Source organism: Levilactobacillus wangkuiensis (assembly GCF_016861605.1).
Taxonomy (GTDB): Bacteria; Bacillota; Bacilli; order Lactobacillales; family Lactobacillaceae; genus Levilactobacillus; species Levilactobacillus wangkuiensis.
In genome coordinates, this window is record NZ_BOLM01000011.1 from 1 (window position 1) to 57,671 (window position 57,671).

Annotated in this window: 44 protein-coding genes; 7 read left to right on the top strand and 37 right to left on the bottom strand. The window is 50.5% G+C overall.

Going from position 1 to position 57,671, the window contains the following annotated elements; translation table 11 throughout:
• Window position 1 precedes the first annotated feature (1 nt).
• Window positions 2-1,321 (bottom strand): leucine-rich repeat domain-containing protein, encoded by a 1,320-nt coding sequence (locus JUF13_RS14560; RefSeq protein ID WP_308439869.1) that lies wholly within the window; start codon window positions 1,319-1,321, stop codon window positions 2-4.
• 433 nt (window positions 1,322-1,754) lie between these two features.
• Here JUF13_RS14560 and JUF13_RS08985 point away from each other — a divergent pair, with 433 nt between their 5' ends.
• A complete protein-coding gene (locus tag JUF13_RS08985) occupies window positions 1,755-2,528 on the top strand; it encodes a hypothetical protein (RefSeq protein WP_203639305.1) in 774 nt (257 codons plus the stop codon).
• Between the two features lie 101 nt (window positions 2,529-2,629).
• On the opposite strand, the gene JUF13_RS08990 is transcribed toward JUF13_RS08985, so the two are convergent.
• The 5 genes from JUF13_RS08990 to JUF13_RS09010 form a co-directional block, all read right to left on the bottom strand.
• Window positions 2,630-2,881 (bottom strand): hypothetical protein, encoded by a 252-nt coding sequence (locus JUF13_RS08990; RefSeq protein WP_203639306.1) that lies wholly within the window; start codon window positions 2,879-2,881, stop codon window positions 2,630-2,632.
• 112 nt (window positions 2,882-2,993) lie between these two features.
• On the bottom strand, window positions 2,994-3,686 hold the full coding sequence (locus tag JUF13_RS08995) for a 2,3-diphosphoglycerate-dependent phosphoglycerate mutase (RefSeq protein WP_125763795.1): 693 nt from the start codon (window positions 3,684-3,686) through the stop codon (window positions 2,994-2,996).
• Window positions 3,687-3,860: 174 nt separating this feature from the next.
• Window positions 3,861-4,952, bottom strand: a complete 1,092-nt coding sequence (locus tag JUF13_RS09000) for an AI-2E family transporter (RefSeq protein ID WP_203639307.1) — start codon at window positions 4,950-4,952, stop codon at window positions 3,861-3,863.
• 986 nt (window positions 4,953-5,938) lie between these two features.
• Window positions 5,939-6,907 (bottom strand): ROK family protein, encoded by a 969-nt coding sequence (locus tag JUF13_RS09005; protein WP_225418127.1) that lies wholly within the window; start codon window positions 6,905-6,907, stop codon window positions 5,939-5,941.
• A 1,542-nt stretch (window positions 6,908-8,449) separates the two neighbouring features.
• Window positions 8,450-9,352, bottom strand: coding sequence for a hypothetical protein (locus tag JUF13_RS09010; RefSeq protein WP_203639308.1), 903 nt, complete (start codon window positions 9,350-9,352; stop codon window positions 8,450-8,452).
• A gap of 215 nt (window positions 9,353-9,567) precedes the next feature.
• Here JUF13_RS09010 and JUF13_RS09015 point away from each other — a divergent pair, with 215 nt between their 5' ends.
• The 4 genes from JUF13_RS09015 (at window position 9,568) to JUF13_RS09030 (ending at window position 15,277) form a co-directional block, all read left to right on the top strand.
• Window positions 9,568-10,764: an SAM-dependent methyltransferase gene (locus JUF13_RS09015; RefSeq protein WP_203639309.1), complete on the top strand. Its 1,197-nt coding sequence runs from the start codon at window positions 9,568-9,570 to the stop codon at window positions 10,762-10,764.
• A gap of 665 nt (window positions 10,765-11,429) precedes the next feature.
• Window positions 11,430-12,305: a hypothetical protein gene (locus JUF13_RS09020; protein WP_203639310.1), complete on the top strand. Its 876-nt coding sequence runs from the start codon at window positions 11,430-11,432 to the stop codon at window positions 12,303-12,305.
• A gap of 321 nt (window positions 12,306-12,626) precedes the next feature.
• Window positions 12,627-13,487, top strand: a complete 861-nt coding sequence (locus JUF13_RS09025; RefSeq protein ID WP_203639311.1) for a hypothetical protein — start codon at window positions 12,627-12,629, stop codon at window positions 13,485-13,487.
• Window positions 13,488-13,750: 263 nt separating this feature from the next.
• Entirely contained in the window at window positions 13,751-15,277 is a 1,527-nt protein-coding gene (locus JUF13_RS09030) for a hypothetical protein (protein ID WP_203639313.1), read from the top strand.
• Window positions 15,278-15,464: 187 nt separating this feature from the next.
• Here the strand turns inward: JUF13_RS09030 and JUF13_RS09035 are convergent, their stop codons facing one another.
• The 30 genes from JUF13_RS09035 to JUF13_RS09180 form a co-directional block, all read right to left on the bottom strand.
• On the bottom strand, window positions 15,465-16,961 hold the full coding sequence (locus JUF13_RS09035) for a DUF8451 domain-containing protein (RefSeq protein ID WP_203639315.1): 1,497 nt from the start codon (window positions 16,959-16,961) through the stop codon (window positions 15,465-15,467).
• Between the two features lie 344 nt (window positions 16,962-17,305).
• Window positions 17,306-17,653: an AzlD domain-containing protein gene (locus JUF13_RS09040; protein ID WP_125763811.1), complete on the bottom strand. Its 348-nt coding sequence runs from the start codon at window positions 17,651-17,653 to the stop codon at window positions 17,306-17,308.
• A gap of 17 nt (window positions 17,654-17,670) precedes the next feature.
• A complete protein-coding gene (locus JUF13_RS09045; protein ID WP_125763813.1) occupies window positions 17,671-18,477 on the bottom strand; it encodes an AzlC family ABC transporter permease in 807 nt (268 codons plus the stop codon).
• A gap of 192 nt (window positions 18,478-18,669) precedes the next feature.
• Window positions 18,670-19,173: a GNAT family N-acetyltransferase gene (locus tag JUF13_RS09050; protein WP_203639317.1), complete on the bottom strand. Its 504-nt coding sequence runs from the start codon at window positions 19,171-19,173 to the stop codon at window positions 18,670-18,672.
• Window positions 19,174-19,260: 87 nt separating this feature from the next.
• Window positions 19,261-22,413, bottom strand: a complete 3,153-nt coding sequence (locus JUF13_RS09055; RefSeq protein WP_225893607.1) for a YhgE/Pip domain-containing protein — start codon at window positions 22,411-22,413, stop codon at window positions 19,261-19,263.
• A gap of 1,024 nt (window positions 22,414-23,437) precedes the next feature.
• Entirely contained in the window at window positions 23,438-24,760 is a 1,323-nt protein-coding gene (locus JUF13_RS09060) for a D-alanyl-D-alanine carboxypeptidase family protein (RefSeq protein ID WP_203639320.1), read from the bottom strand.
• A 49-nt stretch (window positions 24,761-24,809) separates the two neighbouring features.
• A complete protein-coding gene (locus tag JUF13_RS09065; protein WP_203639321.1) occupies window positions 24,810-25,985 on the bottom strand; it encodes a sensor histidine kinase in 1,176 nt (391 codons plus the stop codon).
• Between the two features lie 759 nt (window positions 25,986-26,744).
• Window positions 26,745-27,434, bottom strand: coding sequence for a response regulator transcription factor CroR (gene croR / locus JUF13_RS09070; RefSeq protein ID WP_125763821.1), 690 nt, complete (start codon window positions 27,432-27,434; stop codon window positions 26,745-26,747).
• Between the two features lie 499 nt (window positions 27,435-27,933).
• Complete coding sequence (gene relB / locus JUF13_RS09075) at window positions 27,934-28,188, bottom strand: type II toxin-antitoxin system RelB family antitoxin (RefSeq protein WP_203639322.1); 255 nt, start codon at window positions 28,186-28,188, stop codon at window positions 27,934-27,936.
• 494 nt (window positions 28,189-28,682) lie between these two features.
• A complete protein-coding gene (gene guaB / locus JUF13_RS09080) occupies window positions 28,683-29,822 on the bottom strand; it encodes an IMP dehydrogenase (protein ID WP_125763826.1) in 1,140 nt (379 codons plus the stop codon).
• A gap of 198 nt (window positions 29,823-30,020) precedes the next feature.
• Complete coding sequence (locus JUF13_RS09085) at window positions 30,021-31,712, bottom strand: putative glycosyltransferase family protein (RefSeq protein ID WP_203639323.1); 1,692 nt, start codon at window positions 31,710-31,712, stop codon at window positions 30,021-30,023.
• Window positions 31,713-31,718: 6 nt separating this feature from the next.
• A complete protein-coding gene (locus JUF13_RS09090; RefSeq protein WP_203639324.1) occupies window positions 31,719-33,368 on the bottom strand; it encodes a glycosyltransferase family protein in 1,650 nt (549 codons plus the stop codon).
• An 82-nt stretch (window positions 33,369-33,450) separates the two neighbouring features.
• Window positions 33,451-33,909: a hypothetical protein gene (locus tag JUF13_RS09095; RefSeq protein WP_203639325.1), complete on the bottom strand. Its 459-nt coding sequence runs from the start codon at window positions 33,907-33,909 to the stop codon at window positions 33,451-33,453.
• Between the two features lie 202 nt (window positions 33,910-34,111).
• A complete protein-coding gene (locus JUF13_RS09100; protein ID WP_203639326.1) occupies window positions 34,112-34,897 on the bottom strand; it encodes a hypothetical protein in 786 nt (261 codons plus the stop codon).
• A 631-nt stretch (window positions 34,898-35,528) separates the two neighbouring features.
• Entirely contained in the window at window positions 35,529-37,163 is a 1,635-nt protein-coding gene (locus JUF13_RS09105; RefSeq protein WP_236002691.1) for a glycosyltransferase family protein, read from the bottom strand.
• Between the two features lie 88 nt (window positions 37,164-37,251).
• The gene (locus tag JUF13_RS09110; protein ID WP_203639328.1) at window positions 37,252-37,851 is read right to left on the bottom strand and encodes a hypothetical protein; all 600 of its coding nucleotides are present in this window, start codon (window positions 37,849-37,851) and stop codon (window positions 37,252-37,254) included.
• Between the two features lie 1,394 nt (window positions 37,852-39,245).
• The gene (locus JUF13_RS09115) at window positions 39,246-39,971 is read right to left on the bottom strand and encodes a DUF1129 domain-containing protein (RefSeq protein ID WP_203639330.1); all 726 of its coding nucleotides are present in this window, start codon (window positions 39,969-39,971) and stop codon (window positions 39,246-39,248) included.
• 17 nt (window positions 39,972-39,988) lie between these two features.
• Window positions 39,989-41,089 carry a redox-regulated ATPase YchF gene (gene ychF / locus JUF13_RS09120; RefSeq protein ID WP_125763843.1) on the bottom strand — a complete coding sequence of 367 codons (1,101 nt, stop codon included), beginning with the start codon at window positions 41,087-41,089 and terminating at the stop codon, window positions 39,989-39,991.
• Window positions 41,090-41,094: 5 nt separating this feature from the next.
• Window positions 41,095-41,298 carry a DUF951 domain-containing protein gene (locus JUF13_RS09125; RefSeq protein ID WP_125763845.1) on the bottom strand — a complete coding sequence of 68 codons (204 nt, stop codon included), beginning with the start codon at window positions 41,296-41,298 and terminating at the stop codon, window positions 41,095-41,097.
• Between the two features lie 20 nt (window positions 41,299-41,318).
• The gene (locus JUF13_RS09130; protein ID WP_203639332.1) at window positions 41,319-42,203 is read right to left on the bottom strand and encodes a ParB/RepB/Spo0J family partition protein; all 885 of its coding nucleotides are present in this window, start codon (window positions 42,201-42,203) and stop codon (window positions 41,319-41,321) included.
• The gene (locus JUF13_RS09135) at window positions 42,193-42,960 is read right to left on the bottom strand and encodes a ParA family protein (protein ID WP_203639334.1); all 768 of its coding nucleotides are present in this window, start codon (window positions 42,958-42,960) and stop codon (window positions 42,193-42,195) included. The genes JUF13_RS09130 and JUF13_RS09135 overlap by 11 nt, the downstream gene beginning before the upstream one ends.
• Window positions 42,961-42,974: 14 nt before the next feature.
• Window positions 42,975-43,808 carry a nucleoid occlusion protein gene (noc, locus tag JUF13_RS09140; protein WP_225893600.1) on the bottom strand — a complete coding sequence of 278 codons (834 nt, stop codon included), beginning with the start codon at window positions 43,806-43,808 and terminating at the stop codon, window positions 42,975-42,977.
• 19 nt (window positions 43,809-43,827) lie between these two features.
• Entirely contained in the window at window positions 43,828-44,556 is a 729-nt protein-coding gene (rsmG, locus tag JUF13_RS09145) for a 16S rRNA (guanine(527)-N(7))-methyltransferase RsmG (protein WP_125763851.1), read from the bottom strand.
• 1,011 nt (window positions 44,557-45,567) lie between these two features.
• Window positions 45,568-46,449, bottom strand: coding sequence for a metallophosphoesterase family protein (locus JUF13_RS09150; protein WP_203639336.1), 882 nt, complete (start codon window positions 46,447-46,449; stop codon window positions 45,568-45,570).
• Between the two features lie 467 nt (window positions 46,450-46,916).
• A complete protein-coding gene (gene rihC, locus JUF13_RS09155) occupies window positions 46,917-47,831 on the bottom strand; it encodes a ribonucleoside hydrolase RihC (protein WP_125766239.1) in 915 nt (304 codons plus the stop codon).
• An 80-nt stretch (window positions 47,832-47,911) separates the two neighbouring features.
• Window positions 47,912-49,225, bottom strand: a complete 1,314-nt coding sequence (locus JUF13_RS09160) for an NCS2 family permease (protein WP_125766240.1) — start codon at window positions 49,223-49,225, stop codon at window positions 47,912-47,914.
• A 245-nt stretch (window positions 49,226-49,470) separates the two neighbouring features.
• Entirely contained in the window at window positions 49,471-50,730 is a 1,260-nt protein-coding gene (locus JUF13_RS09165; RefSeq protein ID WP_125766241.1) for a NupC/NupG family nucleoside CNT transporter, read from the bottom strand.
• Between the two features lie 294 nt (window positions 50,731-51,024).
• Window positions 51,025-51,849, bottom strand: coding sequence for an alkaline phosphatase family protein (locus tag JUF13_RS09170; RefSeq protein ID WP_203639338.1), 825 nt, complete (start codon window positions 51,847-51,849; stop codon window positions 51,025-51,027).
• 1,997 nt (window positions 51,850-53,846) lie between these two features.
• A complete protein-coding gene (locus tag JUF13_RS09175) occupies window positions 53,847-54,485 on the bottom strand; it encodes an SDR family oxidoreductase (protein ID WP_203639340.1) in 639 nt (212 codons plus the stop codon).
• Window positions 54,486-54,608: 123 nt separating this feature from the next.
• A complete protein-coding gene (locus JUF13_RS09180) occupies window positions 54,609-54,875 on the bottom strand; it encodes a hypothetical protein (RefSeq protein WP_203639342.1) in 267 nt (88 codons plus the stop codon).
• Between the two features lie 1,197 nt (window positions 54,876-56,072).
• Between JUF13_RS09180 and JUF13_RS09185 the strand changes: the two genes are divergently transcribed.
• A complete protein-coding gene (locus JUF13_RS09185) occupies window positions 56,073-56,675 on the top strand; it encodes a hypothetical protein (protein WP_203639344.1) in 603 nt (200 codons plus the stop codon).
• A gap of 172 nt (window positions 56,676-56,847) precedes the next feature.
• A complete protein-coding gene (locus tag JUF13_RS09190; protein ID WP_203639346.1) occupies window positions 56,848-57,105 on the top strand; it encodes a hypothetical protein in 258 nt (85 codons plus the stop codon).
• Window positions 57,106-57,213: 108 nt separating this feature from the next.
• Here JUF13_RS09190 and JUF13_RS09195 read toward each other — a convergent pair whose 3' ends face one another.
• Window positions 57,214-57,594: a MarR family winged helix-turn-helix transcriptional regulator gene (locus JUF13_RS09195; protein WP_203639348.1), complete on the bottom strand. Its 381-nt coding sequence runs from the start codon at window positions 57,592-57,594 to the stop codon at window positions 57,214-57,216.
• Window positions 57,595-57,671 lie beyond the last annotated feature (77 nt).

Sequence of the window (57,671 nt, forward strand, 5' to 3'; positions counted from 1 at the left end):
GTCACCTAACCAATACCCGAAACACTTCACTGTAAATCGTTAATTTAACAACATTCTTATTGACAAGCCGTAGAAAAGAGTATCTGTGAACAGGATCTTTGCCTATCACATACTTCCCAATTAAAAAATAATAATTACCGGCCTGATCGCCACCCTCGGGAAACTGCGCTTGGTCACGAATATTCGCAAAGTCGAGTCCTCCCTTGCCATCTTCCGTGACCGCGCCACCCTGGGTGTACCAAAAAGTAACGCCCTCACCGCCGTGACCCAAGGCGCCACCCTCATAATTGTGGACCAAATACATATCCTCAAGGTGCTGGTCGACACCCGTGGCTAGCTCGCCGTTCTGTAAGTGAATTGGAATAGTCAAATGGGCTTTACGCGTCCATGAGTTCACCTTGATGGGATCTGGAAATATGTACTGATATGTCTGATTGTCACTGACATCGGCCGGAATGTTTTTCAGACTTGAAAAATCCGCGATGAAATTATCATGAAGCCGTAACTCCGTGAGATTAGTTAGTCCCGCCAACGGCGTTACATCACTGATTTGGTTATTGCTCAACCATAAGGTTTTTAGGCTAGTCAGTTTTTTTAACGGCGAAAGGTTCTTGATATTGCCAAAATTTTGATAGGGCGCTTCATCCGTGCCCCCGCCGCCCATCATAAGGGTTTCCAAATTAGTAGCGTACTCCAGTCCATCCAGCCGGTATTCTTCGCCGCCTGGGTTGTAGGTCGACTCACCATTCTCACCGCCGTAATAACCGATAAATAATGCCTTCAACCGTTTCATGTCGGCCTTCGTGATGTCGGCGATCGACTGCCAGGTCTTGTCATCATCCGGGACAGGAATGAGATGGATCAATTGATAAAAGATTGCCCTTTGGAGCCGTTTATTTGGCATCCACTGGTCAATTGACTCGGCAACTTGTTTACTGGTCTCACGTGGTCGGTCAACCCCAACAACAGCCGGCTTCGGTGTGTCAGGTTTCTTTGGTTTGACCCCGGTTTCCGTTGTCGCCGTTTCATGAGTGGCCACGGTACTCGACTCAACCGTTGTGGGCTCGGTGACTTCCGTTGCCGGCAGCCTTGATTCACTGCCACTGTTTTCGCTCAGCCTGTCCGCTGAAGACGAGCTCCCCAAGAGTGCCTCCCCTGAACGATTTTCCAGAGTCTGTTCGGCCGTCGCGGGGGTCGCCGCTAGGGCCCTCACCGGTGTGATGAGTGGCCCACCAATTTCGGTTAAAATAACTGCGGTGACCATCCAGCTTTTAATGTGTCGTGTGGCTTGGTGTCGACTGGCTTCTGCTCCCCAATGCATGTCAAAATCCTCCTGAACCTGTGGTAATGGTTACTGACTACCATTGATTACCCCAGAATAATAATGATTACTCATCTGTTGTGAGTTGATTTTAGTATATCGAAATTCATTTTGCTTTTCTATAGGTCATTAACATTTTATATTGTATCTAATTGGTAATCTGCTTCGACACCAATTGATTGTAGCCTATAATCATTCGATGGAGCGTTGTACTTGTTTTGCCAATCTGTCCTCCAAAATTTGCGAATTTTCGGCTGCGTCTAGCCAGTTTTACTTGCTTTCTTCTACGCAATTTTCCCTTCACAAACGTGTGCTTGTCACCCCGCTGCTTTAGTTCTAAAATGGTGAGTGATTGCCAGTAAGTAAGCTTGCAACCAAAGTACATCGGAGATTAGTCAGATTGTTTTTAGGGGTAATGGGAGGAAAATTACTTATGAAAAAAGTTATACAAGCACTAATGGTTTTGGGAGTTGGAGCTGGCGTTTTAGGGGCAACCAGTGTCACAGTTTCCGCGAACAGTCAGTATTCAGCGGCTCGGTCCAAGTCCGTCCGCTTGGTTTGGCGTAAAAGCATGAAACGTCATGCTCTGATGGCCACTACCGGGGCGCGTTATTCAAAGCACCTGGGGATTCGTTATAGTAATAATGACGTGACCCCCACCGTTATCTGGTATACGGATGCTCACGAAAAACTGTACGAAAAAAATAAGGGTGTTAATGCCATTTACTATCACGTCAAGAGTGGCGATGGGACCCTTCAAGGTTGGATTTGGCGGGGCTATTTAACATCAGCCACTGCGAAAAAGCCAGCTTCATCTACGGTGACGACTCAGACCAACCCAGCTGATCCAGCGGAAAATTTGCCAATCGCAAATGAAAACACCCTAATTCAAGAAATCTTGAGCTTATTCCCAGGAACGACGGTCGACCAAAAATTGTCTAATCAGGCGGGGAGCGTCGTTTACACTGACGATGGTGAGCAATCGCCAACGGTGCCAGCCGGTGAAACCTACATTCACTTGAGTAACTCGTCTACGACCATGGACACGCAAAATTATCAAAACCTGTTGACGCAGGCTGGCTACCCAGCTGCTAAGCGGGCCCAGTACCGTGGCTGGCACATTGGTGTCCGCGTGCAAACCGAAGATGGTTATGGCGAAGGCGTCAATCAAGGAGATGCGGCTATTTTCTTGGCCCCAGCAAAGTAATCCAACACTTAAGTCGTCTTTGAAATCTCGTTAAATAAATGAACGTCAAATAGGACCAGCCCCTCAACTGTGGGCTAGTCCTATTTGGCGTTCTCGACTATTTAGCTAGCGTCTGCATCTTCCGTCACAAACGTATGCTTGTCATCCAGCACGTACTGAAATTCAACGGCGTTGAGCATTAGGCTTGCCCGGAACAGCGCCTTGATTCCCTGTTCATTACTCATGACCACGAAGAATTCACGGTCGGTACCGCTGATGCGTTGGAACGTTTCGTACTCACCCTTGAATCCTTCTTTTCTAAACAGTGCAATAATCTTCATCATTTCAATTTGTGATACTTCTTTGTTTGCCAAATTCAATCTCTTTTCTCTTTATGGGTTAGCTGCGAATTATCTATACTGATAGCCAGTTTTAGGCCACGAAAAAGCCGCCCCCCATGTGCGAGGCGGCTTCGATTCAGAAGGACTACTTGCCCAACTTCGTCTTGTTAGTCATGTTTAACTTGTCATCGAAGTCGTAGACAACTGGTTCACCAGTAGCCATTTCGAGGTCCATGATGTCATCGTCGGAGATCCGTTCGATGTACTTGCTTAAAGCACGTAATGAGTTACCGTGGGCTGCGATGATGACGTTCTTGCCATCAAGCAACTTAGGAGCCACTTGGTCCTCCCAAAATGGCATTACACGTTCCAGGGTAACCTTCAAGTTTTCACCACCGGGTACGATGTTAGGGTCCAAGTTAGCGTAACGTGGGTCCTTAACAGCTGAACCTTCAGCGTCTGCATCCAAAAGTGGAGGCAAAACATCGTAAGAACGACGCCAGATGTGGACTTGGTCATCGCCGTACTTTTCAGCGGTTTCCTTCTTGTTCAAACCTTGCAAAGCACCGTAGTGACGTTCGTTCAAACGCCAAGTCTTGGTTTCTGGAATCCAAAGTTGGTCGGATTCTTCCAAAACGTAGTGTAACGTCTTGATTGCCCGCTTCAGAACTGACGTGTAAGCGTAGTCGAACTTCAAGCCAGATTCCTTGATCTTGTTCCCAGCTGCCTTAGCTTCTTCGACACCTTTTTCGCTTAAATCAACGTCAACCCAACCAGTGAACTTGTTTGCCAAGTTCCATTCACTTTGGCCGTGGCGAATCAATACTAATTTTGCCATCACTTATAACCTCTTTCTGTCGTAGAATACTTTGTCATTTTACACCATCTAGCCGCGAATTTCAGCTAAATTGTGTGGTTCTTTACATGAAACCGTTTTCTTCTGTGAGAACTCTCAGAGCACCCGCAACCTAACAAAAAGTGGCGCTCACCATTTCGGCTGCGCCACGTTCATTTACTCTTTTTTATCACTATTCGGACCGTAATTGCGCCGAATTTCACGTAATTTTTGCACGTCCACGTGGGGTGGCTGGTGCAGGCCATGGACCGGTCGGACACCCAGGATATCCAGGAAGAAGGTGAAGATTGGCACCCCAACGATCAGGCCCCAAACGCCAAACAGTTGCTCACCCGCTAACAACACCACAAAGGTGTAGAAGATGGGGAGTTCTGTTCTGCTCGACATGAATTTGGGATTCAGCACGTAGGCCTCCAGCGCGTGGACCACGACGATCATCACTAGGATGTAGACCACGTAGCGGAACCCGCCGACCGAATAGCCCAGAATCGTCAGCGGCACCACGGACACGATGACCCCGGCCACGGGAATCAGGCTCAGGATGAAGATCATAATCGCCAGCGTTGGCAGCTGCGGCATCCCCATGAAGGCCAGCACAATCGTGGTGATCACGGTGTTACACAGGGCAATGAAGAACTGCGCTTCCAGCACGACCCCAAACGTGTTGACGAACTTGGTCGCGAAGAAGTTGATATCCTCAAAAAACCAGCCGTACGTACTGGTCAGGAAGCGTTTGGAAAACTCGCCCATCTGCTTACTTTCAATCGTGAAGAAGAAACTCAAGATCATTGACATAAACAGCGTCGCCCCGAACGAGCCAATCGTGGAAACGTACGTCAAGACTAGCTTAGCGCCATTTTGCAGTTGGCTCACAATGTCGGACGTCTTGATGTAGTTCGCCACGTAACTGATGATTTCGTTGCTGTCATTTTTCGGATTCTGGTAGAACTTAAACAACTGTTCAATACCGTGCATCGACGAATTCAAAATCTGTGGTAAATAGGTCGTGACCGCCCAATACAGGCCGCCAATGATGACGACGTAGGTCACCGTGACGATTAACGCCGGCGGTAATTTAACGACCTTGCGCACCGCCTTGACCAGCTGCAGCACCAAAAACGTGAAAATAAACGTCAGTAGAATCATGTTCATTTCCGCTCTGATCAGCCACAGGACAAAGATAATCAGCGCCAGCACCGTGAATCGCCGGAGCCGGACATTTTCTACGAAGCGTTGCCATACACTCACTTGTGAATCTCCCCCATCCATTCAATAGCTTTATTATACCGTATCTCGCCAGATTCCCTAGCAGTTTACCTGGAAAATATTCGCTGGCTGACGAGTTCTACGAAGCCATGCCGCCTGCGGCCTCCAGGTACGCCACCAGCTGTGGGGCCCGCTTCCGGCCTGAGGAACGGTCCTCCAGCTCGCTTTTAAGCCGCGAAGCCCACGCGTCTCAAAAGTCGTCCCGTGCTGTAGGGCCGAGCAGCCCCCTCGGTCCAACACCACCGACACAGCAGGCTCTGTACCTGGCTGCCTCCGGCTCAAGTTGGGTGGTGCCCAGCGAATTTGTTTCGGTTCGTAAACGACTACGGTTGGCGCGTCCATTCTGGCATTCGTTCCCGGCGGCGGGTTCAACCTGCCCTGCTGTGGGGTACGGTTCCAGCCTGCGAAACGGGCTTCCACCTCGCCTTGAAACCTCGCTAAGAATCGCGAGTTTCCAAGGTCGACCCATGGCCTAAGCTGAAGCAGCCCCTTCAGCTAATGCCATCGACGCAGCTGTTCAGGTTGACCCGCCTCTGGTCACTCAGACTGACCAACTCGTTTACTGTGCCGAGGCCAAGATTATTTTTCAGCTAAATATTAGCCTCAACGTAACTCACTCAACAGCCGTCCGCTGACTAACGTTGAACAACTCCCTACCCTGAAGAGAGGCACCAATTTATTTGCCCTTAAAACCAGTCCAAGCCGGGAGGGCGGGGCAAATAGGCTCAGCCGGGGGATTTATAATTAGCCAGCAAAGCTGACTAATTATAAATGGCGACTTTGAAACTCGTGATCTTCGAGGTTCAAAGCGAGGCTGAAGACCGCTCTTTGGCTTCAGCCGTCCTCCCCCCAGCGTTCCGGCCTATTTGCCCCGCCCGGTAAGGCGCCATCAACGACTAGTTTCAGGGCAAAATAAAAACTTCTGTCCGCGATGAACAGAAGCCCTTACGTATGCCGTTTCGTTTTCGTTATGCTTCGACTCCCTCTAAGACTGCCGACCGCTGATTGCTAAAGGTCAGTTGTAAGTCGTCCAAGGCCAGCGCCCGGTGAATGATGGCTGACGCGCCACCCATCAGTGAGGCTTCCTTGGAGTTCTTGGTTAACAGCAAAGGTGCTTTTCTTAAAATTTCTAACTTGCCCACGTAGTCACGTACCTGATCCATCAGTTCTGGCAACAGCTCCAAAATTGGGGCATTGACGATGATGGCGTCTGGAGCGAACGTGCTGGACAGGTTACCCAGAACCTTGCTCAGGTAGTAGGCAAACTCGTCCAAAATGGACAACAGTTCTGGCCGGTGACCCAGGTAATCGCGCCGAATTCGGTTGACGTCGACCCGGTCAATGTTTTGGTAGGCCATGATCCGTTGTAAGACGTTGCCCTCCGCGACATAGTGGTTCACCGTTTCCATATTATCTTCTTTATACCGGTCAGCTAACGGACAGTTACCGATGTTGCCGGCCTCGCCGTTGTGCCCCCGATACAGGTGACCTTCCGTAATGATTCCGGCCGAAACTTGATCACGAATCGTGACCGAAATCAGGTTTTGATAAACGCCCTCGCCGGAGAAGTCCCGTTCGTAAATTGCGGACTCGTTGGCCAAGTTTTCCAAGACCACCGGCACCTGGAATTTATCACTAAAGTATTTTGCCAAATCAAAGTTCTTAAAGCCCTTCAGTGAGGCGCCTAAAATCTGATTCTCATAAATCGTGCCATCCAAGCCAAACGCGATACCTAATAACCGGGTCTGGCTTGCCGCCATGATGTTGGCGATACGTTCGTCGATCATATCTAACACGGACGTCAGATCAACGTCTCTGGTCGACACGCTTTCGTAGTTCTCAGACCGCCCGTCCAATCTGCAAGTGATCATTGAGAAGCGAGAACGTAAAATGTTGATACTGATGACATAACCATACCCCACGTTTAGTAATGCCATAACGGGCTTCCGCCCACCATTCCGGGTGCTTACGCCGTGACCAACCTCACGGATCAACCCTTCATGAAGTAACTGACTATAAATATCCGAGACCGTAACTTTATTCAAACTAAGATTTCGTGATATCTGGCTCCGCGAAATCGGGCCAGCATTCACAATCTGCTGCAAAACCTGTTTCTCATTGGTGGTGCGCATAATGTGTTTGTTGATAATCATAATTTTCTTGATAACGTGCCCCTAAAAATAGCTTGTGGCGATTCGGGAATCAAATCAGTTTAGGTTGCCCCATCCCCCAAGATTGGTGCTCACCCGCTATTTGCGGGGGTCGCGTTACCTAACCCCCCTTGTAGATTCTGATTCTAACTATATAGTAAATCCTCCTAACGAATATAGCATGGAAAACGACTCGTGAATTTTTTGGCGGTTTTTTAAGGAATATTCCCGACAAACCGCATGCCTATTGGGATACAGCTCGTGAAATCACTAAATGTATTAGTCATTTAGCCAATCAGTTGATTAACCGATTTGTTTACTAACCTACCTTACATGTCAAGTTTTGACCCCGAATCGTTGGAAATGGTAAGGTTTCTTACTTAATCAGCTTAACTCTTTTTGCATTAATCCATTCTGGCGGTCGTTGAATGTACTCCGCCTGCGGCCTCTGGGCATTGCGCCTGCTGTGGGGCACGGTTCCGGCCTGAGGAGCGGTCCTCCACCTCGCTTTGAAACCTCGCTAAGGCCCGCGAGTTTCCAAAGTCGTCCCGTGCTGTAAGGCTGGGAAAAGCCCACCCAGTCTAACACCACCGACACAGCCGTCTCCATGCCCAGCTGCCTCCGGCTCCGTGGCAACGACCACCAAATTTCTTAATGGCCAATCACCACTTCTATATTTATTGTAGTCTCTGTATCGCCTCCGGGGCGGTGAAAATGAGACCGGAACGCGGTGGGCGCCCGTCTGGAGCCAAAGGACGGTCTCCAGACTTACTTTGAGCCGAAGACCACGTCTCAAAGATAGCAGTTCCCTAAGCGGCCCAACCCGCCACTAAGGGAACTCCCACGGCTAAGCTCATTTTCACCACCCCTGCGGCTGACACTGGTTTAGCCCGTGGCCATCATGGTCCATACGACACTGATCATCACATAATCAATTGGCCAATCATACTCCAGCTAAAATAAAAAGAACGTCTCGCACCAACAATAGTCGATGCAAGACGCTCTCCAAAATCAAATTAAATTATCACATTCATTACAAAACATACCAACCCACCGTCACGAACAGAAACTGAAGTCGCCACCTTGGTGGTCGAACCCCACTGTCAGCCGTGAGGGCGGCGAAAATAAACTCAGCCGGGGGAATGGTCTTAGTGGCGTATGCGCCGCTTAGACCATTGGTGTCTTTGAGAACTAGTTCTCCCGTGTTTCACACTGCACGTCCGGAGACCGCCTCTTGGCTTCAGCCGTCCTACCCCCAGCGTTCCGGCCTATTTGCCCCGTCCGGTAAGGCGCTGGCAACGCACAATCTAGGTCCTCGACCACCAAGACCTACTTCAGATACTGTTCCGTGTACTTGGTGAGGGAGATACCCTTCTTGCTGGCCGTTTGTAAAGCGACCCGGACGTCTTGATCACTCATGGCGTCTGCCTGGCCACCGGCCGCGTTGATGGTCTTGCGGGCACTGGTGATTTGGCCGGCCGTGATGGTCTTGCCGTCCAGCTCCTTTTGCTTTTGCGTGACCGTGTATTCGTTGCTACCGGAATAATTGTTGGCCGCTGACTGTTCTGACGACGTCAATGACGCGTTGGAACTGTTGGTGGCACCGGTGTTGCTACTGCTGGACGCCGTTGACGACGAGGAACTACTACTGCTGTCACTCGAGGCTGCCGACGTTTGCCCGGCATTGTTGGCCTTGCGCAGGGCTAAGGCTTGATCGTACAGGTTCTTGTAGTACTTCTGGCGGAACTTGGCGTTGTTGAAGAGCTCATCCAACGTGGTGTTCGATTGCCCGTAGTTCAACGCTTGGTTCTGGCCCGAAGCCGTCTCCAAAATCTGCTTAAATTGTTTAACGTTGGCGCGAATTCCCTTGACCAATTTGGCCTGGGTGGTTGCGCGCTTGACCAGCACCGTGGATGCGTTAGTCGTGTGCTTGACCTCGGCATAGTGGTCCGCTGCGCTAGCAAATTTCAAATCGTCCAGCGCATTTTCCGCTGACACGAAGCGTTGCGTTTGCGTTAAGTAGCGTTGGGCTGGCTTATCGTTCAGCCGCCGCTTTAAAGCGTTTTGGAAATAACTTTCCGCTTGCGTATAATGTTTATCTTGAATGGCAGTCCGACCGTTGGCCATTGCCGCTTGGTACTCCTTGGCTGTCGCGTGATGATTGGAATACGCGTACCCGCCAATCAGCAGTGCCACAACGATTGTTGCCACGACCCATACCCATTTTTTCAAATGAAAGACCTCCGCTGGTTAATTGTATCTCCATTATACCATGCAAGCTGAATGAAACCCCCAATTTTACCGCGGACTAATCGCAAATTAATGTTAACCGCTTTCACCAAACCTCCCCCTTACCCTTTACCCACTTAAAGGCGTATAATGACCAAGTGAATTTTATTTTCTTTGTGTCCAAATTCAAACCTAGAAAACCGGAAAGGACCCCTGTCATGCTTGAAAAAACATTTTACAAAACGTTTCTGAGTCACACTTTCAACATCCCCGTTCGCGTTAACTATTGGGACGGGACTTCCGATGTCTATGGGACTGGCACTCCCGACATCACGATCACCTTCCACGAGGCCATTCCGGTCAAGGAAATCTCCCGCAACGCGTCCATCGCGCTGGGTGAAGCCATCATGGACGGCACCATCGAAATCGATGGGAGCATCGAAGACTTACTGACGGCCGCTTACGAAAATGCCGACAGTTTCTTCCACAATAAGAAGTTCATTCATTTCTTACCTAAACAAAAACACACGGAAAAGGAAAGTATCACCGACGTTCAAAACCATTATGATATCGGTAATAATTTCTACAACTTATGGTTGGATGACACCATGACGTATTCCTGTGCCTACTTCAAAACGCCGGAGGATAGCCTCTACACGGCGCAAATGAACAAGGTCCACCACATCATCAAGAAGTTGAACCCGCAACCGGGCAAGACCCTCTTGGACATTGGTTGTGGCTGGGGTACCCTGATGTTGACGGCAGCCAAAGACTACGGTCTGCACGTTACCGGGATCACGTTGAGCCAAGAACAATTCGACTACGTGAACCAACAAATCAAGGACCAAGGCCTCGAAGACGTCGCCGAAGTTCGCCTGGAAGACTACCGGGAATTGGGCAACGAACAATGGGATTACATCACTTCCGTTGGGATGTTTGAACACGTTGGTCAAGAAAACTTGGGCCAATACTTCGACTGCGTTCAAAAGTACCTGATGAACGACGGTGTCGCCTTGATTCACGGGATTACCCGTCAACAAGGTGGGGCCAACAATGGTTGGTTGAACAAATGGATCTTCCCAGGTGGCTACGTGCCCGGCTTGATTGAAAACACCACGCACATCATCGAAAGCGGCTTACAAATTGATGATATGGAACCCCTGCGCCGTCACTACCAAAAGACGGTGGAAATTTGGGATGATAACTTCAACGCCCACCGCGATGAAGTTGCCAAGATGTTTGACGAAAACTTCGTGCGCATGTGGGATCTTTACCTGCAGGCTTGCGCGGCTTCCTTCAAGTCTGGTAATATTGACGTGATTCAATATTTGATTTCGAAGGGCCCTTCTGCCCGGATGCTGCCAATGACGCGGGACTACATGTACGATGAGACCCACGACAAGGTCGCTAACTAATTCAAATGACTCGGGTGACCGCGGATCACTCGACTAAAAAACACCTGCTAACCGGATTGATCACCGGTTGGCGGGTGTTTTTTGCGTTTAGCTTGGTGCCTGGCCATCGCCTCCAGGCTGGTGAAAATGGCCTGGAACGCTGGGGCGGACGTCCAGAGCCATGGAGCGGTCTCTGGACTTACTTTGAGCCTCACAGGACGAGTCTCAAAGCTACCAATTCAGTAAGCGGGCTGGCCCGCTTACTGAATTCCCACGGCTTAGGCCATTTTCACCAGCCTTGCGGCTAACACTCGTTGGGCCCAAATACCCGCCCCTTCTTCGTTACGCTGTGTTATTTTGCCAGATTCATTGAAAATACAACCATCTAGTTTTCATAACTATGTCTGCGGACTTTGATAACGTATTTTCATCAGGCTTACATGTCTCGTCATGGTTCTCGAAACCATAATTTCACAAAGTTTTTAATATCCAGATTGTGAAAATGGCACTTTATGTAATCGTTTCATTTACCGTCTAGTTCAGATTTCCTCAATCTCACATTTAGTGAAGTGATGGCCCTCAACCGTTGTTTGTGATTTTCAGTTGTCCTTTTTTCGGCTTGGTTTTCATGATAAACTCTGGGTACACAATTAAATTGTGCCTACTAAAGAGTAAGGAGACTTCATATGATTACGGGGATTAAGCAAGCGCTGTTACTGACAACAGCTGTGACGCTTGCCGCCGGCGGGGAAATCAGCGCGCTGGCCGCAACCAAGACCATTGGCAAGCTCACTCAGGTCCGGGTGACCAAACACACTCTGACTGGCAAAACGACCAAAAACGCTAAGGTCCAGCTCTTCAACGCTCGGGGGAAGTCGTTGGCGAGTGGCCGGACCAATCATCTCGGCAAGTTCAAACTCAGCTTGAAGCATCAAAACTTGGGGAAGTTGAAATTCAAGCTGGCCGCTTCGAAGCCGGGGTATCGGTCGCGGACGTTTACCAGCCAGCAGATCAATAAGGCGGTCACGCAGGCGTTGGCTAATCAGGTGGCAAGCACGCCAACCAAGCCAGCACCTGCCAAACCGGGGAAGCCCGTCAAACCAACGCGGCCTACTCAGTCGACGAGCAATAATCGGCCCAGCACCAGCGGTAATTCTGGGGGGAATGCCGCGGATACTGGGGCCAACGTGTCTAAACTGATTCTGGCCAAGCGCGCAGAAATCGCAGCAGCTAAGGCAGAATATCTTCGGCTGACGCAGCAGTTAGCGCCGACGTCCAATCGGATTGCGGCATGCGGCACTATCATCCTTAACCAAAGAGCCAATCGTGACGTCGTCAAAAAAGATTTAGCCGACGCCATCGCCAGGCAAGATGCGGCGAAAATCCAATCAGCTAAGCAGGAGATTGCCAGGCTCAACGCTACCATCATCGCGGCACAGGACGAACGCGCCGAGTTGTACAAGTATCTGATTCCATTGGAAGACGCGCGGACGAAGCTCAGCAGTCTAATAGACGAGCTGGAATCACTAGATAAGACCTATGTGCCAGAGGAGATTAGGTAAGCAACACACTATTTGGGGGGAAATGAGGACGAAGCACACGGTGGGGGCTGTGTGCTTTTTGCTTTGGTCTCCCCTATTAGCTGGCTCATATCCGTTTAGCTATTTTTACATACCCATTTATTAATTTTTGACACAACTGTATTTATTGTGAAAACGTGTGGCCCCTGGATTGCCGTCACCATTGGTGATTTGTACGGCTAATTGTATGAACCTTTTTCATTGATTTTCATCTCTGCTTTTGCCGGAGCGACCCCCATGCTATAGTAGCTTCAACCAGCAGAATAGTTGGCCAACTAAGATATAAAGGGGATTATATTTAAGATGGATATGAAGAAGATTGTTATGGCTGCCACGTTGCTTTCGATTGTTACCGGGGGAGAAGTTAGTGCTCTAGCTGCCAAGACCCAACACTCTGTCGCTAAGATTACGCACGTTAAGGTCACGAAGCACAAGGTCACAGGCTACACGACCGCCCAGTCCCACGTCAAACTGATGAAGCTGAAGCACGGGGAAAAGGTTTCAGCTACTGCCAACAAGCACGGTAAGTTCACGCTGAAGGTCAAGAGCAATAACCTGACGAAGCTGAAGTTTAAGCTGAAGGCCACTAAGACTGGCTTGAAGGCCCGGACTTACACGCATAAGGTTAAGAAGGCTGTGCAGTCGATTGATGATGGCGCTACTACCGAGACACAGACTGCCCCTGCTTCGGTTAAGCCTGATAGTTCTAGTGCGGATAAGAAACCTGAAAAGGGTAAAGATAACAAGAAACCTAATGTTAGCCATCCAAACTATGTAAAGGTTCCTATTAGAGACTGGAGCGTCGTGAAACAAGAGGTTCAGAAAGCTAAAACAGATTTAACTACTGCTCAGAACAGATTTGATGAAAAGACAGGTCTTGATAGTACTAAATCTGAAGATACTGACAAGATTACATTAATCAAAGAAGTTCTGAAAGCACAAATTGATAAAAAGGGTAATTTGACCGAGGCCGAAACAACCAACATTTTACACAATTCAGCTAATGCAGAAGCGATTAGATCGATTCTCACCTCTGATAATAAGAAGCTAATTGAGCTGTACAAAAATCTCACTAGTGCTCAAAATCACTGGAACGAAATCGTGAGCATTGTAACACCGGCTCCAGCTAAACCTGCTCCGGCTGCATCCCATCCTGGTTCCTAAATCAATACTCTTAAAAGGTCGAGGCTAAACTGCTTCGACCTTTTCTTTTGAGAACACTAATATTAATCACGACGGACTTTGATCAATATCAATTTCATACTCAAAACATGTCCACTCACCTCTACTGATATCCACCATCACTTATCATACAATCATTTATTATCGATTTTCATCTCTTCTTTTGCTGGTCTACATTTCATGATATAGTAATTTCACCAGCACAACAGTTGGTAAAAACAGTTATAAGGGAGATTATACTTGTTATGGATATGAAGAAGATTGTTATGGCCGCTACGTTAGTCTCAATCGTTACTGGTGGAGAAGTTAGTGCGCTAGCCGCTAAGACCCAACAATCCGTTGCTAAGTTTACCCACGTCAAGGTCACGAAACACAAGGTCACTGGTTATACGACAGCAAAATCCCACATCGAACTGCTAAAGCTGAAACACGGAGAAAAGGCTTCGACAACTGCCAACAAGCATGGTAAGTTCACGCTTACGGTTAAGCACAATAACCTCACGAAGTTAAACTTCAAGCTCAAGGCAACGAAAGTGGGCTTAAAGGCACGTACTTACACCCACAAAGCAACTAATAATATGGGATCAACGTCAAATTCACATCCAAGCAAACCAATCGCACCTTCTGAAAGCTCAAACCTGCAGGAAAAGCCAAACAAGCCAAGTCTTCCAAGTCACCCAATCAAGCCTGGAAAACCCGGTACTTCCGGAACGACCAACCCAGGCACCACTAATCCGGTCAAGCCTGGGAAACCTGGTAATCCGGGAACGACCAACCCAGGTACTACCAATCCAGTCAAGCCTGAGAAACCTGGTAATCCGGGAACGACCAACCCAGGCACTACCAATCCAGTCAAGCCTGAGAAACCTGGTAATCCGGGAACGACCAACCCAGGCACTACCAATCCAGTCAAGCCTGAGAAACCTGGTAATCCGGGAACGACCAACCCAGGCACTACCAATCCAGTCAAGCCTGGAAAACCTGGTAATCCGGGAACGACCAACCCAGGCACTACCAATCCAGTCAAGCCTGAGAAACCTGGTAATCCGGGAACGACCAACCCAGGCACTACCAATCCAGTCAAGCCTGGAAAACCTGGTAATCCGGGAACGACCAACCCAGGCACTACCAATCCAGTCAAGCCTGAGAAACCTGGTAATCCGGGAACGACCAACCCAGGCACTACCAATCCAGTCAAGCCTGAAAAACCTGGTAATCCGGGAACGACCAACCCAGGCACTACCAATCCAGTCAAGCCTGAGAAACCTAGCAAACCAGACCAGCCTAACACTGGACAACCAGAACAGCCTGGCACGGGTACTGGGTCTAACGATGGCAACAATACAGGTGACGGCACCAATACCAGCAATAACACAAACTCTAATGGTAATGGCACCAACACCGGCGATAGCACAAACTCTAACACTAATGGCACCATCACCAGCGATAACACAAACTCTAACGCTAACGGCACCGATACCGGTGACAGCACAAACTCTAACACTAATGGTACCAACACCGGCGATAGCACAAGCTCTAACACTAATGGTACCAACACCGGCGATAACACAAATTCTAACGGCGGCAGCACCAACACTGGCGATAACACTGCCTCTAACGGTGATGACAACGTATCGACGACTACTGATGATAAAAAGCCTATCAATCCAGTCGTCCCTGCCGAACCTGCCCCAGCCCAACCCGATGAATCCAACCCTACTAATCCAGAAAAGAATCCTGACCACTCAGAAACAACAGGCCCAAACGCATAACCTAATGTAATCAAAAAGGCGGAGCTAACTCACAGCTCCGCCTTTTCATATAGCATCTATCTTAAGTTAGGTCATAAAACATATCGAAATATATACGTCCCATCATCTAGGTACTAACCAAATTATTTATAAACTAAGGAAATTCTCCGGATAAAGTACAAGTATCAGTTCAATGCCCTTCAATCGGTCACATCTTCTTAAACATCTGCCGCATCAAGTCCGGCATAGCTTGAAATTGAGCTAAAACCTGATTCTGTGTTTGTCTGATTACATACCTCGTCGCTCTAGCCTTACCAGTACGCTCGATAATTTTTTTATCAATCAATTTACTCAGCTCCTGGTTGACCACTGAACGAGAATATCCGGTCTGGCTTTCAATATCCTTATGAGAAAGTAGCTTTCCTGGCTGACTGATTATCACCTTGATGATATTACGTTCTCTATCTGAAACCTCTTTTCCAGAGAATGAATCGGCTAAATCGACCTTCCAAATCTTCAAGGAAGTTTGACTGATGTCTGTAGTAATCTCAGGCGACTTGAACTCATTAACCAATGCCGATTCATAAATCTTTTCTCCACCATGACCCGCACGTTCACCATAACCCGCTTGCAAAAACAGCTTCGAAATCACCGTGTTCCGATTACGCGATTTGTTAGTCGTAAAAAAGTCCGACGAGGCAATCTTCATTTTTCCTGGATTAGTAAACTCATAATAATTGATGGTATTATTCAACGTTAATGGCATTCTCTCAAAGTAATCCGCATGCATCAGCATATTTATTAGCCCTTCACGCAAGGCCACCGACATAGCCCCAAATGTATCAATTCGCTGTCCTTTATCATCCAGCTTAAATGATCCTGGCGCAGAAACCTGAAGCAACTCATCCACCTTTTTAAAGAAACTATACACATTAAGGTTCTGTTCAATCGAAGATATTCGCTTACGCCAACGGTCTTGATTAGGCTGTGTCTTATCAAAGTAGTCCAATTGAAAATCAGGAAAGCGATGTAAAATTGCGTTGTTGTTGCCAAAGAATAGCAACCCGCCTGCAGTTAAACCTAGCTCACCAGTCCCTGAAAAGTCCTTTGAAATAACGCCGATTTTACTCAAAAATTCTGGCATTGGAAAACGTTCATAACTTCTATATGTCTCACGTGCTAACAACTCTTTACGGTAGCTATTCACATCTTCCATGTTTAGCTCATCAATTCCATAGTTCTTAAGCACCTCAATATCTAGGCTCTCCTGTGATAGTCGAATTAACGCCTTTAAGTTTTCTCCCTTTGCTTGACCATCGATAGCCCCCTCCCTAATGAAGGTCCGATGGATATCTTTATTCAAAAATACTGGTTTCTTATTGTCAGGCGCTTCATCCACTCTGATCTCAATCACTGCTTTACCACTATCAAGCTCTGACACAATTATGCTTTCATTTGAAATGGAACTATAACTCAGAAAACCCTTATTGATTGCAGACCAAAAATCATCCAAGATTTTCTGACGTTCATTAACTCCCTCCGCTGCAAACGAATGATTTGAATTTTCAACAATACCGAGGAATAAGCTCCCACCATCTGTATTTTCGAATGCCGAGATTGTTTCCCACGCTTCTTTAGGGAATGCGTTCTTGGCCTTCTTATATTCACGATGTTCATTCTCAATGGGAATCTCATCAAATTCCATAGACTTTTACCTCCTCAAGCCCCATTACGCCCTTATGTAGTAATCACCCTTCACATTAATCACATCGAATCAATCTGCAGATAACCTGCAGATTCTCGAAAAGTACAGAGTCCATTAAAAGCCCGTCATATCAGCGTTAATCTGCTTTGTTTTCTCAGTTAAGAATTAAGTAATGCAGATAACCTGCAGATACTTTGGAAATTTCAAGTCACCAAGTTTCCATTTTAAATCTGAAGACAACCATTATTTTCCATGTCTTCAGTATACCAACATCCCATCTAAATAAAACAAAAAGGCGAGGAGAGTCCCCCGCCTTACAACAAACTCAATTTAATTAACCCACGTCACGCAATAAACATGCTCAACAGGAACACGGCTAGTAAGCCGGTGACCACCGAAATGATCATGGAGCGCGTGCGGTAGGCAATGATGACGACGATGACCGCCGCAATCATTTCAGAAAAATGGTTAAAGATAATTTGATAAGTGGCACTGTCGATGAAGATGTCCTTCACGATCAGCGCGGTAAATAATGAAACCGGCACAAACTTCATCCACTCGTTGAACCATTCGGGAATGGCCCGCTTCGTGAACAACATTAAGGGAATGAAGCGCGGCACGAAGGCAACACAAAAGCCAAGAATGATCAACCAAAAGTGTTGCGTACTGTTCCACGTATTAACTGCATTCATATAGCGTCTCCTGTATCCTAATCAGCGTCCGATTCACTCTCCACCGTTGACTTCTTCGAGCCCGGACTGCGGAGTTTCCACAGCCAGTGGCTATCTGGCAAGCGTTTGCGCAACGTCGTCTCCAGGAAGAACCCAATCAATGAAGCAATAATCGTCGAAATAACCAGCCCTAACGTACTCTTGGTGAGCATCATGCAGAGCGCTGCCAGCACCCCAGAAAGCACACAAATGGCAATCGTCAAGCGGTTCTTGATCTGCATCACAATCATGTACAAGAACAACGCCGTTAGCGCAAAGTTCACGACTCCCAGGTCAATCTTCAGCGTGCTACCGATCAGACTCCCGATAACGTTGCTGACGGCCCAGAACAGCAAGGAATAGTGCTCCACCATCAGGGCTTCCTTACCCGTCCACTTTTTATCCGTGGCAAATTTTAAGTAGTTTATGGCGTAATTTTCATCGTTTAAAGAAATCGCAAACGCAAATAAAAAGCGATTGGATTGGCCTTTTAAGTAAGGCGATAAACTCGAACTCAGTAATGCATACCGTAATTCCAAAAAGAACAACATCAAAACAATTGAAAGTAGTGGGGAATTAATGGTCAACATCGTGGCAATTAAGAATTGTGCCCCACCAGAAAAGATCAATATCGAAACTAATCCAGTCAGTAAGGTATTGAACCCTGCCGCGTGTAGCAAAATCCCACAAGCCAGCCCAATCGGAATGTAACTCAAATTAAGGGGCATGGCTACCCGCAGTGTCGACCGCCATAAGGGTTCATTGGGGTCCGGCACCTGCTTGGGGTTTGGCCGTCGTTTATTCAAGAATGTTTGCCTCCGTCGAATACTCTGAGATATGAAGCAAGTTAATGGGTTTACATGATAAAACCACACGATGATATTTTAACATGTTTCACGTCATTTTCATATAACAGTTGTGATATTTAGCAAAGGTCAGCCCCGTTAACCCCTCGTTTGATTAGAGGTTTGTGAAAAAGTCCAGCGAATTTTCATCGTTTACTCGTCGGTTAAATGCTTGCCGTAGACTTCCAAATCGGCCGTGAAGCCCTGCATGTCGGCAATCGCTGGCAAATGGCCCCAGTGTTCATAACCGTGCTTCTCAAATAAATGACGACTGGCCTGGTTGTGGCCAAAGATCCGTGAAATAATCGTCGTCAGTCCCAGGCGTTTTCCGGCCCTCTCAGCCCATTCCACGGCTTGTCCACCTAAGTGGTGGCCCTGCGCCTCAGACGCCAAATACAGGGCAATTTCGGCCGTTTGCGCGTAGGCTACGCGATCACTGTAGGGTTCCAGCCCGACAAACCCGACAACTTGGCCATCCGCTTCGATGACCCACAACGGAAAGTGGTCCGCGGAGAACTCTTGAAACCATGGCTGACGCTGAGCAACCGTCATCGGCGTCAGGTCGGCGGTACTCCCCTTGGTGGCAATTGCCTGATTATAAATTTCGACCACCCGCGGCTGATCAGCGGTGGTGGCTAACCGAAACGTGACTGACATATCCATCCCTCATTTCTCTCAATAAAATCGATTATACGCAAAAAGCGCCGCAAAACCAGTGGTTTCACGACGCTTCCATTTTAAATTTTATGAATGTGAATTCGACTCTGGGTCTTCAACGGCCTGGAGTTTTTGATTATCATCCAGTTGTGACTTGCCCATGAGATGCTTCTTCTGCAGCCAAATCATCGTTGGCCAGAGCAGTGCTAAACCAATGATGGTAAAGAGTGCTAAGACCCATAAGGCTTGACCGACCATTCCCGACATCCCCGACGTAATGGCTTCACGGAATCCGAGGATTGAGTAAGTCATTGGCAAGAATGGGTGAACGACGTTGTAGAAGTGGTTGGTGACCTCCATTGGGAACGTCCCACCGGAACCACCAAGTTGCAACATCAGGAGAACCATGGCGATGAAACGACCAGGGTTGTCCAGTAACATCGACAGGAACATGACGATAAACATCGACGCTTCCGCGAAGAAGATGGAAATCAGAATCATTTGACCTGGGTGATCAACACTCAAGCCACCTAACATCATCAGGACGGGTTCGATCAGACCCATGGCGAGCCCTTCGGCGGCACCAATGGAAACCTTACTCAAGTACCAGCCAGTGGCACTCCCACCTTCGCGTGAAACCTTCCGAATTGGGAAGGCAAAGTTGAAGACCAGGGCCCCAACGTAGAGGGCAACGGATAACACGTAAGGTGCTAAGGCGTGACCATAGTTAGGCACGTAGCTGTAGCTCTCGTGCTTCAAATGCGTTGGTGCGGCAAACATGTCGGCCGTCTTGTTGGTCAACGGTTGCGCCTTGAGTTGATCAGCACCACTCTTCAGGGACTTGGCCAGCGTGCCATTCCCCTTCTTGAGCTTGTTGGCACCCTGCATCAGCTTGTTGCTGTTGTCGTCCAATTGTTGTGAGCCATCGGCCAGTTGGTTGACCCCGCTGGTTAAAGCAGGCACCTTGCTGTTCAAGGTGTTCAACCCAGAGGTCAATTGACCGGCACCGTTGGTCAGTTGGCTAGAAGCACTAGTCAGCTTGTTGCCAGCGGCGGTCAGCTTAGGCGTGTTGGCGTTGAGCTTGTTGCCGGCAGCCGTTAACTTGCCCGTATTGGCGTTCAACTGGTTCACACCAGCAGCGGCCGTCTTCAGCCCACCGTTCAATTGCGTAGCCCCAGCAGCAACCTTCTTGGACCCACTCTTCAGGGCAGGACCGTTCTTAGCTAACTTGGCCGTCCCATTCATGATCTGGGTGACCCCGTCGGTTAAGGTTGGCACTTGTTTATTAAGACTTGATAAACCATTACTTAAGGTAGTTGACCCGGCAAAGGCTTGATCAACACCAGAAGTATATTGGCCAAGGCCCGTATTAAGAGTGGAAGCACCTTGACTGACTTGTTGTGCACCATCCACCAGTTTTTGAAGCTCAGCAGAATTAGAAGACAATGACTGTAATGATGACAATCCCGTCTGCAATTTATCAAAATTAACATTTTCTGCTGCTAATACAACATTAGCCAATTCTGTCGTAGTTGCTGTATCAATACCACTTGTGCTCAGTTGTGTCAGAATACCATCCAGTGTCTTCTGAACATTAGCTGTAGCAGTGGTCACGGCTTGTGTAGCTGCATCTAAATCACTAATCTCGCTCGTCAAATTAGCTGAACGAGTCTGAGTAACTGCCTTGTTGCTCGTAGTGCCGTCCTCTTGAATACTCTTTAACTGGCCTTGCAGTGTTTCGGCTGCAGATTTAACTTTTTCGCTATCGTCGCTATTCGCAATAATGGTTTGTGCAGTTTTTTGTGCAGCCGCAGCGTCATTCTTAACGTCTGAATTAGCAGTCGCTTCATTTGTCGTAGTTGTTGAACCCTGGGCTGCACTACTCTTGAGGGCATCAGCTGCCTTCTTTTGTGCCTCTGTAGCAGCAGCTAGCTCTTGCTTGGCCTTTGCTAATTCTGTCAAGGATGGTGTTAATGCTGTCGCTGCTTGTTGAACCGCCTTATTGCTCTTCAATGGTGCAATGCTTTGAATCAGGCCTTGAACTTTTGTCAATTCTCCTGCAATCGAGTCACCATTATCATCTTTAGCAGTCAAACCGCTTAGTTGCGATTGCACGGACAGAACGCCCTGATAAACTTGATTAGCGCCACTGGTTAACTCACCCGCACCAGAGTTCAGTTTTTTAGAATTACCGCTAAGCTCTGATAAACCACTATTCAGTGACTTACCGCCGGTGTACAACTGAGAAACACCATCTGCTAACGGCCCAACACCCTTACCCAAAGTCTTCACCCCAGAGTTCAACGTGTAAACCCCATTAACGTAGGTGTAAGTCCCAGACTTTAAAGACTTGGCCCCGGAAGCTAATTGGGAAGTCCCGGCGGTCAACTTAGGCATCCCCGCACTCAGTTTGCTGACACCACCGGTAAATTGGTTAACCCCACTAGTGTATTGGCCAACCCCACTAGTATAGGTATTAACCCCACTAGCGAATTGTCCCACACCAGCCGTGTAGGTGCCTAAACCGGTCTGTAACGTCTTCGCCCCGGTCGATAATTTTTGAATCCCGGTAGCTAATGGCGTCACGGACGTCTTCATTTGTTGCAGGCCGTTGTTCAACGTGTGAACCCCGGTCGTGTAAGTGTTCAGGCCATCCGTCAAGGTAACCGTCCCGTTCTTCAACTGAGCGGACCCCTTGGCAGCCTTGTCCATCCCCTTACCAACGGCGAAGATTTGCTTAAAGGTAGCTTGGGCATAGGCCTTCGTCACCTTGGCACGAATTTCGCTGTCCAGCTTGGAGGACCCTACTTCACTCATAACCTGAGCGATGTAGTTGGCGGAACCGTTCGTCTTGTAGGTAAACGTCATCTTCTTCGGGTGCTTGTTCAGCGCCGTCGCAGCGTTTGCCGAAAAGTTCTTAGGGAACGTAATAACGGTATAGTATTTGTGGTGCTTCAGCCCGTCAGCCGCCGTCTTAGCGGAAACGAACTTCCATCCCAACTGCTTGTTCTTCTTCAAGTTGGTAATCGTTTGATCCCCAACGTTTAATTTTTGGCCTTGGTAAGTCACCGGCTTATCCTGGTTAACCACCGCAACGGGCAGTTCACCGGTTTCACCGTACGGGTCCCAAACCGATTTCAGAAAGAAGATACTGTAGAGGAATGGAATAAACATAATGGCCAACACGGAGATCAAAATCAACCGGTTGTGCCGAATGTAATTCCACTCGCCTTTAATCATGTTCACGAATGCCAACTCCCTTTTCCTCAAAATAATCTTAAAATTGCGCGTTCTCAGCTAATGTTAAACAGTATCTTCGCACATTAATACTTGACTTGTCAAAACAACAACACGCCATCAACAATCTAACGTAATCGCCACCAACAGTGTAAAATCAACGTTTAGCCAACTTTTTATAAAATAAAATAAATTTCAGACACCTTTAAGGTTGGTGCTTAACTACATAAAATATTATATCCCACGCGTCAACTAGGTACATTGATTTGAATCAAGCGGGCCGGGTCTGCGGCTGTCTCTGACTTCCAGGGGGCCCCGCTATGGCTCCTACCAGTTGAACAACTAGTCACACTTCAATCACACTAAAAAATCCCCAACCAGAGTAACCACTCCGATTGAAGATTTTAACTTACACATTTAATTGAAACCATTCACACAAACGACAACCGTCAGTTTGTTCTAAACCTGTGTCAGTCCCAGGGCCGGTGAAAATGGACCGAGCGTGGTCAGTCTTAGTGACCAGAGGCGGATCAAGGTGCCCGGCTGTGTCGATGGCCTTGGCTGGGGTATTCTCCCAGCCTAGCCCATGGGACAACCTTTGAGACCGCTCCCCAGGCTCAAAGTTGAGGTGGAAGCCCGCTCCTCAGGCTGGAACCGACCCCACAGCAGGGCACCTTGAATCCGCCATCGAATGTACTGCAAAAGGATAACCTAACCTACACCATTAAAAAATCCCCAACCAGAGTAACCACCCTGATTGAGGATTCTAACTTACACTTTTAAATGAAACCACCCAAACGACAATCGTTGGTTTGTTCTAAACCAGTGTTAGCCGCAGGGCTGGTGAAAATGGACTCAGCCGTGGGAATTCTCTTAGCGGCTTTGCCGCTTAGAGAATTGGTATCTTTAAGACTCGCTTCTCAGAGGCTTAAAGTAAGCCTGGAGACCGCTCTTCGGCTCCAGGTGTCCGCCCACAGCGTCCCGGTCCATTTTCACCAGTCCGGAGGCGCGGACAAGACACCAAGGTTTAGAACAATGCGACGATGGCGCGCCACATGCGGACGAAGACGTTCGCCTTCTCCACCGCTCCAGTAACCTTAACCGGCACGCGAGTCGTCTTGGTATTCCCCAAGAAGCCCAGTTGATCGCCCTTCAAGGAAATGTTGGCGGTCCCAACGACCGTGTTCTTGGCAACGGGTGCTTCCAAGGCCTTGTTCTTAACCAGCTTGCTCTTCAGCGTCGTGGTGGATTGGACATTGCTAGCGACTTGGTCGTTGCGAATCCACAGCTTCAGGCCCTGGGTCAACACGGTCTTAGCCGTCTTTTCCTTGGCATCGTTGGTCTTGACCGTCTTACTGCCAGTCACCTGGCTACCGGCCTTGACGTTAATCGTCTTGAAGTTGTTGTAAACGTAAGACATCATCTTCTGCGTTTGCTTGAAACGAGAAGGGTCGGTCTCGGACTTGTGGGCCGCGTGTAGCACGACGGTCACGATCCGGTTACCGTCATTATTGGCGGTCCCGGTAAAGTTGGCGCCGGCCGCGTCGGAGGTCCCGGTCTTCAAGCCGTCCACGTGAAGTTTTGCGTATGAGGCGGACAGGCCCTTCAACATCCAGTTCCAGTTTTCCATCTTGGTGGCGTCGTTGGTGCCCTTTTCAAACCACATCTTCTTAACGCTGGTGGTCTGCAGGACTTCTGGATACTTGTTTAACAGCGCGACGGCCAATTTAGCTTGGTCGGCAGCGGACCATTCGTTTTCGGCGGAACCGGCCTCGTTGTCGTAGCCCAGCTTACCGACTTGCTTGTTCGTCAGCCCACAAGCGTTGTAAATTTTGACATTTGTCATGCCCAATTTCTTGGCTTGGGCCCGCATCTTAGCCACGAAGGCGTGTGGTGACCCGGCAACCGCCGTCCCCAGGGCTTCGATGGCCCCGTTGGCGGAGTAAATCAGGGACGCTTGGTACAGCGCCTTGACCGTGTACTTGTGACCCGCGCGTAGCGGCACGTTGGACAGGTTGGTGTTTTGTGCGACCTTGGCCGTAGCTTTATTAATCGTGATTTTTTGGTCCCACTTCAGCTGACCGTTGTGGACCGCGTCGAGCACCAAATAGATGGACAACAGCTTGGTCATCGAGGCGACTGGCAAGGCTTGATCACTATTTTTATCATAGAGAATCTGTCCAGTCTTGGCATCGACGGCAATCCCGGCCTTGGCCTTCAGGTTGACCGTGGTGCTGGTACTGGTCGTGGCCGCCTGGGCCGTGACCGGCGCGCTAAGGGTACTGAGGCTTCCGGCAAACAGCGTCATTGCCGTTACCAAGCCCATAACAACTCGTTTTAAACGTTTCATCAATGAAAACTCCTCTATCTTATGTAGTTACCGGAAAAGTCCGGCAGCTTTAGTTGACCGCGCCCGCCGTTTTTAACCGCTGGGGAATGGCCAAGGGTTGATCATGTTTAACAGGTAAATGAATCACGAAACTGGTCAGGTCGTCGTCGGATTCGACGTAGATGTACCCGCCGTGCAGGGCCACGATGCTTTGCGCAATCGCCAGCCCCAACCCGGTCCCGCCAGTTTCCTTGGAACGGGATTCTTCCACACGGTAAAACCGTTCGAAAATGAGGGCCAGCGACTCCTTGGGAATCTTAGGACCATCGTTGGTCACGCGGACCTCCAACTCGTTGTCGCTGACGCGCTTGGCTAGCAGGTTGATTTCTTTCCCGCCATCGCCGTACTTCAGCGCGTTTGAGACCAGGTTGTTAAACACCCGGACCAACTTCTCGGGGTCGGCTTCCATCATTAAACTAGCCGGCTCGCTGGCCGCACCAATCGTCATGCCCTTCTTCTGGGCCTCCAACTCGAAGCTGGCGCCCAGCTGTTCTAGCATGGCGGCCAGGTCGATGGTCGTCAGGCTCAGCGGCGTGTCCGTCTGGCGGACCTTGGTGTACTCGAACAGGTCGTCCACCAGGGACTTCATCTGTTTCGATTTCAAAAAGGCCGTGTGCGTGTATTTCAAAACGTCTTCTTGACTGTGATACTGCTGGTCTTCGATCAAGCCCAGGTAGCCGATGATCGACGTCAACGGCGTCCGGATATCGTGGCTAACGTTGGTGATCAGTTCGTCCTTGGACTTCTCAATCGCCCGCTCCTCATCCATCGAGTGAATGACGGAATCGACCAGGGCATTGACAGAATCCACGACCCGCTGCACGTCGCCGCTGACCCGGAACGGAATCCGGTGGTCAAAATGGCCGTTGGCAATGTAATGCAGCTCCTCAATGATATGGTGCAGCTGCATTTGCCGGTAGCGCCGAATCAGCCGCCACCAGACGACCAAGGCGTCCGCGATGATCATGAAGCCAATGAAGACATTTTCCCAGCTCCACAGCTGAAAGTGATTCGGGCCAAAGACCACGGACCGTTTGATGATAAAAATCCCGTCCCGTAGTCCGGGGTTGCTCTGAATGGCTTGGCTGATCAGCACCAGCAGCGCCAGGTTCAGCATCAACAGCAGGATGACCGTGACGACGCCTTCCATGAACAGCGCGCTTTTCTCGCGAGTGGTTAGCTTCATGCTGCGGCCCCCCGCGGACGATTCTGTTGGACTTGTTCCCATTTGCCCATAACTTACTCCTTCTCCAATTGGTGAAACTTCTGTTTTAAATTAGATTGTGTTAGTGCAAAGTGCTCATGCTGGCCGCCTGCGGCTTCCAGGTACTACGCCTGCTGTGGGGCCGGTTCCCGCCTGTGGTGCGGGCTCCCACCTCGACTTTAAGCCCTGCGAAGTTCACGCAGGTCTCAAAGGTCGTCCCGTGCTGTAAGGCCGAGAAAAATCGCTCGGTCTAACACCACCGACACAGCCGTCTCCGTACCTGGCTTCCTCCGGCTCAGATGGTGTGCTCACGTGAAACTAGTTGCGGGCGGGTCCACCCATTGGCTTGGTGGACGGGTAACCGCAGCCGAGCGACACCACTGGAATGGCCACGTGGAAAGAAACCCACGCCAACCATACAGAGTGAAACCGCCAGCGAATGATGCCAGCAACGGCAACCACACAAACCCAAGTAGCTACCAGCTTGACTCACATGGCTTTCGCTGCCATTAAAAACCAGTATATGCCGAGAGGGCGGGAAAAATGGACTCAGCCGTGGGATTTATCACGCGCGTGCGCGTGATAAATGGTGACTTTGAGACTCGTTTCTCAGAGGCTCAAAGCAAGTCCCGAGACCGCTTCTCAGGCTCGGGGCGTCCTCCCCACAGCGTTCCGGTCCATTTTTTCCGCCCGGTAAGGCACTAGCACCAACTACATTATCTTTAACACAACAACCAAAGACTAGTGTGATTCAATCTTGTAGCCGACGCCCCAGACGGTCTGGATGACCTTTTCCCCGTTAGTCGCGTCTTCGATCTTATCACGCAAATGGCTCACGTGGACCATGACGGTCTTAGCGGAGACAATGCTTTCTTGCCGCCAAACGCGTTCGAAAATTTCGTCAGCGGAGAAGACTCGGTTGGGGTGGCTCGCTAACAGGTAGAGAATCCCGAACTCTAAGGCCGTCAGGGAAATCGTCTTGCCGGCAATCGTTTTGACTTCGTGAGAATCCTTGTTGATGGTCAACGTCCCAATGTCCAGAACGTCTGGCGCATCGTCAGTCACTTGGTCTTGGCTCCGCCGCAACAGTGACTTGACCCGTGCCATAACTTCTAGTGGGTTAAATGGCTTAGTGACATAATCATCGGCACCGGAAATCAATCCCTGAATCTTGTCCATGTCACCGGTCTTGGCTGACAGAATCAGAATGGGAATTTGGGAGTCTTTCCGAACTTCCTTCATGACTTCGATCCCGCTCATTTCAGGCATCATAATGTCCAAAATCATCAGGGCAATGTCCGGCGTGGTGTGTAATTTGGTCAGCGCTTCCTTACCGTTGTAGGCGGTCAGGGGTTCGTAACCTTCGTTTTTAATATAAATTTCGAGTAATTGCGCAATTTCTTTATCATCATCGACAACTAAAATTTTCATAATTGGGCTAATCTCCTTTAACAGCTAGGTAATAACACTAGCGGTCTTCCCCGTAGGTTTACGTCTATTCTAGCAAATAAACCGCGTGACGTGACCGGAAAACCCGAACCTTTAGTCGGGCGTAAGGCACTTTACCATTCCTTAATCTTACACTATTTGCGGGCGACTCGCCAACCCGGCGTTAAGCTCCGATTAAGTCCTAATCTTTGTGTTTGTCAGCGCCTCCGGGATGGTGAAAATGAGAGCGGCAAGTCGCCGGCGTTCCCGACGGCGGATTCAAGATGCCCTGCTGTGGGGAACGGCGCCAGCCTGAGGAGCGGTCTGGCGCCTCGCCTTTGAGCCCAAATTCGGTCTCAAAGGTCGTCCCGTGCTCTAAGCTGAGAAAAACGCTCAGCTAAGACCACCGACACAGCTGGTCACCTTGATCCGCCTCTGGTCACTCAGACTTGCTGCGCATTTTCTACCTACCCCGTCCGCTTCCACCACACATTGCTCGTACTTACTCCGTTTTTGACTTTGTTGTCTGCTCATCCCCGCCAAATTCAGCCAATACCTGTGCCATCGAAACGGTCGACTGGTCCTTGACATGGTAATGTTTGTACGCGGACTCAGCTATCAAGGCATCGTAGGTATCTTCAAGCTGGTCAAAGGAATACGTCAGAATCAGCGCCGACAACGATAACCCATAGAACTCAGCCATCTGCTGTAACCACATCTTTTCAGTAGCACTTACTCGAATAGAAATTGTTGCCATCCGACTCACCTCACTTGTCCTGAAGTATACGCCACCACACTGACAATCCCAGAATTGGCGCTCAAAAAAGGCTAACCAGAAATTTTCCGGTTAGCCTTCTGTTTATCTCATTTAAATTTACACAACCACACAGCCAAATCACCTGACTGCGACAACCCACAAACAAAACCGTTGCGGGTCAAACCAGTTGGAGCCGTGAGGGCGGTTTAAAATGAACTCAGTAACCACACGACCACCGTCCCCGACACGACCAAATCACATCAGCGCGTATCTACCAATCGGGCGCTAACCCGTTGGAACCGGAGGCTGACAGTCTCGAAAGCCTGTGTCGGTGGTGTTAGTCGGCGTTTTTCAGCCGGCTTACAGCACGGGACGACCTTTGAGATGCCGGTTTTTGGCGGCTTAAAGGCGAGTGTGGAGACCGCTTCCCAGGCTCCACACGTTCCCCACAGGCTGGAAGAGACTGTCAGCCGCAGGTGGAAACCTGTCAGCGCCTATTTGTAGTTAGGGGCTGCCTTGGTGATTTGGACGTCGTGGGGGTGAGACTCGATCAGGCCGGCGTTGGAAATCCGAACAAACTGCGCGTCATTGATCAAGTCTTGAATCGTGGCGCTCCCGGTGTAACCCATCCCGGAACGCAGGCCACCGACCATTTGGAAGATGATGTCGTTGACGCTACCCTTGTATTCCACGCGGGCTTCGATACCTTCTGGCACCAGCTTGTCGGCTTCGTTGACGCCACCTTGGAAGTAACGGTCGGCTGAGCCGTGGGACATGGCAGCCAAGCTCCCCATCCCCCGGTACGTTTTGTATTTCTTACCGTTGTCTTCGATGACTTCACCAGGGGCTTCGTCGGTCCCGGAGAACATGGAACCAAACATGACGGCGTTCCCACCGGCAGCGATAGCCTTCACGATGTCACCGGAGTACTTCATCCCACCATCGGCAATGATTGGCTTGCCAAATTCACGGGCTACCTGAGCGGCGTCATAAATGGCCGTCAATTGGGGCACACCGACACCGGCAACCACCCGCGTCGTGCAGATAGAACCGGGGCCGATACCCACTTTGACCACGTCAACGCCGGCTTCGAACAGCGCCCGGGTACCTTCACCCGTGGCAACGTTCCCCGCAATCAGCGTGGCGTCTGGCAATTGTTGGCGAATTTCAGCGACCTTGCGTAACACCCCAGCGGAATGACCGTGGGCGGTGTCGATGATGATAGCATCCGCGCCAGCTTTAAGTAAGGCGCTGGCCCGGTCAAACGTGTCGGACGTGACCCCAACGGCAGCGGCGACTAACAAATGGTTGTTCGCGTCGACCGCGGCCTTTGGGAATTGGCTAGCATCGTTTTCGATGGCCTTCACGTCAGCGACCATTTGGGCTTGGTCGTCGGCACTCATGTTTTTGTGGATGACCCCGAGGCCCCCGTTACGCGCCATGGCAGTGGCCATCTTGGTTTCAGTAACGGTGTCCATGGAGGCACTTAAAAACGGAACGTTCAGCTTGAGGTTCGGGGCTAATTGGACACTCAGATCGACTTCATTCGGTAAAACGTGGCTTTCAGCGGGTATTAACAAAACATCATCAAAAGTGAATCCTTCTTTAGCAAACTTCGTGTCCCAATTAGACATAGTTGATATCGCTCCTCTTAATTTTAGTCTCAGGCTCGGTTAGGAATCCTGGGAGATATTGTTTCTTAATTTACCAGTCTAGGCCATTCAGGTCAAGGCTTCTCATTGAACTATCATGGAGCAATTAACGGCAGTGATTAAATGGGTCAGGTGACGAACTACTTTAAATCGCATTTATCTAGCCGCCAAATTACCCATTCACTGACGCAGACGTCGCCAAGTTTTCCAGCCGAGCCAGCCCAGCAACGCCACCCACGCCAACGCAGAGAGCCACGCTGACACGCGTTGCAGCGGCGTCGCCACGTAGGCCACTCGAATGGTATTGCTTCCTTGCTTGACGTTGGCCAGCAGAATCGCCATTCGGTTCTGGCGCAACGGTTGCCGGTGGCCATTGACGGTCACCTGGTAGCCCGGATAGGCCAGATGTGGTAGCTTCAGGCGCCGGGCGCGACGACTCCAGAGACGGTAGGTAAATGAATCCGCCCCAACCTGGCGACTGGTCTGCCGTAGCGTGGCCTGCCCTTTCGTTGGGTTCATCACCACAATGGAATGCGCTTTTAGCGCCGGCATCGCGGGCAACGAGACCGGTTGGACGTAATCCGTGCTAGCCACGCCCGTTGCCACCGTGTGATAGCTTTCGGGCGTAATCGCATTGTTGTACGGATTTTGAAAGTAGTTAATAAAACTCGCAACATTTAGAATCATACCCAACGCAACCATGGCTGCCAGCAAGATTCTCCGAACGCGGCGGGTATTTCGTGGTAAGACCAGCACTAGCGCCCGGGTCCCCACTAAGGCAATCAGAAAACTGGCAATCGCCAGGAAGCGCCAAGGAAATTGAATCGTCCCCAGCACACCCTGAAATAACGACCACGGGAACCAGGTCGTCGCGAGCCACACGAAGACGACTGCTAACCCAACCAGGTAGCGCTCAACGCCGTTAAATTTCCAGCAGACGCCGAGCGTCAGGAGTAAGAGCATCAGCATCAGCCAACCCAGGTTGATTTGATTCGACCCCATCTGGTTGACCGCCGAGTTGACCAGAAACGGCCATGGCTGCACCGCACTGCTGGCCAGTTGAAATTGCATGATGCCGAGGCCCTTCATGTGATGGAGCTGTTCCATCAGTGGCGCTAGGAAGGTCAGATCCAGTAAGCCGGTCGTGACCACCGCTAGGAACAGGGCGCCCAGTCGTTGCTTGAGTCCCGTTCGTTTCAGGAAAAAGAGTCCCAGCGTCAACAGGACCAAGACGGACGCCAAAATCAGCGAGACCACGTGGGTCAGGCCAATCAGCGCCATCCCCAGCGTGAGCCAGTACCACTGATGAACGTCGCCGATGGCAATGCTATAGGCCCCGTAAAAGACCAGCGGGAGAAACGCAAAGACGATACCCTCGGCCAAGGCGCCCCGCACGAAGAAGTCCAAAACCCGGTACTGCGAGAAGCTGTAGAGCACCGCCAGCAGTAGGCCCTGGTAGTAGCTGCCCAGTACCCGTTGCCCCACGAATCGGGTCGTGTACAGGGTGAGTAGCGTAATCAGAAACAGGAACATCGCGTACGCGTGCACCCCGCCGACCCAGACCTGGAGAACGGCCATGGGCAGTAGCGTGTACGCCGGGTAAAACAGATTGATTGGGTAGCCCCACCCCTGAAAGGTGGTCGTGGCGATGTGGCCCAGACCCCAGTGACCAGAAATCAACTGTTGGTACAGGCCTTGAACCCGGTTTAGGTGAAAGCTCAGGTCATCCCCGAGATAAATCTTCCCCTGTGCCGCCCACAAAAAGAGCCAGAACAGGCTCAGACAGCTAAACAGGCCCAACTCTAACAGCCAGCGGTACCGTCGCAGCCAATCCGACCGGGACGGCCCGTTTGTCGTGTCACTCGTTGACATGTTGGCTTACCCCTTTCGTTCAAACAGCCAGTACTTCACGTCGACCTGTTCAAAGACCTGGCGATGCACCTTGACCAGCCGGTAATGCCGGTAGAGCGACTTCGCCAGCTTGGACGTGCCGGGGTTCAGATTCCCGCTGGAAATGCGGCCGGGAATTTCTTTATTCCCTGCCCATTCGCGCACGGATTGCTTGGTCGGCGTGTTCAAGACGACCCACTGGACCTGGTGGCGCTGAATCACGCGTCGTTGGGCCCGCAGAATCTGGGGAGCCGCCTTCTCTGGGATATTATAATTTTGAAAATAATAGGTGGTCGGCACGGCATCGGCCGCCGTGTAGAAGCCCATGTCGATCGACCCGTAATTTAACAGCGTTGGGTGTGCAGACTGCTGGCGCATGATGTTGCCAAACTCCACCTGCGCGGGCTGTTGCGGCTTGCGCGTGCTACGTTTGGTAATCGCCGCATTGTTCGGAAATAGCCGCGAGACCGTCACGTTGTCATTCACCCCGAGCACCAGGAAAAAGCTGAGCACCAGGGTACTTAAAATGATAAACGGATCATCCACGGACGGAAGCCGGACCCAGTTGAAAAATAGATTCAGGAAATAAATGAACGGCACCACGAAGAAGGCAAAGTACACCAGCTGATAGTACTGGTAGAGCGAACCCGTCTGGTAGCCGTAAAGCGCCAGCAGGTCGGTCCCCAGGAACACCAGCAGGTACAGTACCCGCGTCAGCCGGCGTGTCAGAATCGTCCGTTGGAACAGAATCAGCAGCGTGCCACCGACCCCCAACAGGAAGAAAAAGACGTCGCTCAGGTAGAAATTGGCCACCAAGATGGTCGACTGAATCAAGTTGGAAAAGAATGACACGGACGAGGTCATATAAACTTTGGTATTAAATAAAATATAGACATTAATAAAAGAACCCAATGACCCGGTCGCCAGGAAGTAGATCAACCAGGGCACCGTCGCCAGCAGGAAGCCCGCCCCACTCCAAAGGACGAGTTGGCCCAGTAACCGCCACTGCTTTTTGACCAATAAGTAGCCGCCATAGGCCAGGTAAAAGGCGATCCACGCCCCCAGCAGGGTGTATTTGGCCAGGAAGACGATCCCGACAAATAACCCCTGCGCGAAGAACCACCACGGACTGACCGTTAGCTGGTGCTGGTCGAGCAGAAAAATCAGGTAGATCAGCGACAGCAATAACGGTAGCGTAAAGAACTCCACCGTGTCCCCGTAATTGTAGTAGGGATGGTAGAGAAACAGCATCGGTGAGAGCATCGCCACCAGAAAGGCCGGTAGCTCGGCTAATTTCATGACCCGGGCAATCTTAAACGTTAAGATCATGGCCGCCACCAGCACGCCAATTTCCACCACGAAAATCAGGATGAAGCTACGGTGACTGACCAAGTAGGCCAACCCATGTAAGAGGTACACGTAGGGCCCCTTCTGTTCAAAGATGTCCTTGTACGGCGTAATCCCGTGCATCATGGCCTTGCCGACCGTGAAGAAGGCGTTGTTATCCGGCGAGGTGTCGAAGTAATACGCTGGTGAGGTGTAGGAACAAAACGCCATCATAAAAATCCCAATGAACGCGAGTAAGATGAAATACTGAGTTTCGTGGCGCTGCATTTTTTCCTTGATTCGTAAGTACACGGACCCGACTCCTTTTCCTAAAAAATGAGAAAAGAAAAGACGTGGTTCTGCCACGTCTCCTCAATGCTTGTTTTAAAAAGCTTTACTTCTTGATGGTAACCTTAACAGTGTAAGCTTTGTAGCCCTTCTTGGTAACAGTCATGGTGAACTTCTTACCCTTGTTAAGCTTCTTAGCTTGCTTCTTGGTCAACTTCAAGGTCTTCTTGCCGCTCTTCTTAACGGAGAACTTCTTAACGGATTGCTTCTTGCTGTTCTTCAAAGCAATGCTTGAACCCTTGGTAGCCTTCTTGATGTAAACTTTACGAGCATTCTTCTTGTACTTCTTGCTCAGTTTGATGCGCTTTGACTTCTTGACAGTCTTCTTAGTTGCTTTCTTAGCAACCTTCTTGGAACTGCTTGAAGCAACGACACTAGAAACACCACTACCGCTACCACTAGTAACTGCGGCATTGTTGCCGGCAGCGTTAGCAGTCGTAGCAATGACACCAGCAAACGTTAATGCGGCTAACAAACTAAGAACGTAACCAAATACTTTCTTCATGAAAAATTCCTCCCAGATATGTAATTCTAATAAAACCATAAACCGATTTTACTACTAAACAATCGTAGTTCTTTCGAATGATTCCGTCAAGGGGCATTTTCAATTATCTTGGCAATTAATGTAAGCCTAGATAATTAAATCTAAAAATGGGTAACTGCCCGTTGAAGACAGCTACCCATTGGTTACGGATTTATTTAGAAAATTAAGCCTTGATCGTGTACTTGATGGTGTAAGGCTTGTAGCCCTTCTGCGTCACCGTGACCGTGAAGTAATGTTTGTTCTTCTTGGTGCGGTTCAGCTTCTTGGCTTGCTTCTTGCTCAACTTGATGCTGAGCTTACCAGACTTCTTCACCTTAAGGGTCTTAACCACTTGGCCCTTGCTGTTCTTCAAAACGACCTTGCTACCCTTAACGGCCTTCTTGAACTGAACGCGGCGGGAATTCTTGGCGTAGTGTGTGCGACCACGCATCTTCTTCGCCTTGGCAACGGTCTTCTTGGCAGACTTTTTAGTGGTCTTCTTGACCGTCTTGGTCGTCTTCGTGGCCGGCTTAGAACTGCTGGTGGCAGCTACTTGGCTGGAACTTGAAACAGCCGTACTAGTTGCGCTTGATACGGGCGTCGTGTTGCCGGTGTTAACAGTCGTACCAGTCGCCGGCTTACTGGTACTTGATATTTCAGCATCCGGTTCGCTGGCACTTGATGTTTCAGCGGCTGGTTCGCTGACACTTGATGTTTCAGTAGCCGGTTCGCTGACACTTGATGTTTCAGTAGCCGGTTCGCTGGCACTTGATGTTTCAGCAGCTGGTTCGCTGGCACTTGATGTTTCAGTAGCTGGTTCGCTGACACTCGATGTCTCAGAGCTTGATGTCTCAGCACTCGGCGTACTGCCCGTAGCATCTCCGTTTGCAGCATTTGCAGACGTTGCCAGTACCCCACCAAAGGTCAAAGTGGCAACCAAAGCTAAAACGTATCCATAAATTTTCTTCATGAAATTCCTCCTAAAATATGTAAATTTCAATCAAGCCATCTGTGGTGTTGATTACGCCTCCACCCTAGTTCCAATTTATGAAAACATCAAGGCAACACTTTTCATGATATGGCCCTTAGCTGAAAATGAATTTATACATAAAAAGGAAGAAACATTCGTTATATTAGAATGTTTCCCCTAACAAATATATTCATAAATTGAATATTTCTAGTTACTTCAAGTAAGCAAATATTTCAAAGAAAGTGTGAATCGGTGAACCACTTACCACCGCCCACCAAACCAATGAAAGTAAGAGCGCAATCTGAGTGACCAGAGGCGGGCCAAGGTTCCCAGCTGTGTCGATGGTCTTAGCTGAGCGATTTTTCTCAGCTTAGAGCATGGGGCAACCTTTGAGACCGCTTCTCAGACTCAAAGTTGAGGTGAAAGCCCGCCTCTCAGGCTGAAACCGACCCCACAGCAGGGAACCTTGAGCCCGCCGCCGGGAACGGAAAGATTTAGCCAACCTTACTTTCCAAAACGTGTTCCCCAAGGCAGCTGGTTCCGCTTAACCCCACTAAGCAAACGACCCAGGTTCGGGGTCATTCACTTAGTGACGTTAATGCTCGCCAGCTAACCGCCTTGACTCACACTCTTATTTTCGTTCAAACAACCAATAAGTCACGCTCACCCCTTCAAACACCTGCGTATGCTTGCCCACCGGCAGGTAATTGCGGTACAGCGTCTTGGCCAATTTGCTAGTGCCCGGGTTCAGGTTGCCGCTGGTAATGCGGCCGCCACCGCCCTGCCACTCGCGGACCGTTTTGCCGGCTGGCGTGTTGAGGACGACCCATTCGACCTTGTGCTGGCGAATCTGATCGACCTGTGAGCGTAGAATCTGGGGCGCCGCGCTCTGGGCAATATTGTAGTTCTGGAAGTAATACGTCGACGGTACCGCCCCAGAGGCCGTGTAAAAGCCCATGTCGATCGACCCGTAATTTAGCAGCGTCAGAGGCAGGCCACTCTGCCGCATGTAGTTGCCGAAGTCCACCTGGGCCGGCTGTTGCGGCACGCTGGTCGTCTCCTCGGTGACCGACGCGTTGTTGGGAAAGACCTTCGAGTTGGTCACGTTGTTATTGACGCCGAGCACCAGGAACCAGCCAATCACCAGCGTCGCCAGGATGGCAAAGCTGTCATCCCCATTTGGCAGGCTCAGGTGACGGAACAGTAGCTGGCAGAAGACCGCGAACGGCAGCACAAAGCTCGCGAAATAAATCAATTCATAATACTGGTACACCGCCCCGGCCTGGTAGCCGTACAGGGCAAACATATCGCTGCCCAGCGTCGCCACCAGGTAGAGTCCCCGGGTGAAGTTGCTGTGGAAGACGCCACGTTCAAAGGTGACCACCAGCGTCCCCACGACTCCCAGCAGGAAGAACAGCACGTTGCTCAGGTAAAATTGGGACACCAGCGCCATCGACTGGATCAGGTTAGCGAAAAAGGCCACCGACGAGGTCAGGTACACCTTGGTATTGAACAGAATGTAGACGTTGATGAAGGCGCCCAGGCTCTTGGTCGCCAGGAAATAAACCAGCCACGGTACCGTCGTCAGTAGGAACCCCGCCGCACTCCAGCCAATCAGTTGGCCCAGCGCCCGCCATTGGCGTTTGACCAGCCGGGTGACCAGCATCACCAGGTAAAAGACGATCCAAGCGCCCAGCAGCGTGTGCTTGGACAGGAAGACCACGCCGACCAGCGCACCCTGCGCGAAGTACCACCAGTGACTAACGGTCAGGTCGTGACGGTCCAGCAACAGAATCAGGTAAATCAATGAAAGCAGAAACGGTAGCGTGAAGAACTCCACGGTGTCGCCGTAATCGTAGTACGGGTGGTACAGGAACAGGACCGGCGATAGCAAGGCCGTCAATAGTGCCGGTAGCTCGTGGGCGTCCAGCAACTTGGCGATGCGGTAGACCAGGTACATCGCGGCCACCAACGTCGCAATTTCATACACGAAGATCAACGCGAAACTGCGATGGCTCACCAGGTAGGCTAACCCGTGGAGGAAATAAACGTACGGCCCCTTTTGCTCAAAAATGTCCTTGTAGGGCACGATGCCGTGCATCATGGCCTTGCCGACCGTGAAGAAGGCGTTGTTGTCCGGCGACACGTCGAAATAGTAAGCCGGGGAGGTGTACGAACAGAAGGTCATGATGAAAGCCCCGACAATGGTAAACAAGCCAAATACTTGGGCGCTGCGCTTATGCAGCATTAATCTAATGCGTTCCATAATGGTTGCCCCTCCCCATTAGTTCGCTTAACAATCAATCTGACGCCATAAGAAAAGACGCGGTCACCCGCGCCTTTTCACTAGCAAGCTAGTAAATCTTAACCTTGACTTCGAAAGCTTTGTAACCCTTGGCCTTAACCTTGATCAAAAAGCTCTTTTCACCCTTAGCTAACTTCTTAGCTTCCTTCTTGGTCAAGCGAATGTCAAATTTGCCGTTCTTCTTGACCGTGCACTTCTTAACTAATTTGCCCTTGCGAGTCAGCAGTTCAATCTTTTCACCCTTGCGACCCTTTTCCAGGTAGAGAATCCGGGCATCCTTGCGGTAGTGCTTGCGGAGCTTAACGCGCTTGGACTTGGCTAAAACTTTGGCCTTAGCTGGTTTTTGCAATGGCTTCTGAGATTCTGAAATTGCGGAGGAGCTGTTGGCGGCTGAACTGCTTGCGGCGGATTCGCTGCTGGCGACTGCACTAGAGCTGTCGGACGCAATGATTGCGCTGCTTGAGCCCGCACCGGCACCGGTATCTGTGCCGCCCCGTGGCACGACTAATCCGCTTGTCGCGGCATCGCTACCTGAACTCCCACTCGCAGCATCCGCACTACTCCCGTCAGCGTTTGCGGTCGTGGCAATCGCCCCGGCAAAAGTCAGCGCCGCAACCAAACCTAAAACATACCCAAAGATTTTCTTCATAAGAAATCCTCCCCGAGATGATGACATATTTTTCGTCGAACTACTCTCTAGCTCGATTACTTGTGAGCATCATAGTGCCATCGAAAGAAAGGGTCAAGCATCCGTCTTTCAGGTTTCACTAGGAAAATGAAAGTGCGACTGTAAATGGCGTCAGGCCTTAAGTTTCGGGCGTTTACGGCATCCTTAGTGCCCCGTGGATTTTGTCTAAGGGGGTAAGTCACTCACGCGCGACGTCGTTTAAAACCTGTCGCAAAAATCTTTTTTCACTTAGGCCGCCCGCCTTACTAAACAAGCCCCCAGGGTTGCATAACCGACTCGCCTCCGGGATGGTGAAAATGGGTCGGAACGCTGTGGGCGCACGTCCGGAGCCTAAGAGCGGTCTCCGAACTTACTTTGAGCCGCCAGGACCGCGTCTCAAAGATAGCACTTCCCTAAGCGGCCAAGAACGCCACTAAGGGAAGTCCCACGGCTGAACCCATTTTCACCATCCCTGCGGCTAACACTATTTTGGCCCTCTGGTCGGTTTCCCTTGGCACATGACGTGTCACTCAGTTAGACACGCATACGCTTTCTAGGATCTGATCGATAGCCACCGTAAAAGTAGGTCCAATTGCAAGAGTGATCAGAAACGATTCAATGTGGCCAGCTGTGTCGATGGCCTAAGCTGAATGATTTTTTCAGCTTAGGCCACGGGACGAGCCTTGAGACCGACGCAGAACAAAATAAAAACGAGCAAGCAATCCCAATATGGAATCACTCACTCGTTTAACTGATCTAAGACTCTAATGTCTAGATTAACGTTATTTAATTGGCAAAACCAGCCAACCTAGTCAGCGAGCACAACCGCTCACCAACCACCCCCCACCACAAAATTCGCGGCGGGTTCGGGCCAAACCAATGTTGCCAGAGAACCACAACATCAGCGACCGGAGGCGGCCGGGGCTCAGCCGGGGGATTTACGGTGCGCAGCAGCGTAAATGGTGACTTTGAGACGCGTTTCTCAGCGTCTCAAAGCAAGTCCGGAGACCGCTCTCTTTGGCTCCGGGCGTCCTCTCCCAGCGTTCCAGCCCCAGGGAGCGACCAGCTGTCGTGCACCTAAGCACTCAGCCAGTTTTCACCCAACCATCACCCACCACCAGACTCGTGGCGGGTTCGGGCCAAACCAATGTTGCCAGCGAACCGCAACATCAGCGACCGGAGGCGGCCGGGGCTCAGCTGGGGGATTTACGGTGCGCAGCAGCGTAAATGGTGACTTTGAGACGCGCTTCTCAGCGGCTCAAAGCAAGTCCGGAGACCGCTCTTCGGCTCCGGGCGTCCTCCCCCCAGCGTTCCAGCCCCAGGACCGCCGCAGGGAGCGACCAGCTCCCGCACGCCCCTAGGCACTGAACAAATTTTTACCCGAAGAACCCGCCACGAATCTTGTAGGTGCGGCGGAGCCAGTACATGAGGGCGATTGACACAACCCCCAGAATGATACTTGGCCAAGGCATCAGCACAGGGTTGATGACGCCAGGTAAGAGTTGGGCAGCGTAGAACAGGATCATCCAGACGATGAACCCTAACAGCACGAACAAGGCGCGAATCCAGCCGTTGTACTTGTGCTTGATCTTAGGATCGAACAGCCGGGGCATGATGGGCAAGATAAACCCAGCCACAACGGCACTGACCGTGATGGCCGTGATCCCAACGGGTTGGCTACTGGTCATCAATTTTGGACTGAAGAGGTACATGATCCCGAACATCAAGTTAAAGATCATGAAGAACGTCAGCGCGTTGTAGATCATGTTGGGCCAGTAGTTGGGCCCACCGATAACGGCCGTGGCCGATACGGGACCGTCAACGACAGCCTTCACACGAGCATCGACGTCGCCGTAAAGGTTCTTGGCGGTCTTCCCCGCCTTTTGGCCTTCAACCAGTTCGGTAACCATGTCTTGAACGGCGCTAGCCTTCTTTTCTGGGCTCAACTTAGTCTTGTCTAAGGCCTTGTTGAACCGGAACATGTAGTCCGCGTTACGCTTGGTCAGCCCGACGTTGTCGAAGGCCGCCCGTTCGTTCACGGCCACGCTATTGCGGTCCTGACGAACACCGGCGTTACGCGGCGTTTGCTTGTTATCACTCATTTATAGTTGTTTCCCTTCTAAACGTTGAAACGGAATTCGACGATATCGCCGTCAGCCATCACGTAGTCTTTCCCTTCGACCCGCAGCTTACCGGCTTCCTTCACGGCAGCTTCGGATTCGAGCTTATCTAAATCATCAAAGGCCATGACTTCGGCCCGGATAAACCCACGTTCAAAGTCGGAGTGGATGATACCGGCCGCTTGAGGGGCCTTGGTGCCCGTCTTAAACGTCCAAGCACGGGTTTCCTTACCACCGGCCGTAAAGAACGTTTGCAGGCCTAAGAGGTGGTATGAGGCCCGAATCAGGCGGTTCAAACCAGGCTCTTCAACGCCTTCAGCTTCCAAGAAGTCTTGCTTCTCGTCATCGTCCAGTTGGGCGATTTCTTCTTCGGCTTCGGCGGCCACGGCAATGGCTTCGGCGCCTTCCTTGGCAGCGTAGTCCTTGATAACGCCAAAGTACTTGGAGTTTTCGGGATCAGCCATGTCGTCTTCGGCAATGTTAGCCACGTACAGGACGGGCTTGGAGGTCAGGAGGAACAGGCCTTTAACGATTGGCATTTCATCTTCATCAAAGGCAATCGTGCGGACGGCCCCACCGGCTTCGAGGACGGGCTTGATCTTTTGCAAGACGTTCAATTCCGCCTTGGCTTCCTTGTCGCTCCCCTTGGCAGCACGTTCGACCTTGGCCAAGCGCTTGTCAACGGCGGCTAAGTCGGACAGGCCCAGTTCCAAATTGATGGTTTCAATATCATCAATTGGGTCGATTTTCCCAGAAACGTGGGTGATGTTGTCGTCGTCAAAGGCCCGCACAACGTGGACGATGGCGTCGACCTGGCGAATGTTTTCCAGGAATTGGTTCCCGAGACCTTCACCCTTGCTGGCACCCTTAACGATCCCGGCAATGTCGGTAAACTCAAACGTGGTGGGCACAACTTTTTTCGCTGGAATTAGGTCTTGAATACGGTCTAACCGGCTATCTGGGACTTCCACCATGCCGACGTTTGGGTCGATCGTGGCGAAAGGATAGTTCGCCATTTCGGCCCCAGCCTTTGTAATCGCGTTAAATAACGTGGACTTCCCAACGTTTGGTAGCCCAACGATCCCTGCAGTTAATGACATAACAATTATTCACTCTTTCCATTATTGGCGTCGGCCTTGACCAGCACCTTTTTCAATTTCTTTTCAAACTCACGGCGTGACAACATGACAACGTGGCCGCAGTTGGTACACTTGATCTTGATATCCGCGCCCATCCGGGTAATTTCCCAGCGGTTGGTGCCGCAGGGGTGGGCCTTTTTCATTTCTACCAAATCACCTAAATCGTACATGGCGTTCCCTCCAATGCTCGCTAATCTAAGTGGATGTCCAGCAAATCTAGGATGCGGTTCAGATCATCATTGGACAGGTATTCGATTTCAATCCGACCCTGATGATCCTTGTTCAGAGCTTCGTTGATGGAAACCTGGGTCCCGAACCGTTCTTGTAATTGATTTTCAGTCGACCGAAGGAACGGGGACTTCTTCTTGGCGGGCTTCTTGGCTAATTTCTTAGCGGCGCCGTTCAGCTTGTTGACTTCGGCTTCGACCGCGCGGACGGTCATCCCCTCGGCCACGGCCTTCTTGGCCAACGCCACCAACTTGGTCTTATCCTTTAAGGACAGCAGCGTCCGGGCCTGGCCCATCGACAGCTCGTTGTGTTGTAGCATATCTTTGACCGCCTTAGGTAGCCCCAGCAAACGCAGGTAGTTGGCGATGTACGGCCGGCTCTTGCCCAAGCGTTCGGAGACCTGGGCCTGCGTCAAGGTGAGCTTGGTCATCAAGGTATCGTAGGCTTCGGCTTCTTCCAAAGGCGTGAGGTCTTCGCGTTGCAGGTTTTCCAGCACGGCGATCTCCATCATTTGTTCCTCGGTAATGTCGCGGATGATGCCCGGAATCGTGGTCTTACCAGCGATTTTAGACGCCCGGAAGCGACGTTCGCCAGCTAAGATCTCGTAGCGTTCCAACGTCTTGTCCGGTTGGCGGACGATGATGGGTTGGAACACCCCGGTCTTTTTAATCGAAGCAGCCAGATCGTCCAGCCCCTTCTTATCAAATTTCTGCCGTGGCTGATACGGGTTGGGCCGGATGTCGGCTAGCGTCAGGTCAACAACGGTTTCTTCAGCGGTATCCACGCCATTTTCCGCAAACAGCGCGTCAATTCCCCGTCCTAAACTTTTCTCTTTCTTACTTGCCATGGGCAGCTAGCACTTCCTTTGCGAGTTCAGAGTAAACTTCCGCACCCTTAGACTTGGGCGCGTAATCAATGATTGGCATCCCGTGACTTGGTGCCTCCGCTAACTGCACGTTACGCGGAATAATTGTGGCATAAACCTTGTTTTGGAAATACTTTTTAACTTCTTCATTGACCTGTTTCCCCAGGTTGGTCCGGGCGTCATACAACGTCAGGAGGACGCCTTCGATCTTCAGGTCGCGGTTAAAGTGTTTTTGCACCAATTTGACGGTGTTCAACAGCTGCGTCAACCCTTCCAGCGCATAGTATTCACTCTGCACGGGAATCAGGATGGAATCGGCGGCCGTGAACGCGTTGATGGTCAACAGACCCAGCGAAGGCGGACAGTCGATCAAAATGTAATCGTACTGGTCCCGAACTTCGTCGAGGGCGGCCTTCAGCCGGGTTTCTCTGGCCATCATCGGGGTCAACTCAATTTCGGCCCCAGAAAGCTGGATGGTCGCCGGAACGATGTCTAACCCGGGGTGTTCCGTGTGAATGATGGCGTCTTGAATCGGCGTCTCGTTGACCAGCACATCGTAAATTTCTTGTTCAATGGTGGCCTTCTGAACGCCGACCCCGCTGGTAGCGTTACCCTGGGCATCGGTGTCCACAAGTAAGACTTGCTTGCCATCGGTGGCTAAAGCGGCGCCTAAGTTCACGCCGGTCGTGGTTTTACCCACGCCACCCTTTTGATTGGCTAATGCAATAATGTAGCCCATATGTCGTTTCACCTCTAGCTTTCTTTGGGAATGTCAATAATAATGCGGTAACCGTCCGCGGTTTCTTCTTCTTTGGTGGTGAGCGTCATGCCCGCGTCGCTGACCATCTTCACCGACTTGCGAATGGTGTTGACGGCCACGCGGGTGTCGCCGGAAACGCTGTGTTTGGTGACTTTGCGGCGGCGCTTCTTGGGGTGCTGTTGCTTGGCGATGAGCGCTTCGGTCTCCTTGACGGTCAACTTGTCAGCGATAACCGTCTGCAACACGGCGACCTGAGCGGCTTCGTCTAAGGCCAACAGGGCCCGCCCATGGCGTTCGGAAATGTCGCGGTTCAAAATGGCCTCACGCACCGGTTCGGCCAGCTTCAGGAGCCGTAGCTTGTTGGCCACGAACCCCTGACTCTTGCCAATGCCCTCAGCCAGTTGCGACTGGGTCATGTGGTTGAGTTCCATCAGTTTCTGGTAGGCGTGGGCCTCTTCCACGGCGGTCAATTCCTCCCGTTGGAGGTTTTCAATCAGGGCCATGGAAGCCGTTTCGTCATCATCCATTTTTTCTAAAATGGCCGGGACCGTGTCCCATTTCAGACTCGAAACGGCCCGAAAACGCCGTTCACCAGCGATGATCTCGTAGTGGTCGTCCTCGTATTCCCGTAAGACAATGGGTTGGAGGAGGCCATGTTCTTGAATCGTTTGGGCCAGTTCGGCGATTGCCGTTTGGTCAAACCGTTGCCGGGGTTGAAACCGGTTGGGAATGATCTGGGCGACTGGAATCATCACCACATTTTGTTTCACGGGATGGGCCGGATGCGTGGCCTTCTCCCGATTATTTCCAAATAATGAAAATGGCAATTATCTTACCCCCATCCCATTAATCTTCTAACGGCTCCCGGTTGGGCGTGCCAGCTTTACGCGGGTAGCGCTTGGGTGTGTGCTTGACCTTATCCACGACCACAATGTGCCGTGGGTCGTTGGATTCTGGTAAATTGAACGCAAAGTCCCCGGCCACCTGGCCACCTAGCGTGGTGATTCCGGTCTGGCTAACGGCCAATTCGTTCTCGGTCTGAGCGGCTTTCAAGGCCACGAACTGCCCACCGACCTTGGTCAGGGGTAAACACAGTTCGCTCAGGACAGACATGCGGGCCACGGCGCGGGCAGTGACCAGGTCAAAGCCCTCGCGGTATGGCGCCCGCTTGCCACCGAATTCCTCAGCCCGGGCGTGATGAAAGGCCACGCCGGTCAGGTTCAGCTTGGCGGCCAGTTCATTTAAGAACGTGATTCGCTTGTTTAAGGAATCCACGATGGTCACCTGGAGCTGTGGAAAGACGATTTTCAGTGGTAGTGACGGGAACCCGGCCCCGGCGCCGACGTCACAGAGTGTGAGCGGCTCGGTCCGGATTGCGGGCACGTAAAAAGCGGGGGTCAACGAGTCGTAAAAATGTTTCAAGTAGACTTCGGGCTCCGCAGTAATGGTCGTCAAATTGACGTGTTCGTTCGTCGCTACCAAGAACTGATAATAGTCAGCAAATTGTTGTTGCTGTGTTGCGTTTAATTCGATGCCTTGCGCCGACAGCGCGGCACGAAATTCTTCAGGATTCATGCAATATCTCCCTGCTCAGTTCTCTGTGAAACACAATTGTTTCACGTTTGATTATACTTTACCTTACTTACAGGCGAAACGCAACCGAACCGGTTGGGCTTCGCCATAGCGTCGTTACCTATTATACCGAAAATCCCCGCCACATGAAACGCCTATCGGTTACTTTTGGGTTTTGCTGGTCTGGCTTACCGGAAACGTCACTGACTTACGCTGACTACCAATTTAGTCTGGTTGAGGTGTGGTCGCCTGCGGCCTCCAGGGATTCCGCCTGCTGTGGGGAACGGTTCCGGCCTGAGGAGCGGTCCTCCACCTCGCTTTGAAACCTCGCTGAGGCCCGCGAGTTTCCAAAGTCGTCCCGTGCTGTAAGGCCGGCAGCCCACCGGTCTAACACCACCGACACAGCCGTCTCCATCCCTGGCTGCCTCCGGCTAAGCTTGATCACCAACATGAAATTTTCTGGAACGCGTCAGTGGCTCGTCCGGTGTGGCTGGACGAGCGAAAACTGGAAGAACCGATTGGCTTTTCATGTTAGGTTGTTTCTGCGATGGGCATTCGACGTTGAGAAAGATTGAAACTACACTGGCTCGGAAAATTTCTATAACCCCTACGTTTTAACACAACTGCTAAAAACCAAATGACCGCCCAATGGTATTGGCGCTAGTCACGGGCTAAACCAGTGTTAGCCGCAGGGCTGGGAAAACTGGGCCGGCCGTGGGAGTGACCAGAGGCGCGCCAAGGTGCCCGGCTGTGTCGATGGCCTTGGCTGGAGTTCTTTTCCAGCCTAGCCCATGGAACAACCTTTGAGACCGTCCTTTGGCTCAAAGTTGAGGTGGAAGCCCGCTTCTCAGGCTGGAACCGGCCCCACAGCAGGGCACCTTGAGCGCGCCGCCGGGAACGGACGCGACCAGGCCCAGTTTTCACCAGCCCGGAGGCGAGTACAACGACTCGTTTAGAACGTGAAATAGCGCCACAAAACCGTTGGTGCTGGTTTTGTGGCGCTACGTTGGTAGGTTAAATTAGGGGCAGGCCATTTCCCGCCCGGCGCGGATTAGTCAGCCGCGGCCGGTGCTTAGCGAAACCCGTGTTGGTGATGTCAATCGTGTCAATCACGGACTGACCCAGGTAGAGCGGATGGTTGGTGATACTGGCCATCCCCCGTTGAATCGTGATGACGTTATAGCTAGTGGCGTCGTGGACCTCGTGGTGGTGTGGGTCTTGACAATCGATATAGGTCGAGGCCGAGGCCACCGTGGTAACCGGAATAGTCGTATCCACTAAATAGTTGGCCCCGAAATGCAGGTGACCGGCGAAGATACCGCCGATGTTGTGGCCATGTAGGATGGCCAACAACTCCCGGTTATTTTGTAAGAGCGCGTACCGCATTCCCCGCAACGCCGGTGCATCCAGTGGATGATGCAGAAACAAAAAGGCGCGTCGGCGTGGCGCTAGATGAAGATTTTTATTGAGCCAATCCAATTGCTCACGGTCCAGCCACCCGGCCTCTTTGTTCGGCTCCCATTTGGAATCCAGAAAGTAAAAATCCATATTCTGATAAACCTGTTTGTAGGCATAGTACGGCTGATGAGGCTCACCCAAATAGCCCAAGTTAAAGGCCTCGCGGTCGTCCTGGTCGCCCAAGATAACCTGAATGGGCGCCTGCAGCCGGTCGGACTGCGTGGCTAAGTAGTCGCGTAGCTTGGCATAATCGCGGCTCGTACCGGCCGTCAGTAGGTCCCCACTAATGACGACGAGGTCCGGTTGTAGGTCGTGCGCGATAATGTCATCAAAGATACGTTGTAGTTTGGTTGCCGGCGGGAGATGTTGGTTGTACTGTGGCCCATTGGCCGCCGATAACTGTGGATCTGATAAGTGAACAATTGTGAATTTATTCATACCCCCGTGGCCCCCATCAAATAAGTCGCCATTACCGGGGCACCACCCGGCAACAGTCCCCGACTATTACTAAGTTAGGTCCAGCATACCGAAGCGATGTAAAGATTTGATGTTATCCCCGTCAACATCTTGTAAAATTTTTGCCAACGGTGAGCAAAGTCTCCGCAATAAAAAACCCATCACGCCACTCTCGCTGTGATGGATTTTAATTTTACTTTTCTCACGGCCGTTTCGGCTTCTTCACGAAGAATAATATTGGTAACCAAGTGACGACCAGCAGCACGAGCGTGTCAAAATTCATGGCAGACATGTGATCATCCTCTTTCCCCTGATTTTCCTTTAGTCTACCAAGCTCGTGTAACGATTTCGTATGGATTACCCACCCATTCGTGTAAAGTTTTTCAAACAAAAAAGCCTGGGATTGCTCCCAAGCTTCTTTGCGTGCTGCATCTAATTTTTCGGTTGAATTAGTTCTTAATGGCGCGAACTTCTTCGAGGAACCACTTGTTGAAGGCTGCGGCGTCGATATCAACAGATACCTTGGCGTTAGTCTTGCCATCGTGGTAAGCCCCACGGATGTCACCGACCGTTTCACCAATGGCTGGGCCATCAGTTTGCACGTCGATCCACATGTCTTGGGTCTTGATGGCTTCTGGGTGCAGCAGGTAGAAGATGGTGTTGACATCGTGCATGGCAATCCCATTTTCATTGTTGTCACCGTCGTTGATGATGATGTCGTGTAACATCTTCCCAGTTTCACTGATCTTTGGTAATTCTTCGATGCTTTCGTGGGTCAGCAAAGCCTTCATGGTGATGTCCAAACCAACCATGACGATTGGTACACCAGACTTGTAAACGATAGCGGCAGCATCTGGGTCGGTGAAGACGTTGAATTCAGCGGCACTGGTCATGTTCCCTTTGCCCAGAGCACCACCCATGGCAACGATGCGGTCGATGTGGCTCTTAACTTCTGGGTATTCGGAGAAGAGCAAGGCAATGTTCGTGTATGAACCGGTTGGCACCAAAGTAATTGGGTCAGCGCTGGCCATAATTTCGTCATGCAAAGCTTCAACGGCCGTCTTGTTAATTGGCTTAGGTAAGTCGGTTGGGAATTCGTAACCAGGCATCCCTGAGGCACCGTGAATCCGGGCAGCATCTTCGAAATCCTTGAACAATGGTTGTTCAGCACCGGCTGCGACTGGAATGTTTTGGTTGAAGAACCGAACGATCTTCAAGGCATTGATGGTGGTCTTGTCAACAGTGACGTTACCAGCAACGGTCGTGATCAATTTTAAATCGATCTTGGGGTCGTTGATCGCCATAGTTAAGGCAGCAGCATCGTCAATCCCGGGGTCAGTATCCATAAGAACTTTAATAGTCATAATAAAATTTCCTCCCAATGAAAAGTTATGTTTTTTGTGAAGCGGAACCGCTTACGTTTAAAACTAGCGAAAAGTTCGCGCTAGAGCATGGCACTGAAGACCAAGTCGAGCAGGAACAGAACGCCTAACAAGTAAACTGGCCAGGTCAGGTCTTTAGCCTTCCCTAAAGCCACTTTCATAACGGGGTAGCACACGAAACCGAATGCCAACCCGGTGGAAATACTATTGGTAAATGGAATCAGCACGATAATTAAAAAGGCTGGGAACCATTCGGAGAAGTCGGCCATCTTGATATTGCCGATGGCAGCCATCATCAAGGCCCCGGTGATGATAATCACGGGCGCAATGGCTGCGGACGGCACATAGGCCAACAGCGGCACGAAGATCAGTGATAAGGCGAACAGGACTGCGGCGGTCAACGCCATGATCCCGGTCCGGCCCCCACTTTCAATCCCGGAAGCACTTTCGGCAGCGGCAACGGTGGGACTCGTTCCCAGAAAACTGGAAATGAACGTCGTGACGGAGCTGCCTTCGAAGGTCTTCTTAAACTTCTTCTGATTTGGCAGCAGGCCCTGTAGCAGCCCCATGGATTCGAAGACCAAAATCATGGTCATCGAGAAGGCCGCCAGAATAAATGGCGTGCTGAAAATATGTGAGAAGTCGTTTTGGAAGACAATCTTGTGGTACTGGCCCAACCGTGCTAAATCAACGGTTGGCGTGTCGCTATCCTTCACGCCCAGGAAGAACGCCAACAAACTCGTGGCGATGATGGCAATGAAAAAATTCCCTTTGATCTTGCGAATGTACAGAATCAAACTGAGAACCAGTCCAAACAGCGCCAGCAGTGGCGTCGGTTGGGTCAGGTCGCCCAGGACGATCAGGGAAGACTTACCGGCGACAATCAGGCCCGCCTTTTCCAGGCCAATTTCGACCAGGAAGAGCCCAATCCCCGCGGTAATCCCACTCTTCAGTGACTCCGGAATGGCTTCCGAGAGAATCGTGGACACCTTAGTGAAGGCAATCAACATATAAATGAAACTGGCGACTGCCGCAATCCCTAAGGCTTCGCGCCAACTCAGCCCCATGTTCACGACAATGGTGTACGTGAAGAAGGCGTTGACCCCCATCCCTGGCGTCAAGATGACTGGTGCATTTGACCAGAAGGCCATAATCAGACAGCCGATGACGGACGAGAAGATGGTGGCGAACACGCTGAGGTCAGTGGGAATCCCCGCATCCTTTAAAATCAACGGGTTCACAATGATGATGTACGAGATGGCAAAGAAACCAGTCACTCCGGCAATCAGTTCGTTGCGGACGATATCCTTATGCCGCAGGGCTTCTCTTAGCGTCATGTGATTGGCTAAGTCTACCTGCGATTGTTGCTTATCCATAAAAATCCCTATCTTTCGGTACGCCAGAGACCGGCGCACAGACTTCACGGGCTTTGCAACCGAATGCTTTCACCCATCCGGCTGGGTTTCACTCCCCTCTTCAGGAAGGTCGGCACCCGTACGGACTGACCGGGTTACCCCGTCAGCCGCAATGGCTTTCTTTCGCCATAGTGACACAGATAGCCCAGGAACGAAGGGCCCCTGGGCTATCAAGTCAACCCCAAGTGAACTGAGGTTTTATTTTTTTACCAAACGAAGAGACCAACGATTCCGGCTGATAGCAAGGAAACCAGGATCCCGGAAAGTAACATGTAACCAACGTTCTTAGAAATAAGTTCGTTGTTTTCACGGTCAACGATCCCCTTGAAACAACCGATAATCATCCCAGTAGTTGAGAAGTTAGCGAATGAAGTCAAGAAGACAGTCAAGATGGCCCGGTAGTGATTAGAGAAAGCACCCGTGTTGATGGTTGAAGAAATCTTACCCATAACAACGAATTCGTTCGTTACTAACTTAGTCCCCATGTATTGGGCAAAGCCGAAGGCATCGTGCACGTTCAGACCCATTAACCAAGCAAATGGGAACATGATGATCCCTAAGATGTGTTCCAATGAGAGCCATGGGTTGAATAAACCAAGCAGACGGTCAATCAAAGCAGCTAAGGCAACGAAAGCGATAACGTTAGCAGCGATGATTAAGATCAGACGGCCGGCACCAAGGATAGAGTCACCCAAGAATGAGAAGAATGGTTCCTTCTTGCCGTCGTCTTCAACTTCACCGTCTTCAGCTGCAGCAGAGTTAGAACCACCGATACGAGCAATGGTGTCTTCTTCTGGGGCAACTTCAACAGGGTTCAACATGTTGGTCACGATGATGGCGTTCAAGATGTTAATTGGAACGGCCGTCAAAACGAATTGACCAGGAACCATTTGGGTATATGCACCCAGAATGGAGGCAGTGATACATGACATGGACATCATGGCAAGGGTCAAGTTACGTTCCTTACGCATGCTCTTTAATTGTAATTGTGAAACGGCTAAGGCTTCAGTGTTCCCTAAGAACATCATTTCAACAGAGAAGAATGATTCGAACTTAGGTTGACCAGTAATGAAGGAAAGACCACGACCAACCCACTTGATGATCCAAGGAAGAATCCCGATGTAAGTCAAGATATCAAACATTGGAACAACTAATAAGATTGGCAGCAATGAACTGGTAATGAAGTTCATTGACTTGGCAGTCCCACCGAACTGTGGCGTAACCCAGTTAGGTAAGGCGAAGACGATCCCTTGGTAAGCCACTTGGACTAACCAGTTGAAACCATCGGCGGCACCCTTAACGATGTCTTGCCCGAGTGAGAAACTAGTGAAGAACCAAGCCAAGACTAAGTTAAGAACTAAGACAATGGCCGTTGACTTCCAGTTGATTTTCTTCTTGTTCTTGGAGAACAAGAAAGCGATTGCGAGGTAAACAATTACCCCTAAAATATTGACTGCGACTAGCATTGGTCAAAATACCTCTTTCCGATATTATTCTTTGATGCATGGCACGATTACCACACAAAAGTTGACGCGATGTGTTGCTGCAGAAATTATGTAAAGCATAACTTCTGTTACGAACGAACGATAACCAGTTCATAACAGTTGGATTTCAGTAAACCATCAGTTAAATGGTGAAATTAAACGGTGAATAATATCTGAATACTCTCTGATGACTTACTGACCTTTGCAACCCAACGTTGCGTTCCGGCTTTGGTACCTTCTCACCCCCCTTCAAGGTTCGTTCGACAAAATGAATTTTTATTGCGTAATCTCATTTAAAAAGCTATGTCCGGCTGCATGACCAGCCAGGCCGAAATTCTCTAAGACTGTGGCACCCACATCGGCGAGCGTCCGACGAATCCCCAGCGCGTGAACACTCGGCCGCGATGGCGAGTACGCTATTAATGGTAAATACTCGCGGGTCGGGGTCGTTTCACTAGCCGGATCATCGGCGTGTGTGGCGGTGATGAGCAACAGGTCGTTGGCGTTCAAGTCGTGTTGGACTTGGGCCAAGTAATTGTCGGCACTCATCAGAGCACTCGCAAATCCTTCAGCGTCTCGTTGCTCCCCGGCGAACCGGAAGTCTGGCAACATGACGTAGGTCAGGCCAGAAGCATTCTGGTTCAATTGATCATAGAGAATCCGAAACGCATCTTGGTTACTGCCAAGTTGAAAGCGTTGCGCGGCGCTCTGCGTCTGCAGGTAGCTGAGAAACGGTCCCGCCAACGTCACAGCGTAACCCGCTGCGGGTAAGGTGGCAAATACCGTTTCCGTGCGGTTGGTTCCCGGATAATCCCACATCTCACGGAGGCCCGTTGCCCGGCGGTTGCCTTGGGCCTGCACATGCAGGCGACCAAAGAAGCCAGCCGGATGATCAACCGGTTCGACCCCCGGTAGTGGGTGGTCAACCCGAATATTACCTAGTCCTAACCGCTGTAATGTTGGAAGATTTAGTTTATCCGTGCAACTAACCGCCACATGACCCAACGTGTCAGCGCCCACCGATTGAAAGCGGTTAGCGTCTGGGGCTTCCCCCAAACCTAATCCAGCAAAGTCAATCACAAAGATGCGATGAAAGGCCACTATTTCTCACTCCTTAGGTCAGTCTTTGGTAAGACTTTCTGCCAAAAACTTTTTCGGTCTAGTAACAATATACCTTTTCTTAAGCGCCCTGTAAATGGCCGATTGCAGAAAAGTTCATATCATCAATTTCCGAACATTACCACCCTGAATCAGTTACGGGAACCGGTCCGTCCGGAGGCTAACCGAACGACCCATAGTTTTTGCTAAAAGGATTTACCTTTAACATTTTCCCTAGTTTTCAAAGAGCAAAAGGAAGCGCGACCGCTTACCAACACGGTAAGATGAGGCCGTTTACATTAATTAATACCGCTATAACTAAAACTGTAAAGTCTGAGGTACCCGAACGTCATCCTCCTGAGAACATAAAAAACGGGCTTCAAGTTTAGTGTTAGGAAATCACTTGAAGTCCGCTAACTCTCGGAAAGGAGGTTGTGATTACTACTAAATTCCCGTTTCGTAATCATTGTAATTCTTAATCGCCTCATAACTAGAATGTTTCGCCGAGCGGCCGCAGCCAACAAATCATATTAATTAGTTTCTGGCTGCCGTTTCAGCTTGTTACCAGTGGAACTTAATTCCTTCATTACTGACACAAGACACGCTACTAACGATTCTACTTGAAATCCTCGCATGATCCTTGCAACCGTAACATCCGAGCTCTAGCTACTACCTGGAACTGTTTACTAGTCTTTAAACATTTGACGCTTACTTACAAGCACTAAGTCTAAAATCTATTCAGTTTTGATGGTACCTGATTCTGTGGAGCCGAATCTGTGAAACCATTGCCTGGAACTGCTAGAGTTCGTTAGAAGGTTTATCGGAGTTGTCTCTATCTTTCAGTATCTCGGAGCTACTTTAAAACCTGACTCACGTTGAAGCGGAAATCGGTTTTAAAACATTGATGCAATTTGATGCTGTGGAACGTCACAACTCTTAATTCCTTTCCGCACCATAATAGTATCATAGGCTGTAAGCGTTTGCAATAGAAACACCCAAACTTCTTGTATTTTTTTGAACAAGTGGATTGGGTACGGCGGTTACGTTGGTGTTATGGCATCGCCTCCGGGATGGTGAAAATGGGCCTGGTCGCGTTCGTTCCCGACGACGAGCTCAAGGAGCCCTGCTGTGGGGTCGGTTCTAGCCAAAGGACGGGCTTCCACCTCAACTTTGAGCCTGAGAAGCGGTCTCAAAGGTTGTCCCATGTTCTAAGCTGAGAAAAATCGCTCAGCTAAGAACATCGACACAGCCGGGCACCTTGGCTCGTCTCTGGTCACTACCACGACTGGCCCATTTTCACCATCCCTGCGGCTAACACTGGCGTAACCCCACGCACCAATCCACTTTTTGGTTTTGGTTTTTACTGTGAGCTCCCTGTTGATACTGGTTTGGAGATGGCGGTCGAGTTAATTGGGCGTCTGTGCTTACTGAACTCGCTTCCCGTCTAAGATCCATGTCAAAGGCAAGTTCAATGACGCTGGTAACTGCTAACGGTATTTTTTCTCCCTTGTTGCCAGAGCGGAGGCCACCAGGTGCGGAAAGCCTGTGTCGGTGGCGTTAGACCGAGTGTTCTTCTCGGCCTTACACCACGGGACGCGTTTGGAAACTCGCGCTTCTCAGCGAGGTTTCGAACCGAGCTGGAGGACCGCCTCTCAGGCCGGAAGCGTTCCCCACAGGCAGGGAGCACCTGGTGGCCGCAGCGGTACCCCCACAAATCTGAGCGCAAAAAAATACCGTTGGCGCTTAACCAACGATATTCCGCAACGTATGAATCAATTCCCGGCAAATCCATGGGTTCTTGTTTGGAGGAAAAGTTTCACAGAATGAGCTTAGTAAATTGATTCCAATCTAAATAAGTAAATCCCAAGTCGTGCGGAGACATTCTCAACGCACACCATAGTTATACCGCGAAACCGTGACCATTGCACACTTTTTGAATCGCAAATTTTGCGGTTGCTGGACTAAATGTTAACGCACGGGCATTTATGATAGAAAACTTTTTAATACCAGGCTGGCTTGTCGCCGTCCGTGTTGGGCTTGTTGACACCGAGTGACTCGTGGATGGCTTGACTCGGATCGGCGACCAATTTGGCAACCAGGGCCGCGATACTCTTGCGAGAAACCTCGGTGCCCTTGAAGGCCTCACCCTTTTGCGTGGTCTCGTAGGCCACTTCATCGTTGTTAGAGAGCCAAGCCGGCCGAATGATCGTGTAGTCCAGGTCGGAGTCCTCGATGGTCTTGGCTGCGGCACCATAGGTTTCCAGGTAGCCGCCGTCCAGCATCTGGTGATTCCATTTGCCAAAGTTCCCAGGGACTTCATCGTAAATGCCCAGCGTGGAAATCCAAATCAGGCGCTTCAGACCACTGGCGTCCATCGCGGCCACGACGGCCTTGGCTTCGGCTTCGATGCTGCCGGCCAAGTTGGCGTACACGATGTCGGCGTCGGCCATGGCAGCCTGCAGGTCGGCCTCGCTCGCCGCGTCACCCTCGACGACCTGAACCCGGTCACTGGCTGTGTCTGCTAACCGCTTGCTGTTGCGTAAGAACAACGTTAAGTGGTTGTCTGGATTTGCCAGCAATTGGGCCGTCGCTAATTTGGCAATCTTACCGTTCGCACCTAAAACTAATACATTCGTCATATGAATACCCCTTTTCGTTTTTGTCTACGGTTATACTGTAATACTCATAGTTACATTTAGCAAGTCAAAGGGTTCAGGGTAAATAAAAAAGCCCCACAGTCCAACGACTGCGAAGCTTAAAAATTAAATCAACATTAACGTAACGCCTTCGACTGGCGTCAAACTGTCGCCGAGATCGCCAAAGACTAATTCTTTTTTGAAGACGGGTTGACTCAATTCGGTTAGGTTAGTTTTTTGAATGGTCAGATGATAACGGCCATGCCGATCACGCTTTAATTCATAGTTCACGAATTCTTGTTCAGGGGCGTAGTCAGCGAAACGGACGGCATAAGTGCCGAGTTGGTGCGAAACGACCAACCGAATTCCGTTTTCATCTCTAAAGATATGCAAAATTTGTTCACTCCTATATTGATTAGATGCCGCACGATGTGGAAAAGAAAAAGGAAAAGCCGCCACCACGGCTCCTCCTCGATATCGTCATTCGCTCAATCAAAGATTTTTAGAACCGCCGCGACTATTTCGACAATCACGGCTAAAAAACCAATGATTAACCTCCATGCGCACAGTGATGTTAGCCTGGCCAAACCACGTCCAGTTTGGTATCACCAGATAATTCCTCTATGTACCTTGATTGTACCATACTTGCCTGTAAAAGATTAGCTTCCCCGGAAATTGTCTTCTCCTTGGGCTAAACTTGTGTTGTTGGTCGCCTCCGGGCCGGTGAAAATAGGTCGGGACGCTGTGGTAACCTGTCGTTCCCGCCGGCGGGTTCAAAACGCCCTGCTATGGGGTCGGTTCCAGCCAAAGAACGGGCTTCCACCTCGACTTTGAGCCTGAGGACCGGTCTCAAAGGTCGTCCCGTGGGCTAGACTGGGAAAGGACCCCAGTCAAGGCCACCGACACAGCTGGGCATTTTGACCCGCCTCTGGTCGCTGACACTAGCCAAGAACCCTATTTTTACCGGTCTTGCGGCTAACACAAGTTTAGCCCAAATGAAGGCATTGTCCTGGTCGCTTAGCCTTCACCTATCATTCCGTGGTCCAATGCCATTCAGTCAATCTGGTAGCCTGTTCAATCATCTCTTGTACTTCTCACTCCTCTGATGCCAAGTAATTATCAATTTTTCCTATTAAGATCCTAATAATTAACAAAAACACCAGTCAATTCACCCCAGCCCCTTGCCAGCCATGGGTTAGAAATGTTTCAATAATTAATAATAGCTGGTTTAGGGCAACTGACTACAATTATTAATCAGTCACTTAATACTAAACCAGTTCAAAATATCCAACTTCAATCAATACCCAACAAATAAACACCAATTCAGCACAACGATGACTACGCAGCTCGTCACAGTTGGTTAGCGGGTTAAACGTGTGTCAGCCGCAGGGTCGGTGAAAATGAGCTCAGCCGTGGGAGTCATCTTTGAGACTCGCACTTAGAGGCTCAAAGTAAGCCTGGAGACCGCCCTTTGGCTCCAGGCGGCGCCCACAGCGTCACGGCTCATTTTCACCGACCCGGAGGCGAAGGAACAACACAAGTTTAACCCCAACCAACTGTGCGGGCTTGAAGAGTAATGGAGGATGAATCATGGCAAACACGAAAAACAGTCAAGCAGCAAAGATTCGGCAACAAATTATCACCTGGCTTCAAGACGACCAGCAAACACAGGTCGTGTCCGAGGCCAAGTTCCCCGGCATCCGCGGCATTCGGGCCGTGAACCTGCGCCAAATGCTGGGTGACCTGGGTTACAAGGCGTCCGTGGTCATGGGGGCCGTTTCCGCTGCGCCTTCGACCGACCCGCGGATCAAGAAGGCTGCGGTCAAACCACGCGAAGTCTATTACTATTTTGATGTGAACACGCCGGCCCCCGCCAAGGTTCAGGCGGACGCGGCCAGTGCTGCCACGAGTGGTGCTGGTGTCACCTCTTCTGCTGCCACGGTAACGACCCCATTGGCGCTCTCCGCCGTTAAGGGCCTCGCCGGCACCCCAGCCTTCGCGCAGGTCGTCAACACCAATCAACACCTCAGCCAGGCCATTGACGACCTGCTGACCGCTGCCCAGGCCCAACGTCCCCTGACCGACCTTGAATTGAGCTTCCTGACGGACTTTGCCGCCCAGGTCGCCAAACAGAGCGAGTTGTTACAAAACTTTGCGACGCAATCCAAGATTGATCAACTGCGGCGGGGCTAATTTCACAAGCCCGTTATTCTCGTGTTTATACCGTTAGTTAACGAATCACCCCGCAAAAGACTGAATTCGCAAATATTTTAACAGATTTCGACTATTTTGTCGGAAAGTTCTTGACTTTTAGTCACTCAGCCATTACTCTGTTATAAATTACTTTTATGGGGGACGAACGCTAATGGCACTACACGAAAATAATCGGGTGTTTTGTGAAAAGACGGAGCTCTTCTCCGATTCTTTCTATGGCACCATCACGAAGATGTACGAACACTCAGCAATCGTAAAGGTTGAACCCGACCAACTCTCTAAGAAGGAAACGGATAAGATCGATTCCTTCGGCGACCTGGTGGTCATTCGCCATACCGAGCTTCAATTGGTCGACGCTGAGGGGAACGCTATCGCTGAACCTGAAGAAGAACTTGAAGCAGCTGAATAACATTAGTTAAGGGTCTGGGCCATTTGCCAGGCCTTTTTTGTTGCCCGCATTTTCTAACGCCAATACAAAAGGAGCGGCGACCAGCTGGCCCCCACTCCTTGCTAAGACTCACTTTAAAATCTCTGTCAGCTGTTTCATCAAGATTGGCAACTCCGCCGACAGCGTTTCGTTCACGTGTTCTTCAATCTTACGACCCCGAGCCGTTACCTGGAAAACGTGGTAGCGCCGGTCCGTTGGCAACGTTTCATCCTGAATATACCCACCATTTAACAGGCGGCTAATTTGAATGGAAACCATTGACTGGCCAACGTTCAAGCGGCGAGACAACTCGCTGGTGCTAATTTTTTCCGCAACCAGTTCGTGTAGGATCCGGTATTGTTCAAACGTCAGGGCGTCCCCGCTACTTGGACGTTTGATGAATGGCCGTAAAAGTGAATTCAACTGGTGGATTCGCTGGACATCGCCAGCAAGCTTTTGCGTGTCGATCATGATTCTCTTCCTCCTCATGACCCCCGACGGCCTTATGCCGATAATTTTTACTTCCGCCGGTAAGTCTAAACATAGTC

Coding starts and splice junctions, on each gene's coding strand:
- JUF13_RS14560 (WP_308439869.1), bottom strand. CDS start 1,321: ATGCATTGGGGAGCAGAAGCCAGTCGACACCAAGCCACACGACACATT.
- JUF13_RS08985 (WP_203639305.1), top strand. CDS start 1,755: ATGAAAAAAGTTATACAAGCACTAATGGTTTTGGGAGTTGGAGCTGGC.
- JUF13_RS08995 (WP_125763795.1), bottom strand. CDS start 3,686: ATGGCAAAATTAGTATTGATTCGCCACGGCCAAAGTGAATGGAACTTG.
- JUF13_RS09005 (WP_225418127.1), bottom strand. CDS start 6,907: ATGGCATTACTAAACGTGGGGTATGGTTATGTCATCAGTATCAACATT.
- JUF13_RS09015 (WP_203639309.1), top strand. CDS start 9,568: ATGCTTGAAAAAACATTTTACAAAACGTTTCTGAGTCACACTTTCAAC.
- JUF13_RS09020 (WP_203639310.1), top strand. CDS start 11,430: ATGATTACGGGGATTAAGCAAGCGCTGTTACTGACAACAGCTGTGACG.
- JUF13_RS09025 (WP_203639311.1), top strand. CDS start 12,627: ATGGATATGAAGAAGATTGTTATGGCTGCCACGTTGCTTTCGATTGTT.
- JUF13_RS09030 (WP_203639313.1), top strand. CDS start 13,751: ATGGATATGAAGAAGATTGTTATGGCCGCTACGTTAGTCTCAATCGTT.
- JUF13_RS09035 (WP_203639315.1), bottom strand. CDS start 16,961: ATGGAATTTGATGAGATTCCCATTGAGAATGAACATCGTGAATATAAG.
- JUF13_RS09040 (WP_125763811.1), bottom strand. CDS start 17,653: ATGAATGCAGTTAATACGTGGAACAGTACGCAACACTTTTGGTTGATC.
- JUF13_RS09050 (WP_203639317.1), bottom strand. CDS start 19,173: ATGTCAGTCACGTTTCGGTTAGCCACCACCGCTGATCAGCCGCGGGTG.
- JUF13_RS09055 (WP_225893607.1), bottom strand. CDS start 22,413: ATGATTAAAGGCGAGTGGAATTACATTCGGCACAACCGGTTGATTTTG.
- JUF13_RS09060 (WP_203639320.1), bottom strand. CDS start 24,760: ATGAAACGTTTAAAACGAGTTGTTATGGGCTTGGTAACGGCAATGACG.
- JUF13_RS09065 (WP_203639321.1), bottom strand. CDS start 25,985: ATGAAGCTAACCACTCGCGAGAAAAGCGCGCTGTTCATGGAAGGCGTC.
- croR (WP_125763821.1), bottom strand. CDS start 27,434: ATGAAAATTTTAGTTGTCGATGATGATAAAGAAATTGCGCAATTACTC.
- relB (WP_203639322.1), bottom strand. CDS start 28,188: ATGGCAACAATTTCTATTCGAGTAAGTGCTACTGAAAAGATGTGGTTA.
- guaB (WP_125763826.1), bottom strand. CDS start 29,822: ATGTCTAATTGGGACACGAAGTTTGCTAAAGAAGGATTCACTTTTGAT.
- JUF13_RS09085 (WP_203639323.1), bottom strand. CDS start 31,712: ATGTCAACGAGTGACACGACAAACGGGCCGTCCCGGTCGGATTGGCTG.
- JUF13_RS09095 (WP_203639325.1), bottom strand. CDS start 33,909: ATGAAGAAAGTATTTGGTTACGTTCTTAGTTTGTTAGCCGCATTAACG.
- JUF13_RS09100 (WP_203639326.1), bottom strand. CDS start 34,897: ATGAAGAAAATTTATGGATACGTTTTAGCTTTGGTTGCCACTTTGACC.
- JUF13_RS09105 (WP_236002691.1), bottom strand. CDS start 37,163: ATGGAACGCATTAGATTAATGCTGCATAAGCGCAGCGCCCAAGTATTT.
- JUF13_RS09110 (WP_203639328.1), bottom strand. CDS start 37,851: ATGAAGAAAATCTTTGGGTATGTTTTAGGTTTGGTTGCGGCGCTGACT.
- JUF13_RS09115 (WP_203639330.1), bottom strand. CDS start 39,971: ATGAGTGATAACAAGCAAACGCCGCGTAACGCCGGTGTTCGTCAGGAC.
- ychF (WP_125763843.1), bottom strand. CDS start 41,089: ATGTCATTAACTGCAGGGATCGTTGGGCTACCAAACGTTGGGAAGTCC.
- JUF13_RS09125 (WP_125763845.1), bottom strand. CDS start 41,298: ATGTACGATTTAGGTGATTTGGTAGAAATGAAAAAGGCCCACCCCTGC.
- JUF13_RS09130 (WP_203639332.1), bottom strand. CDS start 42,203: ATGGCAAGTAAGAAAGAGAAAAGTTTAGGACGGGGAATTGACGCGCTG.
- JUF13_RS09135 (WP_203639334.1), bottom strand. CDS start 42,960: ATGGGCTACATTATTGCATTAGCCAATCAAAAGGGTGGCGTGGGTAAA.
- rsmG (WP_125763851.1), bottom strand. CDS start 44,556: ATGAATCCTGAAGAATTTCGTGCCGCGCTGTCGGCGCAAGGCATCGAA.
- JUF13_RS09150 (WP_203639336.1), bottom strand. CDS start 46,449: ATGAATAAATTCACAATTGTTCACTTATCAGATCCACAGTTATCGGCG.
- rihC (WP_125766239.1), bottom strand. CDS start 47,831: ATGACTATTAAAGTTCTTATGGATACTGACCCCGGGATTGACGATGCT.
- JUF13_RS09160 (WP_125766240.1), bottom strand. CDS start 49,225: ATGGATAAGCAACAATCGCAGGTAGACTTAGCCAATCACATGACGCTA.
- JUF13_RS09165 (WP_125766241.1), bottom strand. CDS start 50,730: ATGCTAGTCGCAGTCAATATTTTAGGGGTAATTGTTTACCTCGCAATC.
- JUF13_RS09175 (WP_203639340.1), bottom strand. CDS start 54,485: ATGACGAATGTATTAGTTTTAGGTGCGAACGGTAAGATTGCCAAATTA.
- JUF13_RS09185 (WP_203639344.1), top strand. CDS start 56,073: ATGGCAAACACGAAAAACAGTCAAGCAGCAAAGATTCGGCAACAAATT.
- JUF13_RS09190 (WP_203639346.1), top strand. CDS start 56,848: ATGGCACTACACGAAAATAATCGGGTGTTTTGTGAAAAGACGGAGCTC.
- JUF13_RS09195 (WP_203639348.1), bottom strand. CDS start 57,594: ATGATCGACACGCAAAAGCTTGCTGGCGATGTCCAGCGAATCCACCAG.